Origin of the sequence: Bradyrhizobium sp. I71, from assembly GCF_022354745.1 — a bacterium.
Taxonomy (GTDB): domain Bacteria; phylum Pseudomonadota; class Alphaproteobacteria; order Rhizobiales; family Xanthobacteraceae; genus Bradyrhizobium; species Bradyrhizobium liaoningense.
The window spans coordinates 7588385-7643781 of record NZ_CP059398.1 but is presented as its reverse complement, the minus strand read 5'-3'; the positions used below and the strand labels follow the sequence as shown (position 1 = coordinate 7643781).

The 55397-nt window shown below is 64.7% G+C and carries 56 protein-coding genes and 1 tRNA gene (3 of these 57 only partly in view); 37 read left to right on the top strand and 20 right to left on the bottom strand.

Annotated elements, in window-relative coordinates; genetic code table 11:
- Positions 1-29, top strand: the 3' end of a protein-coding gene (locus FJV43_RS36245) for a MerR family transcriptional regulator (protein ID WP_239623665.1). Its footprint begins 403 nt before the window's first position; the window shows 29 of its 432 coding nt (coding positions 404-432); the start codon falls outside the window, past its left edge; its stop codon occupies positions 27-29.
- Positions 1-381, top strand: the 3' portion of a protein-coding gene (locus FJV43_RS36240; protein WP_239629771.1) for a carboxymuconolactone decarboxylase family protein. Its footprint begins 39 nt before the window's first position; only the last 381 of its 420 coding nucleotides appear in the window; its start codon lies off the left edge, out of view; it ends in the stop codon at positions 379-381. The genes FJV43_RS36245 and FJV43_RS36240 overlap by 68 nt, the downstream gene beginning before the upstream one ends.
- A gap of 114 nt (positions 382-495) precedes the next feature.
- On the opposite strand, the gene rimO is transcribed toward FJV43_RS36240, so the two are convergent.
- Complete coding sequence (rimO, locus tag FJV43_RS36235; protein ID WP_239623664.1) at positions 496-1815, bottom strand: 30S ribosomal protein S12 methylthiotransferase RimO; 1320 nt, start codon at positions 1813-1815, stop codon at positions 496-498.
- 417 nt (positions 1816-2232) lie between these two features.
- On the opposite strand from rimO, the gene FJV43_RS36230 reads away from it, so the two are divergent.
- The 6 genes from FJV43_RS36230 (at position 2233) to FJV43_RS36205 (ending at position 9693) form a co-directional block, all read left to right on the top strand.
- Entirely contained in the window at positions 2233-3288 is a 1056-nt protein-coding gene (locus FJV43_RS36230; RefSeq protein ID WP_239623663.1) for a hypothetical protein, read from the top strand.
- Positions 3289-3870: 582 nt separating this feature from the next.
- On the top strand, positions 3871-4461 hold the full coding sequence (locus FJV43_RS36225) for an ANTAR domain-containing protein (RefSeq protein ID WP_239623662.1): 591 nt from the start codon (positions 3871-3873) through the stop codon (positions 4459-4461).
- Positions 4458-5621 (top strand): CmpA/NrtA family ABC transporter substrate-binding protein, encoded by a 1164-nt coding sequence (locus tag FJV43_RS36220; RefSeq protein ID WP_239623661.1) that lies wholly within the window; start codon positions 4458-4460, stop codon positions 5619-5621. The genes FJV43_RS36225 and FJV43_RS36220 overlap by 4 nt, the downstream gene beginning before the upstream one ends.
- A 334-nt stretch (positions 5622-5955) precedes the next feature.
- A complete protein-coding gene (locus FJV43_RS36215; protein WP_239623660.1) occupies positions 5956-7737 on the top strand; it encodes a NirA family protein in 1782 nt (593 codons plus the stop codon).
- Positions 7734-9338 carry a sulfite reductase subunit alpha gene (locus FJV43_RS36210; protein WP_239623659.1) on the top strand — a complete coding sequence of 535 codons (1605 nt, stop codon included), beginning with the start codon at positions 7734-7736 and terminating at the stop codon, positions 9336-9338. Before FJV43_RS36215 ends, FJV43_RS36210 begins: the two co-directional genes overlap by 4 nt.
- Before the next feature lie 202 nt (positions 9339-9540).
- Complete coding sequence (locus FJV43_RS36205; RefSeq protein WP_035677849.1) at positions 9541-9693, top strand: hypothetical protein; 153 nt, start codon at positions 9541-9543, stop codon at positions 9691-9693.
- Between the two features lie 129 nt (positions 9694-9822).
- On the opposite strand, the gene FJV43_RS36200 is transcribed toward FJV43_RS36205, so the two are convergent.
- The 3 genes from FJV43_RS36200 to pxpB are packed head-to-tail and all read right to left on the bottom strand — an operon-like array spanning position 9823 to position 12387.
- Entirely contained in the window at positions 9823-10590 is a 768-nt protein-coding gene (locus FJV43_RS36200) for a 5-oxoprolinase subunit PxpA (RefSeq protein ID WP_239623658.1), read from the bottom strand.
- Positions 10591-10621: 31 nt separating this feature from the next.
- Entirely contained in the window at positions 10622-11659 is a 1038-nt protein-coding gene (locus FJV43_RS36195) for a biotin-dependent carboxyltransferase family protein (RefSeq protein ID WP_239623657.1), read from the bottom strand.
- Positions 11656-12387: a 5-oxoprolinase subunit PxpB gene (gene pxpB, locus FJV43_RS36190; protein WP_239623656.1), complete on the bottom strand. Its 732-nt coding sequence runs from the start codon at positions 12385-12387 to the stop codon at positions 11656-11658. Before pxpB ends, FJV43_RS36195 begins: the two co-directional genes overlap by 4 nt.
- A 260-nt stretch (positions 12388-12647) precedes the next feature.
- Here pxpB and FJV43_RS36185 point away from each other — a divergent pair, with 260 nt between their 5' ends.
- Together FJV43_RS36185 and FJV43_RS36180 are read left to right on the top strand one after the other, a co-directional pair.
- Positions 12648-13346, top strand: a complete 699-nt coding sequence (locus FJV43_RS36185; RefSeq protein WP_027550912.1) for a ribonuclease activity regulator RraA — start codon at positions 12648-12650, stop codon at positions 13344-13346.
- A gap of 24 nt (positions 13347-13370) precedes the next feature.
- Entirely contained in the window at positions 13371-13775 is a 405-nt protein-coding gene (locus tag FJV43_RS36180; protein ID WP_239623655.1) for a cupin domain-containing protein, read from the top strand.
- A gap of 164 nt (positions 13776-13939) precedes the next feature.
- Here FJV43_RS36180 and FJV43_RS36175 read toward each other — a convergent pair whose 3' ends face one another.
- The 3 genes from FJV43_RS36175 to FJV43_RS36165 form a co-directional block, all read right to left on the bottom strand.
- Positions 13940-14083, bottom strand: coding sequence for a hypothetical protein (locus FJV43_RS36175; RefSeq protein WP_239623654.1), 144 nt, complete (start codon positions 14081-14083; stop codon positions 13940-13942).
- A 65-nt stretch (positions 14084-14148) separates the two neighbouring features.
- The gene (locus tag FJV43_RS36170; RefSeq protein WP_239623653.1) at positions 14149-15015 is read right to left on the bottom strand and encodes a DUF2147 domain-containing protein; all 867 of its coding nucleotides are present in this window, start codon (positions 15013-15015) and stop codon (positions 14149-14151) included.
- Positions 15016-15296: 281 nt separating this feature from the next.
- Positions 15297-16079: a transporter substrate-binding domain-containing protein gene (locus FJV43_RS36165; RefSeq protein ID WP_239623652.1), complete on the bottom strand. Its 783-nt coding sequence runs from the start codon at positions 16077-16079 to the stop codon at positions 15297-15299.
- 114 nt (positions 16080-16193) lie between these two features.
- On the opposite strand from FJV43_RS36165, the gene FJV43_RS36160 reads away from it, so the two are divergent.
- Positions 16194-16691: a DUF1993 domain-containing protein gene (locus FJV43_RS36160; RefSeq protein WP_239629769.1), complete on the top strand. Its 498-nt coding sequence runs from the start codon at positions 16194-16196 to the stop codon at positions 16689-16691.
- A 63-nt stretch (positions 16692-16754) separates the two neighbouring features.
- Here the strand turns inward: FJV43_RS36160 and FJV43_RS36155 are convergent, their stop codons facing one another.
- The 6 genes from FJV43_RS36155 to FJV43_RS36130 all read right to left on the bottom strand — a co-directional run bounded on the left by FJV43_RS36155 (position 16755) and on the right by FJV43_RS36130 (position 22853).
- On the bottom strand, positions 16755-17234 hold the full coding sequence (locus FJV43_RS36155; RefSeq protein ID WP_239623651.1) for a hypothetical protein: 480 nt from the start codon (positions 17232-17234) through the stop codon (positions 16755-16757).
- A 170-nt stretch (positions 17235-17404) separates the two neighbouring features.
- On the bottom strand, positions 17405-18394 hold the full coding sequence (locus FJV43_RS36150; RefSeq protein WP_239623650.1) for a hydroxyacid dehydrogenase: 990 nt from the start codon (positions 18392-18394) through the stop codon (positions 17405-17407).
- Positions 18395-18427: 33 nt separating this feature from the next.
- Entirely contained in the window at positions 18428-19528 is a 1101-nt protein-coding gene (ugpC, locus tag FJV43_RS36145) for a sn-glycerol-3-phosphate ABC transporter ATP-binding protein UgpC (RefSeq protein ID WP_239623649.1), read from the bottom strand.
- Positions 19529-19534: 6 nt separating this feature from the next.
- A complete protein-coding gene (locus tag FJV43_RS36140) occupies positions 19535-20446 on the bottom strand; it encodes a carbohydrate ABC transporter permease (RefSeq protein ID WP_028179734.1) in 912 nt (303 codons plus the stop codon).
- A complete protein-coding gene (locus FJV43_RS36135) occupies positions 20446-21384 on the bottom strand; it encodes a sugar ABC transporter permease (RefSeq protein ID WP_239623648.1) in 939 nt (312 codons plus the stop codon). The genes FJV43_RS36140 and FJV43_RS36135 overlap by 1 nt, the downstream gene beginning before the upstream one ends.
- A 128-nt stretch (positions 21385-21512) precedes the next feature.
- On the bottom strand, positions 21513-22853 hold the full coding sequence (locus tag FJV43_RS36130; protein ID WP_239623647.1) for an extracellular solute-binding protein: 1341 nt from the start codon (positions 22851-22853) through the stop codon (positions 21513-21515).
- Between the two features lie 478 nt (positions 22854-23331).
- On the opposite strand from FJV43_RS36130, the gene FJV43_RS36125 reads away from it, so the two are divergent.
- The gene (locus tag FJV43_RS36125) at positions 23332-24114 is read left to right on the top strand and encodes a Spy/CpxP family protein refolding chaperone (RefSeq protein ID WP_239623646.1); all 783 of its coding nucleotides are present in this window, start codon (positions 23332-23334) and stop codon (positions 24112-24114) included.
- A 111-nt stretch (positions 24115-24225) separates the two neighbouring features.
- On the top strand, positions 24226-24603 hold the full coding sequence (locus FJV43_RS36120) for a response regulator (protein ID WP_239623645.1): 378 nt from the start codon (positions 24226-24228) through the stop codon (positions 24601-24603).
- A gap of 43 nt (positions 24604-24646) precedes the next feature.
- Here FJV43_RS36120 and FJV43_RS36115 read toward each other — a convergent pair whose 3' ends face one another.
- Together FJV43_RS36115 and glk are read right to left on the bottom strand one after the other, a co-directional pair.
- Positions 24647-24850, bottom strand: coding sequence for a hypothetical protein (locus FJV43_RS36115; RefSeq protein WP_239623644.1), 204 nt, complete (start codon positions 24848-24850; stop codon positions 24647-24649).
- A 145-nt stretch (positions 24851-24995) separates the two neighbouring features.
- Positions 24996-25967 (bottom strand): glucokinase, encoded by a 972-nt coding sequence (glk, locus tag FJV43_RS36110; RefSeq protein ID WP_239623643.1) that lies wholly within the window; start codon positions 25965-25967, stop codon positions 24996-24998.
- Between the two features lie 264 nt (positions 25968-26231).
- Between glk and pncA the strand changes: the two genes are divergently transcribed.
- The 14 genes from pncA (at position 26232) to FJV43_RS36040 (ending at position 41972) form a co-directional block, all read left to right on the top strand.
- Complete coding sequence (pncA, locus tag FJV43_RS36105) at positions 26232-26858, top strand: bifunctional nicotinamidase/pyrazinamidase (protein WP_239623642.1); 627 nt, start codon at positions 26232-26234, stop codon at positions 26856-26858.
- A 16-nt stretch (positions 26859-26874) separates the two neighbouring features.
- Positions 26875-27990, top strand: coding sequence for an alpha/beta fold hydrolase (locus tag FJV43_RS36100; RefSeq protein ID WP_239623641.1), 1116 nt, complete (start codon positions 26875-26877; stop codon positions 27988-27990).
- Between the two features lie 142 nt (positions 27991-28132).
- Positions 28133-30166, top strand: a complete 2034-nt coding sequence (locus FJV43_RS36095; protein WP_239623640.1) for an NAD(+) synthase — start codon at positions 28133-28135, stop codon at positions 30164-30166.
- Positions 30167-30203: 37 nt separating this feature from the next.
- Entirely contained in the window at positions 30204-30587 is a 384-nt protein-coding gene (locus tag FJV43_RS36090) for a GrlR family regulatory protein (protein WP_239623639.1), read from the top strand.
- A 291-nt stretch (positions 30588-30878) separates the two neighbouring features.
- A complete protein-coding gene (locus FJV43_RS36085; RefSeq protein ID WP_239623638.1) occupies positions 30879-31949 on the top strand; it encodes a DUF1236 domain-containing protein in 1071 nt (356 codons plus the stop codon).
- A 453-nt stretch (positions 31950-32402) separates the two neighbouring features.
- Positions 32403-33218, top strand: coding sequence for a sugar phosphate isomerase/epimerase family protein (locus FJV43_RS36080; protein ID WP_239623637.1), 816 nt, complete (start codon positions 32403-32405; stop codon positions 33216-33218).
- A gap of 29 nt (positions 33219-33247) precedes the next feature.
- Entirely contained in the window at positions 33248-34885 is a 1638-nt protein-coding gene (locus tag FJV43_RS36075) for an ABC transporter substrate-binding protein (RefSeq protein WP_239623636.1), read from the top strand.
- A 1-nt stretch (position 34886) separates the two neighbouring features.
- Positions 34887-35870 carry an ABC transporter ATP-binding protein gene (locus tag FJV43_RS36070; protein WP_239623635.1) on the top strand — a complete coding sequence of 328 codons (984 nt, stop codon included), beginning with the start codon at positions 34887-34889 and terminating at the stop codon, positions 35868-35870.
- Positions 35867-36853: an ABC transporter ATP-binding protein gene (locus tag FJV43_RS36065; RefSeq protein WP_239623634.1), complete on the top strand. Its 987-nt coding sequence runs from the start codon at positions 35867-35869 to the stop codon at positions 36851-36853. The genes FJV43_RS36070 and FJV43_RS36065 overlap by 4 nt, the downstream gene beginning before the upstream one ends.
- Positions 36853-37782 carry an ABC transporter permease gene (locus tag FJV43_RS36060; RefSeq protein ID WP_239623633.1) on the top strand — a complete coding sequence of 310 codons (930 nt, stop codon included), beginning with the start codon at positions 36853-36855 and terminating at the stop codon, positions 37780-37782. The genes FJV43_RS36065 and FJV43_RS36060 overlap by 1 nt, the downstream gene beginning before the upstream one ends.
- The gene (locus FJV43_RS36055; protein WP_239623632.1) at positions 37779-38741 is read left to right on the top strand and encodes an ABC transporter permease; all 963 of its coding nucleotides are present in this window, start codon (positions 37779-37781) and stop codon (positions 38739-38741) included. The genes FJV43_RS36060 and FJV43_RS36055 overlap by 4 nt, the downstream gene beginning before the upstream one ends.
- Positions 38742-38989: 248 nt before the next feature.
- Positions 38990-40840, top strand: a complete 1851-nt coding sequence (gene ilvD / locus FJV43_RS36050; RefSeq protein WP_239623631.1) for a dihydroxy-acid dehydratase — start codon at positions 38990-38992, stop codon at positions 40838-40840.
- Positions 40841-41061: 221 nt separating this feature from the next.
- The gene (locus FJV43_RS36045) at positions 41062-41385 is read left to right on the top strand and encodes a hypothetical protein (RefSeq protein WP_061881852.1); all 324 of its coding nucleotides are present in this window, start codon (positions 41062-41064) and stop codon (positions 41383-41385) included.
- Positions 41386-41882: 497 nt separating this feature from the next.
- Positions 41883-41972: transfer RNA gene (locus FJV43_RS36040), tRNA-Ser, on the top strand.
- 283 nt (positions 41973-42255) lie between these two features.
- Here the strand turns inward: FJV43_RS36040 and FJV43_RS36035 are convergent.
- The gene (locus FJV43_RS36035) at positions 42256-42864 is read right to left on the bottom strand and encodes a hypothetical protein (protein ID WP_239623630.1); all 609 of its coding nucleotides are present in this window, start codon (positions 42862-42864) and stop codon (positions 42256-42258) included.
- A gap of 186 nt (positions 42865-43050) precedes the next feature.
- A complete protein-coding gene (locus FJV43_RS36030; RefSeq protein ID WP_239623629.1) occupies positions 43051-43296 on the bottom strand; it encodes a hypothetical protein in 246 nt (81 codons plus the stop codon).
- A 72-nt stretch (positions 43297-43368) separates the two neighbouring features.
- On the opposite strand from FJV43_RS36030, the gene FJV43_RS36025 reads away from it, so the two are divergent.
- The 4 genes from FJV43_RS36025 (at position 43369) to FJV43_RS36010 (ending at position 47337) form a co-directional block, all read left to right on the top strand.
- Complete coding sequence (locus tag FJV43_RS36025) at positions 43369-45546, top strand: VTT domain-containing protein (RefSeq protein ID WP_239623628.1); 2178 nt, start codon at positions 43369-43371, stop codon at positions 45544-45546.
- Positions 45546-46220 (top strand): endonuclease/exonuclease/phosphatase family protein, encoded by a 675-nt coding sequence (locus FJV43_RS36020; protein ID WP_239623627.1) that lies wholly within the window; start codon positions 45546-45548, stop codon positions 46218-46220. The genes FJV43_RS36025 and FJV43_RS36020 overlap by 1 nt, the downstream gene beginning before the upstream one ends.
- 230 nt (positions 46221-46450) lie before the next feature.
- Positions 46451-46633, top strand: a complete 183-nt coding sequence (locus FJV43_RS36015; protein WP_239623626.1) for a hypothetical protein — start codon at positions 46451-46453, stop codon at positions 46631-46633.
- A gap of 383 nt (positions 46634-47016) precedes the next feature.
- On the top strand, positions 47017-47337 hold the full coding sequence (locus tag FJV43_RS36010) for a DUF1476 domain-containing protein (protein ID WP_239623625.1): 321 nt from the start codon (positions 47017-47019) through the stop codon (positions 47335-47337).
- 16 nt (positions 47338-47353) lie between these two features.
- Here FJV43_RS36010 and FJV43_RS36005 read toward each other — a convergent pair whose 3' ends face one another.
- A complete protein-coding gene (locus FJV43_RS36005; RefSeq protein WP_239623624.1) occupies positions 47354-47932 on the bottom strand; it encodes a TIGR00645 family protein in 579 nt (192 codons plus the stop codon).
- Between the two features lie 216 nt (positions 47933-48148).
- Here FJV43_RS36005 and FJV43_RS36000 point away from each other — a divergent pair, with 216 nt between their 5' ends.
- On the top strand, positions 48149-48385 hold the full coding sequence (locus tag FJV43_RS36000; protein WP_239623623.1) for a hypothetical protein: 237 nt from the start codon (positions 48149-48151) through the stop codon (positions 48383-48385).
- Between the two features lie 33 nt (positions 48386-48418).
- Here the strand turns inward: FJV43_RS36000 and FJV43_RS37215 are convergent, their stop codons facing one another.
- The gene (locus FJV43_RS37215; protein ID WP_256456679.1) at positions 48419-48547 is read right to left on the bottom strand and encodes a hypothetical protein; all 129 of its coding nucleotides are present in this window, start codon (positions 48545-48547) and stop codon (positions 48419-48421) included.
- Positions 48548-49334: 787 nt separating this feature from the next.
- Here FJV43_RS37215 and FJV43_RS35995 point away from each other — a divergent pair.
- The gene (locus tag FJV43_RS35995) at positions 49335-50255 is read left to right on the top strand and encodes a septal ring lytic transglycosylase RlpA family protein (RefSeq protein WP_239623622.1); all 921 of its coding nucleotides are present in this window, start codon (positions 49335-49337) and stop codon (positions 50253-50255) included.
- Here FJV43_RS35995 and FJV43_RS35990 read toward each other — a convergent pair.
- Entirely contained in the window at positions 50249-51205 is a 957-nt protein-coding gene (locus tag FJV43_RS35990; protein ID WP_239623621.1) for an alpha/beta hydrolase, read from the bottom strand. The genes FJV43_RS35995 and FJV43_RS35990 overlap by 7 nt on opposite strands.
- A 154-nt stretch (positions 51206-51359) precedes the next feature.
- On the opposite strand from FJV43_RS35990, the gene FJV43_RS35985 reads away from it, so the two are divergent.
- From FJV43_RS35985 to metG, 4 genes are all read left to right on the top strand, one after another.
- Positions 51360-52622 carry a D-alanyl-D-alanine carboxypeptidase family protein gene (locus FJV43_RS35985; RefSeq protein ID WP_239623620.1) on the top strand — a complete coding sequence of 421 codons (1263 nt, stop codon included), beginning with the start codon at positions 51360-51362 and terminating at the stop codon, positions 52620-52622.
- Positions 52623-52624: 2 nt separating this feature from the next.
- Positions 52625-53311 carry a dTMP kinase gene (gene tmk / locus FJV43_RS35980; RefSeq protein ID WP_239623619.1) on the top strand — a complete coding sequence of 229 codons (687 nt, stop codon included), beginning with the start codon at positions 52625-52627 and terminating at the stop codon, positions 53309-53311.
- On the top strand, positions 53308-54354 hold the full coding sequence (locus FJV43_RS35975; RefSeq protein WP_239623618.1) for a DNA polymerase III subunit delta': 1047 nt from the start codon (positions 53308-53310) through the stop codon (positions 54352-54354). The genes tmk and FJV43_RS35975 overlap by 4 nt, the downstream gene beginning before the upstream one ends.
- Before the next feature lie 112 nt (positions 54355-54466).
- A protein-coding gene (gene metG, locus FJV43_RS35970; protein WP_239623617.1) for a methionine--tRNA ligase crosses the window boundary here: on the top strand, positions 54467-55397 show its 5' portion. Its footprint extends 1070 nt past the window's final position; 931 of the gene's 2001 nt are visible here — the first part of the coding sequence; the start codon lies at positions 54467-54469; its stop codon lies beyond the right edge, outside the window.

Below are 55397 nucleotides of genomic sequence, written 5' to 3'. Positions count from 1 at the left end.
CGCGGCCAGCGGGCCCTGTCACGCATTGACGGCAGTGCCGGCGAAAAAGTCATCGCTTCGCTCGCCGATATAGCTCCGGACTTCGCACGATACGTGATCGAGTTTCCCTTCGGCGACATTTACTGCCGCCCGGGCCTCGGCCTCCGCGATCGAGAGATCGCGACGATCGCCGCGCTGACGGCGCTCGGAAATGCCGCGCCTCAGCTCAAAGTGCATATCGAGGCGGGTCTGAACGTCGGGCTTTCTCGCGACGAGATCGTGGAGATCATCATGCAGATGGCCGTCTATGCGGGCTTCCCGGCTGCGCTGAACGGGCTATTCGCAGCCAAGGAGGTGTTCGCCGCGCATGACGAACAGCGGGCGTCTGGAGAAGCGACATGACCACCTCGCCTCAAACCCTCTTCTGCTCGGCAGCATTGGTCAGTGCATGCGATCTCTTCCGCGCACCCAAGCCGCAGCGCTGGGTACCGAATGGCTGGCCTGACGCCGTGCCTCTCAGAACCCCGCGACGCTGCCGTGCAGATCGTATTGGTCCGCGCGCTCGATCTTGGCGGTGACGATCTCGCCGACGCGCAAGGGGCGGCGGCTCGTCAGATAGACCGCGCCGTCGATCTCCGGCGCGTCGGCCTTGGAGCGGCCCTTGGCGACGGTCGGGCCGACCTCGTCGATGATGATCTGCTGGCGCGTCCCGACCTTGCGCTTCAGCCGTCGTGCCGAGATCTTCTGCTGCCGCGCCATCAGCGCGTTGTAGCGCGCCTGCTTGACCTCTTCCGGTACCGGGTTCTCGATCGCGTTCGACGTTGCGCCGGCGACCGGCTCGTACTTGAAGCAGCCGAGACGATCGATCTCGGCCTCATCGAGCCAGTCGAGCAGATAGGCAAAGTCAGCATCGGTCTCGCCGGGGAAGCCGACGATGAAGGTCGAGCGCAAAGCGAGATCGGGGCATTCCTCGCGCCAGCGCTTGATCCGCGCCAGCGTCTTGTCCTGCGCCGCCGGACGCTTCATCGCCTTCAAGACCTCGGGGCTCGCATGCTGGAACGGGATGTCGAGATAGGGCAGCACCTTGCCCTCGTTCATCAGCGCGATGACCTCGTCGACATGCGGGTAGGGGTAGACGTATTGCAGCCGGACCCATGCGCCCAACTCGCCGAGCTCGCGCGCGAGGTCGAGGAATTTGGCGCGGACCTGGCGGTCCTTCCACGGGCTCTCGGCATATTTGAGATCGACGCCGTAGGCGGAGGTGTCCTGCGAGATCACCAGCAGTTCCTTGACGCCGGCGCCGACCAGGCGCTCGGCCTCGCGCAGCACGTCGTTGGCCGGGCGCGAGACCAGATCGCCGCGCAGCTTCGGGATGATGCAGAAGGTGCAGCGGTTGTTGCAGCCCTCGGAGATCTTCAAATAGGCGTAGTGGCGCGGCGTCAGCTTGATGCCTTGCGGCGGCACCAGGTCGAGATGCGGATTGTGCGCCGGCGGCAGCGCGCGGTGCACGGCATCGAGCACGCTCTCATATTGCTGCGGGCCGGTGATGGAGAGCACGCCGGGATAGGCCTGCTCGATCGCTTCCGGTTCCGCGCCCATGCAGCCGGTCACGATCACCTTGCCGTTCTCGGCCATGGCCTCGCCGATCGCCGAGAGCGATTCCTGCTTGGCGCTGTCGAGGAAGCCGCAGGTGTTGACGATGACGATGTCGGCCCCGTCATGCTTGCGGGCGAGCTCATAGCCCTCCGCGCGCAGCCGCGTGATGATGCGCTCGGAATCCACCAATGCCTTGGGGCACCCGAGTGACGTGAATGAAATACGCGGCGCTCTGTCCATGTAATCGCTTGGAGCCTACATCTGGATTGTTCGGATACGCGATCCAACTAATTGATCCAATGCCGAAATTCAATAACTAACGTGCTCCATGCGGCAGCGCTCGCGCATATATTGCGACGCGATCTGGCAGTAGCTGGACGTGGCCTCATTACCGCGTAGCCATACGCGTATGGAAGCAAGCTGGACCAGTGCGAGACAACCCCGACTGGAGAATTTCCGCCGGATTATTTTAGCCGACGATGCTTTTGAACGTGTCGTCCAGCGATTGCTACAAAGAACTACAATTTGCTCGTCTGCTTCGGAGTAAGAGCCATGCCAATCGAGCGTGCCCCACGAAGCCCGCTTTCTCAAGATTATCGCCCTCCGAGCGGCCCGGACACATACACAGTTCAAATCCTCTTCTAACAGGGCTTCGCCATGAGCACCGTCGTTTGGTTCGACACCAGCCTTCTTATCGACATCGAGTCCGGCGCGCTCCAGGGCGGCCTCGACGAACTGGCGCGCATGCAGAGGGACGGCTTCAAGATGCTTCTTCCCAAGCATGTCGAGACCGAGTTCCTCTTCTCGAAGGCTGGTGCGCAGAACATGGCGCAGCGGCAAGCCTTCCTGCAGCGCTTCGGCCTCCAGGTCGATACCATGGCCTCGCAGGTCCCTCTTGCCCAGGTGCGGGCGTGGACCGATCAGGCCACTGCCGCGGGGCTTGGGCATGGAGACGCCAAGATGGTCGCCCATGTCCGCGCCAGCGCGCATGTCCGGAATATCAGGAACCCCGTGCTCCTCAGCCAGAACACCAAGGACATTGCTAAGATGCGGCTGCAGGGGGTGAACGCGCTGAAGTTCGAGCCGGTCGCCCTGAGACCGAAGATGCATATCGCGGCGCACGGCGGCGGGGGAGGGACCAAGCCCAAGTCCTCGGTCTCGCCGGCGACGGGCGCCCCGACGCGCGGCGCGATGTTCAAGGCCGGCCTGAAGGGAGCGTTCTCGGCGGCCAGCATCGCCTCCATGATCCCAGACGTCATCCTCAAGTTCGCCGACCGCGCCGCGGCGAAGCAGGCGCTCCGGAACATCCAGGTGAAGTTCATCAAGGAAGGCTTCGCCCGCGGCGTCGCCGCCGGCATCATGCGTTGGACGGAAGCCGAGCTCGACGCGAACTCCAAGAACCGCATGACGAGCTTCCGCCTCCAGGGCATGGGCGATGCGGCCGGGATGCTGAAGCTGGGCGACATGTTCAAGCTGGCCGAATCCGTCGAGAACTACGCCGTCGACATTGGATATGCGTATGCAGGCACGCGGGATCCGGCGTGGAAAGACGAACTGCGCGACAAGGGCTTCGCATTCCTGCGCAACACCCGATATCACTTCGGGGATGATCCGGAAGCTCTGTTCGAGTTCGAGTTCATCGACAAGCTGGCGTGGGCGATCCACCACTCGACCGACGCGATCATCGGGCCTGCAATCAAGTTCGATTCTTAGATAGGAGAGCGCCACAGAGCTGCCTCACATCGCACTCTGACATCCGTCCTTGGCGTGCGAAGCGCTTGATCCAAGCATTAAGGCCGACCATTGAGAGCCGCTTCTGCGGCACATGATGCTCGAAAAGCGATTGTCGATCAGCAATCGTGACCGATCACGCCAACCTCGTGATTCTTCGAGGAGCCGCCATTTTCTTAAAAGGGCGCGCCTTGATCTTGAACTGTCGCTTCGACACCGTGTACGCAAAACTGCGATGAGCCGGTTTCATCCTCGGCATGGCCTTGGTTAGCTTTTCCTGTGGCATGATGTTTCCGGTGCGGGCTGAAGTCGACAAGACTATGCATGTCTAAGATCGGCAACGCTTGTGTCCGGAGTTCAGGCTACGCGTGAAGGTACCCGATGGGTGCGCGAGGGACATCTCGGGCGCCGCCGAGCGACACGAAGCTGACCTTGGGCGCAGCCGTCTGATCCATATCTGAACTGCCTGATTGACCGGCCTGAGCTAGTCCCAATTGCCATAATTACAACCCTTTGCAGGGCGTACCGGCGTGCTATGGATGAATCACCCGCCGCGAGTGAGCCATGAGCGCCGAACAGTCGCCCAAAATCGTGATCGTCGACGAAAGCCCGATCCGGGCTGCGATCCTGGAGGAGGGATTGCGGGAGGCCGGATTCACGCAGGTGGTCCATATCAGTGAGATGCAGAGCCTGCTCGCCCGCATTTACGCGGTCGATCCCGACATCATCCTGATCGACCTGGAGAACCCCAGCCGCGACGTGCTGGAAGCGATGTTCCAGGTCAGCCGGGCCGTGAAGCGGCCGATCGCCATGTTCGTCGACCAGAGTGATTCAGCTTCGATCCAGGCCTCCGTCGAGGCGGGGGTATCCGCCTATATCGTCGACGGGCTGAAGAAGGAGCGCATCAAGCCGATTCTCGACCTCTGCGTGTCCCGCTTCAACGCCTTCGCCAAGCTCCAGGAGGAACTGGAGCGGACCAAGTCGCAGCTGGAGGACCGCAAGGTCATCGAGCGCGCCAAGGGCATTCTGATGAAGGTGAAGGGCCTGACCGAAGACGAGGCCTATGTGCTGCTGCGCTCCACGGCGATGCGCGAGAAGAAGAAAATCGGCGAGATCGCGCAGTCGATCATCACCGCGTCGGAGATGCTGAAATGACCGTTCCCCTCCGCATCGGGTTCATTCCGCTGGTCGATGCCGCCGCTCTGATCGTCGCCGTCGACAAGGGATTTGCCGCAGCCGAAGGGCTCGACGTCGAGCTCGTGCGCGAGGTGTCCTGGTCCAACGTCCGCGACAAGCTCAATATCGGCCTGTTCGACGCCGCGCATCTGCTGGCGCCGGTGGCGATCGCGTCCTCGCTCGGGCTCGGTCACGTCAAGGTGCCGATCGCCGCGCCCTTCAATCTCGGCATCAACGGCAATGCCATCACGGTGTCGCCGGCGCTCCATGCCGCGCTGATGGAGGAGATCGACGGCGATCGGTTTGACCCGATGGCGACCGCGAAGGCGCTGGCGAAGGTCGTTGCCATCAGGCGCAAGGCAGGGGCGGAGCCGCTGACCTTCGGCATGACCTTCCCGTTCTCCACCCACAATTATCAATTGCGGTTCTGGATGGCTGCAGCGGGCGTTGATCCCGACGAGGACGTGCGCCTCGTGGTGCTGCCGCCGCCCTTCATGGTCGACAGCCTCAAGAACGGCCATGTCGATGCGTTCTGCGTCGGCGCGCCCTGGAATTCGGTCGCGGTCGATCTCGGCATCGGGCATATCCTGCATTTCGTCTCCGACATCCTGGTCCGTGCGGCGGAGAAGGTGCTGGCGGTCCGCCAGACCTGGGCCGACAAGAATCCGGACGTGGTTGCAGCACTGGTGCGCGCGGCCGTGAAAGCCGCCGAGTTCATCGAGCATCCCGAGAACCGCACGGAGGCGGCGCAGATCCTGGCCCAGCCGGAGCGGATCGGCGTCGATGCCGAGGTCATTCAGCGCACCCTCACCGGACGCCTCAAGATCTCGCCCGACGGTACCTTCCGTGAAAGCGGTCGCTACCTCCTCGTTGGGCGCGAAGGGGCAGGGCGCCCCGATCCGGTCCAGGCCGCCTGGCTCTACGCCCAGATGGTGCGCTGGGGGCAGACGGCCCTGACCCCGGACGGCGTCAAGACGGCAATGGCGGTGTTCAGGCCCGACCTTTACGACGCGGCCCTTGGCAGCAGGGCGCCCATTGAGGCTCCAGCGGCGTTCGGCGCCTTTGCCGGGCCCGTCTTCGATCCCGACAACATCCGGGGGCATCTCGAGGCCTTCGAGGTCGGGCGCTGGAAGACCTGATTCGGATTTGCTTCGTTTTCGAGCACGTACCTCCGTTGGCTAATGTTTGGGCTAACTGCTCGAATTTCGGGAGAGCTCTCAGACCGATATTTCCCGGCGCCTCTCCTAATTGTCTGATTTTATGATGCTTTCTATTTCGACCGAGCTGGCACGCAACTTGAATGTTGCGCTGCGGCCAGCTTGTCATAGGTGCCTGCTGAGCCAAGTCCCACAGCAACGAAGCTGAATGGACCGTCGGGTTGCGAAGCGGGCTCTCGAGCCGGCCGAGTTTCCCGCGGGTCGCACAATTTCCGTCGAAGCCACTTTGGTGGCCGCAGGAGCTTCGTTACCGACCATGAAAATCGAAACACTCTCAGTCGACTTCACCGACGAGCAGAAACGCTATCTCGAAGGCTTCACGACCGGCTTGCAGATCAGCCGGGTCGGCCGCGGTCTCGGCGCGGGTGCCGGCAAGGCGAATGCCGAGCCTGTTGGTCCCGATGCCGTGCACATCAAGGCGCAGGACAAGGTGATCGCGTCGGGCAGGAAGCTCGCCGACCAGGAGAAGTTCAAGCGCGACGAGCATCCGTTCGACGCCTATCCGCGGCTGCGCCAGCAGGCGCTCGATAACGCGCCGCCAAGCCCGGCTGACAATTTCCGCTGGCGCTATTACGGAATCTTCTACGTCGCGCCGACGCAGGATTCCTACATGTGCCGCCTGCGCATTCCGAACGGCATCATGAAGCACTGGCAGCTGTCGGGCCTTGCCGATCTCGCCGATGAGCTCTGCGGCCCCTATAGCCACGTCACGACGCGCGCCAATCTCCAACTCCGCGAGATACCGCCGAAGCATGCGGTGAAGCTGCTCGAGGGCATCCAGGAGCTCGGCCTGTGCTCGCGCGGCTCCGGCGCCGACAACATCCGTAACGTAACTGGGACGCCGACGGCCGGCATCGATCCGCAAGAGATCCTCGACACGCGACCCTTTGCGCGCGAGTGGCACTACCACATCCTCAACGACCGCTCGCTCTACGGCCTGCCGCGCAAGTTCAACGTCGCCTTCGACGGTGCCGGCAGGATCGCGGTGCTCGAGGAGACCAACGACATCGCCTTCACCGCCTACGAGGTGAAGGACGGGTTCGGCGTTGAGCCCGGCGTCTGGTTCCGCCTCGGCCTCGGCGGCATCACCGGCCACAAGGACTTTGCAAAATATTCCGGCATCATCGTCAAGCCGGAGCAGGCGACCGCCGTCGCCGACGCCATCGTGCGCGTGTTCATCGACCATGGCGACCGCACCAACCGCAACAAGGCGCGGCTGAAATACGTGCTCGACGCCATGGGCCATGACGGCTTCCTCAAGCTCGTCGAGGACCGGCTGAAGGCGCCGTTCACGCGCGTGCCGGAAGAGGCGTTCGCGCCGCGGCCCGCGGCGGACCGCATGGCGCATGTCGGCGTGCACAAGCAGAAGCAGGAGGGCCTCAACTGGATCGGCGTGTCGCTGACCCTCGGCAAGCTCACCTCCGATCAGATGCGGGGCCTCGCCAAGGTCGCGCGCGACCTTGGCGACGGCGAGATCCGCCTCACGGTCTGGCAGAACCTCTTGATCCCGGGCGTGCGCGACGAGAATGTCGAGCTAGCGATCGCGGCCATCAAGCAGATCGGGCTCGCCGTGGAAGCCTCGCACATCCGCGCCGGGCTGATCGCCTGCACCGGCAATGCCGGCTGCCGCTTCGCCGCGGCGAACACCAAGCGCCATGCCGCCGAGATCGGCGACTGGTGCGAGCCGCGCGTCGCGATGGACAAGCCGGTCAACATCCACGTCACCGGCTGTCACCATTCCTGCGCCCAGCACTACATCAGCGACATCGGACTGATCGGGGCCCGCGTCCCGGTCGGCGAAGAGGACACGGTCGAGGGCTACCACCTCTTCACCGGCGGCGGGTTCGGGCCCGACGCCGATGTCGGGCAGGAGGTCTATCACGATCTCAAGGCCGAGGACGCGCCGAAGACGGTCGAAGCGCTGCTCAAGGCCTACATCGCCCATCGCTCCTCGCCCGAGGAAACGTTCCTGTCTTTTGCGCGCCGCCATGACGGCGAAACGCTGCGCAAGCTTGCCGATGCACAGGTGTCCGCATGAACCAGATCACCCCTCCGCCCAAGCTCGACATCATCCCACCCAGCGCACCGTTCTCGGATGCGCAGCGCTCCTGGCTGAACGGCTTCTTCGCCGGCCTGCTGTCACCTGACGTCGCAACACCATTGTCGGCGGAGCAGGGCGCGGCCGTCATGCAAGCCGGTGACGGCGACGACGGCGAGGCGCCGTGGCACGACCAGACCATGCCGATTGCCGAGCGGATGAAGCTCGCCGAGGGACGGCCCCTGCGCCGCAAGATGATGGCGGCGATGGCGCAGCAGGACTGCGGCCAGTGCGGCTACAATTGCCACGATTATTCGGAGGCGATCGCGAGCCGCAGCGAAGCACGGCTCAACCTCTGCGTTCCCGGCGGCAAGGAAACCGCGCGGATGCTGAAGTCGCTGTACGAAGAGCTCGACAAGGCCCCGGTTGCCAAATCGGCCGACAAGGCGGACACGTCGGCGCCGGCCGTGACCGTGACGATCGCAGAGCCGGGTCGCTCGCGCGACAATCCCGTGACCGCAACCTTCCTGTCGCGCCGCCTTCTCAACAAGGGGAAGTCGGAGAAGGAGACCTATCACGTCGAGTTCGATCTCTCCGACAGCAAGCTCGACTACGTCGTCGGCGATTCCTTCGGCGTGTTCCCGCGCAACGATGTCGGCCTCGTCGACCAGATCATCGCGCTGCTCGGCGCCTCCCATACGACCAGGGTCAATGGCAAGACGCTGCGCGAGGTGTTGATCCACGACGTCTCGCTGTCGCCGGCACCCGACACGCTGTTCGAGCTGATCTCGTTCATCACCGGCGGCGCGGCGCGCGAGAAGGCGCGGGCGCTGGCGCAGGGCGAGGATCCCGACGGCGATGCCGCCACCCTCGACGTGATGGCGGCGCTCCAGAAGTTTTCCGGCATGCGGCCGCATCCCGAGGCCTTCGTCGAGGCGCTGGAGCCGCTGCAGCCGCGGCTCTACTCGATCTCGTCCTCGCACAATGCGACGCGCGGAAGGCTGTCGCTGACGGTGGACTCCGTGCGCTACGTCATCGGCAAGCGCAAGCGGCTGGGTGTCGCCTCGACCTTCCTCGGCGAGCGCATCAATGACGGCGACAAGCTCAAGGTCTACGTGCAGAAGGCGCACGGTTTCGGCCTGCCGCAGGACCCGAAGACGCCGATCATCATGATCGGTCCCGGCACCGGCATCGCGCCGTTCCGCGCCTTCCTGCTCGACCGCAAGGCGACCGGTGCGCCCGGCAAGAACTGGCTGTTCTTCGGCCATCAGCGCAGCGATTGCGATTTCTTCTACCAGGACGAGCTCAACGCCATGAAGACATCGGGCGTACTCACGCGCCTGTCGCTGGCCTGGTCGCGCGACGGCGAGAAGAAGTTCTACGTGCAGGACCGCATGCGCGAGGTCGGCCGCGAATTGTGGACCTGGCTTGCCGACGGCGCGCATTTCTACATCTGCGGCGACGCCAAGCGCATGGCCAAGGACGTCGAGCGCGCGCTGGTCGACATCGTCGCCCAGTTCGGCGCACGTTCGACCGACGAAGCCGTCAGCTTCGTCGCCGAGCTGAAGAAGACCGGCCGCTTCCAGGCGGATGTGTACTGACCGCTGCCGCTCGCCGTTATCCGAGCCGGTTCCGACTGGCTCGGATTTGAACGAATAAGATTCTCGGAACCCTGGCCCTAAGAGAATTTACGTCTGCGAGACGGCCGCCTCGGAGGAGGCGCATCGCTATTTGCGCCACCATCTTGCCTCCCGCCCTGGTTGATCCCTCATACTCTCGCAAATGGGGCGTTGGAGATCGACCATGCGCGAACTATCGGCGGAAGCCAGGCTGCACTTCTACGCGCGCTCGCTCTCGCGGCAGACCCGGGCGAACGCCCATCATCTGGCGCTCTACAGCGCGTTTGCGGTCATCGCGGCGATCGTGTTCGGCACGCTCTCGGTGCATCCGTTTTAGAGCTCTCGTTTAGAGCTCTCGTGGGTGGGCAAGGGCGCGCTCTTCGCGCCGTGCCCACCATCTCTCAATATACGACTTCGGTTTGGTGGGCACGCTTCGCTCTGCCCACCCTACGGCACCTGTCGTACCTCACCCGCGCTTGAACGGCGCGACCTCGATCCCCGCATCCTTCAGCGCCTGACGCACCCCGCGCGCGATGTCGACGGCGCCGTGCGTGTCGCCGTGGATGCAGACCGTGTCCGTGCGCATCTTGATCACCTTGCCGGTCACCGAGACCGCCGCGCCGTCCTGCACCATGCGCACCACGCGATCGGCGATCGCCTTGGCATCGTGCAGCACCGCGCCGGGCTTCTTGCGCGAGACGAGGTTGCCGTCGTCCTCATAGGCGCGGTCGGCGAACACCTCGTGCACCATCGGCAGATTGGCCGCTTCGCCGGCCTTCACCAGCTTCGAATTGGCGAGCACGACGAAGATCAGGCTGGGATCGACCGCCTTGATGCCGGCGGCGATCGCCGTCGCGGTCATGTCGTCCTCGCACGCGACGTTGGAGAGGGCGCCATGCGCCTTCACATGCGTCACCTTGTGGCCGGCGGCGGTCGCGATCGCCTGCAGCGCGCCGATCTGGTAGGCGACGAGGTTCTCGATCTCGGACGCCTTCAGGCCCGCGATCGGATGGCGGCCGAAGCCGTGCAGGTCGCGATAGCCGGGATGCGCGCCGACCGAGACGCCGCGCGCCTTCGCCAGCTCAACCGTCCGCCGCATGATATCAGGGTCGCCGGCATGGAAGCCGCAGGCGACGTTGACCGAGCTTGCGAGCTCGATCATGGCGGCGTCGTTGCCCATCTCCCACGCGCCAAAACCCTCGCCGAGATCGCAATTGAGATCGACTGTCTTCATGGGTGCTCTCCGCCTCTGGTCTCGTTGTAGCTTACGGCTCGGCCGCGACCTGCCAAGTCCCTGCGTCCATGGCGCTCACCGCATAGCCCGCAACGTTGGCATCGCTGAGCGCCGCGATGTTGAGCGCGACGGTGTCGGAGGAGCGCAGGCGATCGGGCAGGCTGCGGATCAACCGTGCAAACTTGCGCGCCTCGTCCTGCGCCTCGGCCATGCTGACGGCCTTGAAGCGGAACGCGGTTCCCGCCGAGGTCTGGGCGAGGCGGCCGACATCGGCCGTGATGACGGTTGCGATCTTGGGATAGCCGCCGGAGGTGCCGCGATCCATCATCAGCGCGATCGGCGCGCCGTTGCCGGGCACCTGGATGCTGCCGTTGACGGTGCCGTCGGAGACGATGTTGTGGCCGTGCAGATGCTTGATCGCGGGGCCCTCGAGCCGGTAGCCCATGCGGTCGGAGGTTGCCGAGATCTTCCACTCGCTGTCCAGGAACAGCGCCTTGTTCGTCTCGTCGAACTCGTCATCCTGCGGGCCCAGCAGGACCCGGATCGGACCTGTCGCAGGCTTCGGCAATTCGATGCGTAGTTCCGGCGCGCCGCTCGCAGCATCGACGCTGAACTCGTCGCCGGCCTGGAGGGGGCGCGGGTAGGGGCTGCCGAGGCCGGCGCGGGCATTGACCGCGAGACTGCCGAACACCGGCTCGCCCTTGATGGCGCCCTCGATCGCGAGATAGGTGAAGGCGCCGCCGCGGGCAAAACCGAGCGTCAAGGTCTCGCCGTCCTTCAGCGTCACCGATGTGTCCATCGCGACTGGGGTTCCGGCGACATCCGCATTGCGCGGCGCGCCTGATATCCCGACGCGGACGGCGCCGTCGCGTGCAGTGAAGGAGGCGCCGAACGGGCCGATCTCCACGGCGGCCGCGAACGGCTCGTTGCCGACCAGCGTATTCGCTGCCGCAAGCGACAGGCGGTCCATCGCCCCGCTGACCGTCAAGCCGTAGCGCTGCGCGCCGAAGCGGCCACCATCCTGGACCGAGCTTGCAGGGCCGATGCTGGCGACGGCGAGGCGGCTCATGCGACCACCTGCTCGGCGACGATCTCGCCGGCTTCCGCGGCGCGGTCCAGGTCCGCGAACGTCTTGTGGTCGATGGCGAAGAACGTCACGCGATCGCCGGGCTCGGTGAGGAAGGTCGGATTGCGGTGGAGCTGATAGGTGCGCACCGGCGTGCGGCCGAGCAGATGCCAGCCGCTCGGCGCGGCGAGGCACTGGATCCCGGCCTGGATGCCGCCGATCGAGATCGTGCCGGCCGGCGTCAGCAGCCGCGGATTCTGCCGCCGCGACATGTGCAGCGATTTATCGAGGCCGCTGAGATAGGACCAGCCCGGCGTGAAGCCGATCATGGCGACCTTGTAGTCGCCGCCCGCATGCCGGGCGATGATGTCGTCGGGCGTGGTGTTGAGCGCCTTCGCGACATCCTCGAGGTCGATGCCATGCTCGCCGCCATAGGCGACGGGAATGCGCCAGCGGCGCGCCTTGGTGACCGGCGGCAGCGGCCGGGTGGCGATCGGGAGGATCTTTTCGCCGAGCGCGTCGAAACCGATCTTTTCGGGGTCGTAGTGGACCAGCAGCGAGCGATAGGTCGGCACGGTCTCGGTGATGCCGTCGATGGGGCTTGCCGCGAGCGCCTTGTCGAGCGCCAGCACGCGCTGGTTGGCGTCCTCGTCGATGGTGCGGCTGAACTCGACCGTGACGGCGCTGTCGCCACTGGGCAGAAGGCGGGGCGGGGGAAGCGTCGCGGCCATTGAGCTGTCGAAGAGCTGTCGAAATCGGACTTTTGGAAGTGCGCGGGCTCGACGTTGAGTTCCGCGTCACCCCTGCTTCGCGTAAATGCGCCCGCAAGTCCAATAAATTAATGCAAGGGGAGCCGATAAAGCCTTGTTATCGCGTCGCATAACAGCTCGGCGGCCCTGCGTTATTGGGACCCTCTTGGCCCTTGACGCAAGGGCTGCGGCTCGCAAGATGCGCGCGTTCTTTCCCGCCTATCCGGAGCTCGTTCTCGTCCATGTCGCTGTCCCCCGAAGCCCGCAAGACCCTCGCCGGCATCACCACCGCCACGATCACCACGGTCCTGCTGAAAAAGGGGCTGCGCAATGTGTGGATGCGCGGCGCCCGTCCGCTCCGCCCGGGCCTGCCGCGCCTGGTGGGTCCGGCCTTCACGCTGCGCTTCGTGCCGGCGCGTGAGGATCTGGCGACGCCGGAATCCTGGTCGTCGCCGATCTCGACCCGCACCGCGATCGAGGCGATGCCGGAAGGATGCATCGCCGTGGTCGACGCCATGGGCATCACCGATGCCGGCATCTTCGGCGACATCCTGTGCGCGCGCATGGTCAAGCGCGGCGTCACCGCGCTCGTCACCGATGGCGTGGTGCGTGACGTCGAGGGCGTGCTCGGCACCAACCTGCCGGTGTGGTGCGACGGCTATGCCGCGCCGCCTTCCGTCGCGGGCCTCACCTTCGTCGGCTGGGGCGAGCCGATCGGCTGCGGCGGCGTTGCCGTTTTCCCGAACGACATCGTCGTCGCCGACCAGGACGGCTGCGTGCTGATCCCGCAGGCGATGCTTGATCACGTCCTCGCCGAGGGTGTCGAGCAGGAGCGGATGGAGGCCTGGATCGTCAACGAGGTGAACAACGGCGCGGTGCTGCCGGGCCTCTACCCCATGAATGCCGAGACCAAGGCGCGCTACGCCGCGAGCAAGAAGTAACCGGGAAGAAGAGAGGTCATTTCGATGGAGATCACTGTTGCAGGCATGCGGCCGACCCGCCACGCGCCCAAGGAACACTTCACCGGCACTGTCTTGCAGGACCCCGTGATCATGGCGCCCGCGCCGGCACGGCTGAACTGCTCGCGCGTGTCGTTCGAGCCGGGCGCGCGCACCAACTGGCATCACCATCCGCTCGGGCAGACGCTCTACGTCATTTCCGGCGTCGGCCGCATCCAGGCCAAGGGCGGGCCGATCCGCGAGATCCGTCCCGGTGACACCGTCTGGATTCCGCCGGGTGAACTGCACTGGCACGGGGCATCGCCGACCAACGCCATGTGCCACATCGCCATGCAGGAAGCGCTCGACGGCGTCTACTCGACCTGGCTCGAGCCGGTCACCGACGCCGAGTACGGGGCCGCGGTGGGCTAGATTGGCTTTCGTGTCCCGGACAAGACGCATCGCCGTAAGGCGTTGCGGCGCCGAGCCGGGACCCAGAGCTGTCCTGTCACGAAGCGTTCTGGGTCCCGGCTCTGCGCGGCAACGCTTCGCGTTGCCACTTGTCCGGGACACGGCAATCTACATCCGCTCCGCCGTCACGTTCCCGCGCACATGGCGCCGCGCCACGTGCCGGAGCCGGACATGCCGTTCAGCCGGCCGAAGCCGACGGCGCGCTTGATGCCGGTGCTCAGGGTAACGTTGATGCTGCCGGCACCGGCGACGCGACCGGACGCGTTCACCTCGAGATTCCGGGTTCACGCTTCGCGTGCCCCGGAATGACTCGGTATTGGAGAGTGCAAAAAGCTCAGTTCACCCGTGTCCAGGTCTGGCCGCCGCAGAACATGCCGCCGAAGGCGCAGCCCTGCACGCGCAGCCGGTCGGTGCCCTTCATCGCGATCGTGGAATCGTAGGTCGAGCCGGAGTTCGGATCGAGGATGCGGCCGGACCATTTCTGGTCCTTGCCGGGCTTCATGTTGATCAGGACCTGCTCGCCGTTCTGGTTCGATCTGCTGTCGACAGAATAGCCGCAGAGATTGCTGCCGCATTGCTCGATGCGGACCTTGCCTTCCTTCTCCTCGGTCAGCCAGACGCCGAGCGGTGAATTGAGATCGCGCGTGGGCGCCGCTGCAGGAGCAGGCGGCGCGACGGCAGCCGCCTGGACTGGGGCGGTTGCCGGGGGCGGAGCGGGCGGCGGAGGCGGCGCCGGAGGGGCCGCAGCGACGGCCGGGGCCGGCGGTGGTGTCACGGCAGGAGCTGCCTGCTGCGTGGCCGGTGCAGGCGGCGGCGAGGGCGGCGGCAGCACGGCAGTCTCGGCCGGCGCATTGCTGGCGGTTGCCGCCGGAGGCGGTGCAGGCGGTGGTGTTGCGGCAGCGGGTGCAGCGGGCACAGGTGCCTGCGCAGCCGCGGGCGGCGGGGCGGCGGGAGCGGGAGCGGGCGCGGCCGGCGTTTGCGGCTCGACCGTGGTTTGCTGCGGCGCTTGGCCCGGCGTCGCCTCGTTCTTCTTGGCCTTTTTGGCCTTGCTCTGGCCGGTGTTGTCATAGACGCCGGGGATCTGCACCGTGCCGCGGTCCGGATCGATGCGGATGGTGCGCCCGCCATACTCGAAAGTGTACTGCGCCTGTGCGGCGGTGCTCGCCAAAAGGAATGCGGCCGTGGCCAACAGCTTCCTCATTTCCGTCTCCTGAACAGGTGGTCCCCGGACCAACGCTTACGCGCCGGCTCGCTCGCAAAAAGTGATCTAGATCACTGTCGTTGGTATGAGTCGTCTTCCGGTGGTTCCGGGTTCAATAGGCCCGCAGCCGGTCCAAAGTTTGGCCGGGGCAAGCGACAGGAGGACGCGGCCAAAAACGCCTCAAGCATGATCCGGAAAAGTGCGTAGCGGTTTTCCGAAAAGATCATGCTCAAACAACAACCTAAAGCGCGATGACGATTTGATCCTCATCGCATCGCGCTTTAGTCGAACCAGGCGGCGTAGATCTTCTTGTAGCTGCCGTCTTCCATGGAAATATGCAGCCATTGGTCGACGTAGGCTTTCAGCGCCATGTCGCGCTGGAGCCAGTAGGCCTTCTCGGAGAAGTCGAACGGCTTTTCGGGTTGGACCGCGCAGAGCACCCCGGCATGCTGCTTCTGCTGGTAGCGGGTTTCGGACGCGTCCGTCATCATCAGGTCGGCGTTGCCCTTGGCAATTTCGTCGAAAATCACGGTGTTGTCGGCGAAGACAGTGATCTCGGCATCCCTGATGTTGGCACGCGCGAAGCGCTCATTGGTCCCGCCGGGATTGACGATGACGCGGGTGCCCTTCTTGTCGATATCCGGAAGCGTTTGGTACTTGCCGACGTCGGCGCAGCGCGCGATCGCGGTCTTGCCCTCGCGCATGATCGGGGTGGAGAACAAGCCTTTCTTCTGCCGGTCGAGTGTCACCGAGACACCGCCCATGGCGATGTCGAATTGGTCGGCCTCGAAATCCTTCATCAGCTTCGGCCAGGCCGTGGGCACGAATTCGACCTTGACGCCGAGCGCGTTGCCGAGAGCTTGCGCCATGTCGACGTCGAAGCCGCTGAACTGCTGCGTGGTCTTGTCCAGATAGGTGAAGGGCTTGTAGTCGCCGGTCATGCCGACGCGTAGCGTGCCGCGCTTGACGATCTCGTCGAGGCGCGAAGGCGCGGCCTGCTGAGCCTGCGCCGAGACATTCACCAGCAACGCTACGGCCAAAGCCGTCCAGAACCGAACGATCATCTCTTTTCCACCCATGCCCGAGCTGTCATTGTGCAGCCCTTGAGCGGTGGATTTAGACCAGATGCCCCTCGGTGGCGAGGCAGAATTGAAGGGAATCCAGAGGTGACGATCTCGATGTACGAGGCCTCAGTCGGCCTCTTCGTGCCTTATTTGCGCAACCTGTCCGCGCTGCTCGACAAGGGCGTCGCTGATGCGGAGGCCCGCAAGTTCAATCCGACGGTTCTGCTCGGCATGCGCCTTGCGCCGAACATGTACGATCTGGCGCAGCAGGTCGGCGAAGCCTGCCGGCACGCGGTGGTCGCGCCCGCCTTGCTGGCGCAGTGCGAGCCGGTGGCGCTGCCGGCCCTCGAGCACGACATGGCCGGGCTTCAGGCGCGCATCGCAACGTCCATCGAGTTCATCGAAAGCCTGCCGCGCGCGGAGATCGATGCGGCTGCGGAACGGAATGTCTTCTTCAGGTTGAAGAACGGGACCGAGCTGCCCTTCACCGGGCGGACGCTGCTGCTGACGTTCAGCGTCCCACAGTTCTTCTTTCACGTCACCACCGCCTACGACCTGTTGCGGCACGCCGGCGTCGAGCTGGTGAAGAAGGATTATCTCGGCAGGAAGTAGTTGGCGGGGCTCGGTGTGCACCTCTCCCTACGGGAGAGGTGCACGGCGACCTCCGGTGCAGCTTTACGCTTCGCCCTTGCGCTCGTAGTCGGCGAGCGAGCTTCGGCCGGCGATCTCGCTGCGCAGCTCTTCGAAGCGACGATGTGACTCGTCCTCCCGTTCGTCAACGAAGCGCACGGCGGCCTCGCTCGTCATCGGGCCGCTGACCACGGGGGCGGATTGCTCGCCGATGGTCTCGTGGACGTAGAACTGGCCGTCATCGCCGCGATGGACCGTCCATTTGAGGCGGATCGCGACCATCGGACCGGGGCCAACCTTGCTGTAGCCATCCGCATCGGTGTGTTCCGGCACCAGCGGCTGCTCGTCGATCATCGGATGCTCGTCGACAGCATGATGTTCTTCGACCGACGGCTGCTCACCGACGACGACGATCTCGGTCTCCCGGATGGTCTCGGTCTCACGAACGACGAGGACGGGCTCGGGGTGCTCCAGGATGCTGGCGATGGTCGCGAGCGCGTGGTCGGTCGGGTCGATCTCTGACAAGGGCTCATCCTCCAGCTCGACGCGGCCGGCCAGTCTGTCCCACTGCCGCCGCGGCGGGTCTTATTACGCGCGTTTGATTAAGGCTGAGTTGGGGCTCGATCTGCACCAAAATGGGACGCTTTCTGGCACTCCGAAGGCGGGCGCATCCGACGCCCGCCCCGGAGTTCGGCTCAGCCCAGCACGTCCTGGTTGATCACGTTCTGCCTGATCGGATCGCCGTCGAGCACACTCAGGATGTTGCGCGCGGTCTGCTCGCTCATGCGCTGGACGGCCTCGACCGTCACGCCGGCGACATGCGGGGCGACGATGACGTTGGGCAGCGCGAACAGCGCGTTGCTGACCGGCGGCGGCTCCACCTCGAACACGTCGATGCCGGCGCCGGCGAGCTTGCCGGAGACCAGGGCGTCGTACAGCGCAGCCTCCTTCACGATGCCGCCGCGTGCGGTGTTGATGAGGTAGGACTTCGGCTTCATCCGGCCGATCCGCGCCGCATCGAACAGGCCGACGGTTTCCGGCGTCTTCGGGCAGTGGATGGTGACGAAATCGGCGTTGGGCAGCGCGGCGTCGAGGTCAGGCACCGGCTCGCATCCTGCCGCCTTGATCTCGGCGGCGTCCTTGAAGGGATCGTAGACCTGCACCTTCATTTCCATCGCCAGGCAGCGCTTGGCGGTGCGACTGCCGATGCGGCCGAAGCCGATGATCAGGACGGTCTTGCCGTAGAGATCGAACGGCAGCATGCCGAGCCGGTCGGCCCATTTGCCGTCCCTGACACAGGCGTGCATCTCCTGCGCACGCTTGGCCAGCGTCAGCATCATGAACAGCGCCGCTTCCGCGACCGAGGGCGAGTTCGCGCTGCCCGCGACCATCAGCGGCACCTTGCGGCGGGAGAGGGCGGGCACGTCGACGGCGTCGTAGCCGACGCCGATCCGGGTCACCACCTTCATGTCCCTGGCGGCTTCGAGCTCGGTCTCTCCGAAGGCGGTGGCGCCGAGGGCCACGCCGTGGACGGGGGCATGGCTCTTCAACAAGGCCTCGAAGTCTTTCGCCGAGATCAGGTTCGCAAACTCGACGAGCTCGATATCGTCCCGCCGGGTGAGGAGGGCGCGTGCCCCTTGCGACAAAGTTTGTGTAACGAATATCTTCTTCTTGTTGGTCGCCATCGCTCCCCTGCCTGCGTTTCTTGGATCGCGGCGTCACAACACGACGCCGGTTTCCTCATTTAGCAGGTGCATGTTGTTGAGGTCCATCGCCAGGCGCATGGGTGCCCCGTCCTTGGCGCCGGCATTGGGATTGACGCGGCCGCAGACCGGCGTGCCTTCGAGCCCGAAATACACCAGCGTCTCCATTCCCATCGGCTCGGTGACGTCGAGCACGGTGTCGAAGGTCTCGACGCCGGGCTCCAGATGCGCATGCGACTCGGTAAGATGCTCGGGCCGGAGGCCCAGCAGCAGCTTGTCGGTGCGCGGCAGCGAATTGTAACGCGCGGCGCGGGCCGGCGGCAGCGGGAAGGCGATGCGGTCGGTGAGGCGGATCTGGAGCGTGCCGCCGACATCCTCGAGCCGGCACGGGATGAAGTTCATCGCCGGCGAGCCGATGAAGCCCGCGACGAAGCGCGTCGCCGGCTTGTGGTAGAGCTCGTTCGGCGTGCCGATCTGCTCGATCCGGCCCTTGTTCATCACCACCACGCGATCGGCCAGCGTCATCGCCTCGACCTGGTCGTGGGTGACGTAGACCGTGGTGGTGCGCACCTTCTGGTGCACTTTCTTGATCTCGATCCGCATCTGCACGCGGAGCTTGGCGTCGAGATTGGACAGCGGCTCGTCGAACAGGAACACCTTCGGGTTACGTACGATGGCCCGGCCCATCGCGACGCGCTGGCGCTGGCCGCCGGAGAGCTGCTTCGGCTTGCGGTCGATCAGGTCGGTGATGTCGAGGAGGCGGGCGGCCTCCGTCACCCGTGCCTTGATCTCGGCCTTGGGGTAGTGCTTCAGGCGCAGCCCGAACGACATGTTCTCGGCGACCGTCATGTGCGGATAGAGCGCGTAATTCTGGAACACCATCGCGATGTCGCGGTCCTTTGGCGGCACGTCGTTGACGACGTCGCCGCCGATCATGATGTCGCCGTCGCTGATGTCCTCGAGGCCTGCGATCATGCGCAGCGTCGTCGACTTGCCGCAGCCGGAGGGGCCGACCAGCACGATGAACTCGTGGTCGGCGATATCGAGATCGATGCCGCGCACGGCTTCGACATCGTCGTAACGCTTGACTACCTTCCGCAAAGCAACTTCAGCCATGAGCCATCAACCCTTTGTCGCGCCGGCGGTCAGGCCGGCAATGTAATAGTCCATCAGGAAGGCGTAGATGATCAGCGGCGGCGCAGCGCCCAGCAGCGCGCCGGTCATGATCTGCCCCCAGTTGAAGACGTCGCCCTTGATGAGCGTGGTGGTGATGCCGACCGGCAGCACGAGCTGATCGACCGACGTCGTGAACACCAGGGGATAGAGGAACTGCGCCCAGGACACGGTGAAGGCGAAGATGGTCGCTGCGATCAGCCCGGGCAGGGCGACCGGGATGAATATCCGCGTCAGGGTCTGCAGCCAGGAGGCGCCGTCGATGAGGGCGGCCTCGTCCAGCTCCTTCGGGATGGATGCGAAATAGCCGATCATGATCCAGGTGCAGAACGGCACGGTCAGCGTCGGATAGATGAACAGCAGCACGTACCATCGGTTGAGCAGCGTGATGCCGGTCAGGTCCTGGACCACCGCGAGCATCTTGAACAGCGGAATGAAGAGGAGGCTGTCCGGGATGAGGTAGGTGAGGAACACGCCGGTCGCGAGCGTCGTCGAGCCCCAGAACTTCATCCGCGCCAGCGCGAATGCCGCGGGAATGCTGATCAGCATGGTGACCATCACGACCACTATGGAGACGATGGCGGAATTCCAGAAGAAGCGCAGAAACTGGTTCGAGGTCAGAAGCTCGACGTAGTTGGAGAGGGTGGGATGAAACACCCACCAGGGATTGGTCGCCGCCGAAATCTCCGCGCTGCTCTTGAGCGAGGTGATCAGCATGTAGATCGGCGGAGTGAGCGAGAATATCGCGAACAGCACCAGGAAGAAGTAGGACCAGCGCAGCGCCCAGGTGCGATCCCGGCTCATGCTCCGGTATTTGACCTTGCGCGTGGGGCCGCCCTTGTCGATTGCAAGCGTGCTCATCAGGCTTCGTTCCCACGTTTGTTGACGTCGCGCAGAATGAAGATTGCCGCGACTGCGAGGATCGGCACCATGAACAGCGAGACGCAGGCGCCGAGCGGAATATCGCTGCTCTGGATGCCGACCTGGAACGCCCAGGTCGCGAATATATGCGTGGAGTCCAGCGGGCCGCCCGAGGTCAGGATGCGCACGATGTCGAAATTGGCGAAGGTCACGATCAACGAGAACAGCGTCGTGATGGCGATGATGTTGCGCATCATCGGCAACGTCACGTACCAGATCCGCTGCCACCAATTGGCGCCGTCGATGGCGGCCGCCTCGTAGAGCTGGTCCGGCACGGATTTCAGCGCCGCCAGGTACATGATCATGAAGAACGGTGCGCCGTACCAGACGTTGACCAGGATGACGGAAAAGCGCGCCCAGAAGGTATCACCGAGCCACGGGATCGGGCCGATGCCGAAGAACGACAGCGTGTAGTTGAAGGCGCTGTAGGAGGGGTCGAACAGCCACAGCCAGGCCAGCGTGCTCATCGCCGGCGGGATCACCCACGGTACCAGCAGCATGCCGCGCCATTTGCGCTGGCCCTTGGCCGGCAGGTTGTGGACGAAATGAGCGACGATGAAGCCCAGCAACGCTTTGAAGAACACCGCGGTGATCGCGAAGATGCATGACTGCCTCACGACCATCCAGAACGTGTCGCGCTTGAACAGGAAAGTGAAGTTGCTCAGGCCGACGAACTTCTGCATCGACTTGTTCAGCGTCGCGAGATGCACGGAGTAGAAGGCGGGATAGAGCACCAGCAGCGCGATCAGGAGAATCAGCGGAAGCGTCAGGAAGAACGCCACCGTCGACTTCCGCCTGAGCGCGTTGTGCAAGCTGGTGCGTTTGCGCGGGCTCGCGGCGCGGACGGAGCGACCCTGCTCAACGACGACATCGGCCATGGTCAGACTTTCTTACGGAAGATTCAACGGGGAAGCCGGCCGCAACGGTCGCCTTCCCCCGACAACGGGACGGGCGGAATCATCGGCGGCTCACACCCAAGGATGTGAGCCGCCGATGCGCACGGGCATCAGCTCCGCATGAAGCCTTCGCACTCGCCTTCGGCCCAGGCGAGCGCCTGCTCCATCGTCTCGCCCCTCGCATAACGCAGCGCCAATTTGGTCAGCGTCGCCTGCGAGTAGATCTGCTGTGCGATCTTCGGCGGTGCCGGAGCCGCCGCGATCGACATCGTCTGGTGCTTGTAGGGATCGGGATAGTGAAAGAGCGTGCCCTTCGGCGGCCCTTCCTCGGCCCAGGTCTTGAGCTTCGTCATGTTGGCGAAGGCCGGAAGATCGTAGCCGCCGCTCGCCGCGACGAATTTCTCGATCGATGACGGCTGCGACAGATGAACGAGCAGGCTCTTGGCGGCCTCCTTGTTCTTGCCGAAGCTCCAGACGCCCCAGAAGTACGGCAGGAAGGGTGCGAAACGCCCTTTCGGCCCGGACGGAAAGCCGTGGGTCCAGCATTGCTCGGCCACTTGCGGTGCGTCGCGCTTGGCGACCGCCCAGGAACTCGGCGGGTTCAGGATCATCGCCCCGCGGCCCGAGATCAGCCATTTGTTGTTGGACGCATCGTCCCACGACGCCGCGTCAGTCGGCAGGACGGCAATCAGCTTCTTGTAGAACTCGAGCGCCTGACGAACCGCATCGGTCTTCACCGTGACGTCGCCCTTGGCATTGACGAGGTCCGCACCGAAAGAGCTGAAGATGGCGCCGGCGGTGTCGACGCTGTCGGTGGTCTCGCCGAGGCCGATGCCGAACGCAAAGCCGGCCTTGTGGCAGGCCTCGGCCGCCTTCAGGAAGGTCTCCATCGTCCAATTGTCCACCTTTGGCGGTGCGCCGACCGGGTACATCTCCTGCACGTCGATGCCGGCATGCTTCTTCATCAGGTCGATCCGTGAGCATGGGCCCTTGATCTGGCTGCCGACGGTTGCCGGGACGGCCAGCCATTTGCCGCCGGCCTGGCCCAGATATTTGACCGTGTCGTTGACCTCGCCGTTCTGCTTGATGATCGGCTCCATCACGTCATTGACCGGCTCGAGGTTGTCCGCATAGGCATGCGGCCACCAGGTCGGCATCTGCAGAATATCGTGGCCGGATTTCGCCTGCGCTTCGGCGGCGACCGTCAGCTCGAGCTTCTTGTTGTTGCTGGTGATGTAGTCGATCGAGACTTCGACCTTCTCCTTCGCGGCCCATTCGTTGACCAGATCGGTCGAGGCCTTGTTGGCGCCCGGAACCCAATGGTCCCAGAATCCGATCGAGAGCTTGCCGGCGGCGTAAGCGCCCCGGACGTAGGGCGCCGTGATCAGCGCCGCGGAGGACATTGCAGTAGCAGCCACAAATTGACGTCGCGTCAGTGTCTTGCGTGACATCTCGTTTCCTCGCCTGGGTGTTGTTGTTGGAGTTTCCTCTGAAAGACTTTTGAGTTTCTTGTTCTCGAATTTTCTTATTGATGCCGGCGGCCGACGTGACAATTCACGCCGCCCGGAGCAAATTGGTAGCGCGATCAGATCATGATTGATGGCGTCTGTCGAGAAAGCCGAGCGGCTCCTCGTCTAAAACTAATGTTGTGCCCAGGACGCGCGTCGCTGCGTGCAGGGCCATGCGTCGAATGTGAACCGCGAACGCAAATTTTGCGACGCACACTGCGCACAGACCAACCCGGAACGATCCATTGCGCAATTAAGCCGCAGTTTCGAATGAGCCTGCATAACCGCTTCGCGCGACAGACTTTTCCGGCGTGGACAGCACTCGGCTGTGTCTGGACCGCGAAGCGTTGGAAACGATAGAGTTCAGCTGGTGGTTTGCTTCCGCCCGCCAAGGCCAATTGGATCGACGATGGAGACGAGAATGATCAATGCGGCGCCGCCAGCGCGGCCTTACCTGCGACGATGGCTCGCGCTGGGGTCCATGCTCGCGCTGTTGTTCGGCGCAGCGACTTGGGCGAATGCTCAGGGATTGGTCAAAGGCGTTCAGGAAGGCGCTGCGGCCGGGAACAAGGCGGCAGGTCCGGTCGGTGGCGTGCTCGGCGGCGCAATCGGCGGCGTGGTTGGGGTCTTCACGGGCGTGCTCGGTGTCGGCAACAACAGCGGTAGTCCTCCGCCAACCGCCAGGGAGTCCAGCAAGGACGCCAAGCAGCAAGGCGCAGCCAAGGACAAGGATGCCAAGAGCGCCAAGCCGGGCAAGAGCGCCAAGGCGACCAAAGAGGCGAAGAACGCGCCGCAGGACAAGGGCAACAAGGACGTCACGGTTCTCACCCAGCCCGGCACGCCGCAACTGACCGCCGAACAGATCGTCGCCAACAGCGATTCCTACATCGAGCGGATCAAGACCCAGCTGAACCTCACGCCGGACCAGGAGAAGCACTGGTACGGCTTCTCGAGCGCGATGCACTACCTCGGGCATAATGGTGCAGAGCGGCTCAACCTGAGGGTGGCGCGCGCCAAGCGGGATCCGCCCGACGACATCATCGAGCAGATGCGCAACGAGGCCCAGTTCCTGATTGATCGCGCCGCCGACCAGCGCAACGTTGCCGACGCCGCCGAGCCGCTCTATTCGAGCCTCGACGACAAGCAGAAGCAGGCCTTCATTCAGGAGATGGTGCGCCTCAGTCACGAGCGTGGACTGGACTGATCAAGTTGAATCGGTTCGGGCGCATCTGAATTAACGGCGCCCGCCACGAATTCGTGAATCCTCCCCGCAATTCGGTTATGGTTAGCTTTGTAAGCTGACTGCGGGGGTGATATGGCGGACGGACTCTCCGTTTTCCTGGTCGAAGACGAGGCGTTGATCCGGATGATGATGGCCGACATGGTGGCGGAACTCGGCCACCACGTCGTCGCGGAAGCGGACAATGTGCGCGACGCCAGCGCCTTTGCCATGACCGCGCAATACGACATGGCCATCCTCGACATCAATCTCATGGGCGTCTACGTCGATCCCGTCGCCGACCTGATCGAACGTCGCGGAAAACCGTTTCTGTTCGCCACAGGCTACGGCCCGGAACTGCTGCCGTCCTTGCTCCGGCGCAGGCCGATCCTGCGCAAGCCGATCGCAATGGATCAGCTCAAGGCGATGATCGATTCGATGTTTCCCGGGCCGTCAACCAAAAGTCCAGGCTGACCGATCACGCCCGACCTGCGCGGCCGCAAGGGATTTAGCCGGTTCAGCTGCGACCGTTCCTCAGCACCTTGGCAATGGTGTGGGCCGTCATGGCAGCGCGATCCGACGCGCGCTGAGCAGCCAGCCGGTCGCGCGCCTTTTCCTCGATCAGGAGTTCGATCAGGGCCAACCGCTTGTCTTCGCTGTCCGCTTCGCTCAGCAGACGGTGATAGCGGTGATAGTCGAAACCCAGATCCTGCTTACGCATGTCACGCCCCCGCAACTACGCCACACACGGGGAGATTGTTTCGCATCTGAAACATGCACGCAAGCGCGTTCCTGCCTGGAACCGGGCGCGTGCTGAATCATCTGTGAATTGCTGGAACACGCCAGCAGCGGAGCGTGATCGTCCGTCAATCCGCAGTGTGGTCGGCAAACATCTTCAGGCCGACGAAGCTCGCATCGGGCTTGATCACCAGCCTGGTCGGGATGTCGCGCAGATAGTCCTGGAAACGTCCCTTCGCTTCAAAGCGCGCCCGGAACGCGGAGGCCGCGAGGAACTCGCGAAAACGCGGCACGATTCCGCCGGCGATATAGACGCCGCCGCGCGCGCCGAAGGTCACCGCGAGATTGCCGGCAACCGAGCCAAGGATGGCGCAAAACATCTCCAGCGTGGCGCGGCTGACGGGACAGCTGCCCTCCAGCGCAGCCTTGGTGATGGCGGCGGCATCGCGATGCGGCACCTGGACGCCATCGATCTCGCCCAAGGCTTCATAGAGGTTCTGCAGTCCGGAACCCGAGAGCGCGCCACGCTCGATGGAGACATGGCCGAGGCGCCGGCGCAAGCTGGCGATCACGCGTTCCTCGCGCTCGTTCTCCGCCGGCAGGGTCGCGTGCCCGGCCTCAGTGACGACGGCCAGTCGCGAACCATGGCGTTCGATTAGACAAGACACACCAAAGCCAGTTCCGGGCCCGACGACCAGCAACGGCTCTCCGGGCAGGCCATCGCCTCCGCCGAGCGGGATCAGATCGGCAGGCTGCAAGGCGGGCAGGGACCAGGCCACCACCTCGAAGTCGTTCAGCACGTGCACGCTGTCGAAGCCGAGCGCAGGCTGCAACTCGTTGCCGTCGATGACCCAGGGACTGTTGGTCATGACGCAGCGGTTGTTGGTGACGGGACCGGCCACGGCAAGCACCGCTCTTTGGGGCTGCTCGCCGCTTGACCGCCGCGCCAGGACATCCGCGATGGCTTCCCGTACGGTCGGGAAGTCGGCGACCTTCACGTAGTCGATCGGTCCGGTCTGATTGTTCCGGTTCAGCGCGAAGCGCGCATTGGTGCCGCCGATATCGGCGAGAAGAATGGTTCCTGTCTTGCCGATGCCCATAGCCCTGCGGCTTCCGCGGCCTTGCGGCCCTCGGGAACCTTCGCCTCCGTTCCTGATCCGATCCGCAAACCGCGGACGGTCTGAGAATCCTCGCTTGGTTGTTCCTAGTCAACACGGACAAGGTCAAACCGTTGCATTCTGGGCAAATCCTAGCCGTCAGCGCGGTATCGCCGCGCGCGGTCGGTGGTTGCTAAGCTGCGCCGGAAGATCGACATTGGGAAGCGTCCGGCGCCAGACGCCGGGCGGATCGAATGGGGCCTTGCAATGAAGATTTCCGACCGCGACGTGTTGCTGGTGATCGACGTACAGAACGACTTCTGTACCGGCGGAGCGCTCGCCGTTCCCAGTGGCGAGAAGGTCGTCCCTGCCATCAACCGGATCGCCCAGAAATTCGCCAATGTGGTGCTGACCCAGGACTGGCATCCGAGCGACCACGTCTCGTTCGCGTCGAATCATGCGGGCAAGCAGCCGTTCCAGGCCATCGAGCTCGACTACGGCACGCAGGTGCTATGGCCGGCGCATTGCGTGCAAGGCACGGCGGGCGCTGAATTTCATCGCGATCTCGACCTGACGCGGGCAGCCCTCGTGGTGCGCAAGGGCTTTCGCCGTGGCATCGATTCCTATTCGGCTCTGTTCGAGAACGACCATCGGACGCCGACCGGACTGCTTGGCTATTTGCGCGAACGCGAGCTGAAGACCGTCTTTGTCGCCGGTCTGGCGCTGGACTTCTGCGTCCGCTTCTCGGCGGAGGATGCGCGTAAGGCGGGGTTGGAGGTGGCCGTCATCGAGGATGCCTGCCGTGGCATCGATCTCGACGGCTCGGTGGCCGCGACCCATCAAAGTTTCAGGGACCTCGGGATCACTGTCGTCAGCCTCGAGGCGTTCCTGTGAGGATATCGAGGTAGCCATGGTGGAGAGGACCGCCAAACAGCCACGTGGACCAGGGCATGCCCCTGACGATCCACGGCTGTGGCCGTTTGCGGCGGCGCAGCTCGCGATGGATGCCTGTTTCTGGTGGCTGGAGCGCGGACCCGCGAAGCAGGGTGAGAGCAGCCTGCAATGGACGACGCCCAACAGCGTTGCCCTGGAGCTCGCAACGATGCAGCTGCGCGATTGCTCGCGGACCCGGTCCGGCCAGCCGGCGCTGGTCTGTGCCCCCTATGCGCTGCATCGGGCCCTGATCGCCGATTTCGCGCCAGGCCATAGTGTGGTGCAGTCGCTGCAAGAGGGCGGTGTCGACAGGGTCTATGTCACCGACTGGCGGTCGGCCACCCCCAGCATGCGCTATCTCTCGATCGACAGCTATCTCGCCGACCTCAACGTCGCCATCGACGAGATCGGTGCGCCGGTCGATCTCGTCGGCCTTTGCCAGGGCGGATGGCTCTCGCTGCTCTATGCGGCGCGCTTTCCAGCCAAGGTGCGGCGGCTGGTCCTGGTCGGTGCTCCCGTGGACTTGTCGATCGATTCCTCGCTCTCCCGCCTCGCCCGCAACGCGCCCGAGCTGGTCTACGACCAGCTCGTCTCGCGCGGCGGCGGCAATGTCAGCGGCGAGGAGATGTTGCACTTCTGGTCCAAGGCGCCGAGCCGCGACGATATCGTCGCGGCTTTGCAGCGGGATCTCTCGGACGAGCAGGGCACGGCGCTGCTCGCGCGCTTCGACCGCTGGAACGCCGAGACGCTCAATCTGCCGGGCACCTACTATCTCGAGATCGTCAACGGGATTTTCCGGGAGAACCGGATTGCCGGGGGCCGTTTCGTCGCGCTCGGCCGCCCGGTTCATCTGAAGGACGTCAAGACGCCGATCTTCCTGCTGGCCGGGCTCGACGACGATGTGGTGCCGGCGGCGCAAGCGCTCGCCACCGCCGGGCTTGTCGGCACACCGCCAGCCTTCATTGAGGCGGCTTCAGAGCCGAGCAATCATCTCGGGCTGTTCATGGGCGCGCGCACCCACGCGCACGTCTGGCCCCGGATCGCCGGGTGGCTGCGCGACGATCTGCCCGGCGTGCTCGCCCGCAGCGCCTGAGCTCGCCGGCGCCGGGCGGGCCGCCCTGCAAGTCCGTTATGCATGCCGGGGGGATGGCTCGCACGGGACCCGGTCGATGGGCTACATAGGATCCGGGGCTGAACGGCTTCGCCAGCGAAGAGATTTAAGGGTACTGCGCTCGATGACTTTCCACTCGATCTACGCTCACGGCTTTGCGCGCGTGGCGGCCTGTGTCACCACGTCCCATGTCGCCGATCCCACGGCCAACGCCAAGGCTGTCCTGGCAGCGGCCGAAGCCTGCCACGAGCAGTCGGCGGCGGTCGCGGTCTTTCCCGAGCTGTGCCTGTCCGGCTATGCGATCGAGGACCTGGTCAAGCAGGATCCGCTGCTCGATGCCGTCGAGCGCGGGCTCGCCGCGATCGTTGAGGCTTCCGCGGGGCTGATGACGGTCCTGATCGTCGGGGCGCCGCTGCGTTTTGGTCATCGCATCTACAACTGCGCTGTCGTCATCCATCGCGGCAACGTCCTCGGTGTGGTGCCGAAATCTTACCTGCCGACCTACCGCGAGTTCTACGAGGGACGGCATTTCGCCTCCGGCGCCGGCATCGCCGGCGAGACGATCGCCTTCGGCGGCCTGCACGCCCCGTTCGGCGTCGATCTCCTGTTCGCCGCCGAGGACGTTCCGGGCCTCACCATCGGCGTCGAGATCTGCGAGGACATGTGGATCCCGGTGACGCCGGCTTCGGAGCTCGCGCTCGCGGGTGCGAGTGTCCTGATCAATCTTTCCGGCAGCCCGATCACGATCGGCCGTGCGCGCTCGCGCGCGCTGCTGTGCCAATCCACGTCGGCGCGCTGCCTCGCGGCTTACGTCTATGCGGCCGCCGGGGCAGGCGAATCGACCACGGATCTCGCCTGGGACGGCCAGACCTCGATCTTCGAGAACGGCGTGCTTCTGGCCGAGGGCGAGCGGTTCCGCCAGGGCGGCCAGATCACGCTGGCCGACGTCGATCTCGACCTGCTCAGGCAGGAACGCGCGCTGATGGGAACGTTCGACGACAACCGGCGGCAGCGCGAGGCCTTTTTCCGCAAGGTGACATTCGCGCTGAAGCCGCCAGCCGCTGACCTCGGCTTCCTGCGCAAGGTCGAGCGCTTTCCGTTCGTGCCGAGCGACGAGAGCCTGCTCGAGCAGGATTGCTACGAGGCCTACAACATCCAGGTCGCCGGGCTGGTGCAGCGCATGCGCGCGACCGGTACCAAGCGCGTCGTGATCGGCGTATCCGGCGGCCTCGATTCCACCCACGCATTGATCGTGGCAGCGAAGGCGATCGATCTGCTCGGCCTGCCACGCGAGAACATCCTGGCCTACACCATGCCGGGCTTTGCCACCGGCAGTGAGAGCAAGACCCATGCGCTGGCACTGATGCAGGCGTTGCGGACGAGCTGGCAGGAGCTCGACATCCGCACCACCGCAACCCAGATGCTGAAGGACATCGGTCATCCCTTCGGCAAGGGCGAGAAGGTTTACGACGTCACCTTCGAGAACGTGCAGGCGGGCCTTCGGACGGATTACCTGTTCCGGCTCGCCAACCATCACGGCGGCATCGTCATCGGAACCGGCGATCTCTCCGAGCTCGCGCTGGGCTGGTGCACCTATGGTGTCGGCGACCAGATGGCGCACTACAACGTCAATGCGGGCGTGCCGAAGACGCTGATCCAGCACCTGATCCGCTGGGTGATCGCATCCAGGCAGTTCAGCGACGACGTCAACCGGACGCTTGGTTCGATCCTGGCCGCTGAAATATCGCCCGAGCTGGTGCCGGTGCAGCCCGGCGAGAAACCGCAGAGCACGGAAGCGTCCGTCGGGCCTTACGAGCTGCAGGACTTCAACCTGTTCTACACGCTGCGCTTCGGCATGCGGCCGTCCAAGATCGCCTTCATGGCTTTCCAGGCGTGGAAGGACGTTGCCAAGGGCGAGTGGCCGCCAGCATTCCCGAATGATCGGCGCAAGGCCTATGATCTGCCGGAGATCCGCCGCTGGCTGGAAGTGTTTCTGCGCCGCTTCTTCGCGTTCAGCCAGTTCAAGCGCTCGGCCATGCCGAATGGGCCGAAGGTCTCGGCCGGCGGCTCGTTGTCGCCGCGCGGCGACTGGCGTGCGCCGTCGGATTCGAGTGCGGCCGCTTGGCTCGAGGATCTCGAACGGAACGTGCCGAACTGATCGGCGCGGCCGATCGGCATTGTTGGGAGACGATCTGATGTCGGCCGGGGATCGAACGCAAACGAGTGAGGGGGCCAAGGTCACCAACGGCCTCTACATCTTCGACATCGAGATGCGTGATGGCAAGCGCGGGCGGGCGAGAGGCGTGGTCGTGCTTTGCGAGGGCCGCATCATGGGCGGCGACAGCTACTTCTACTACACCGGCAGCTACACCTTCCGGAACGGCAAGTGGCGTGGCGACATGACCGTCAACCAGCACACCGAAGCGGTCGGCAGGACGCTTGCATTCGGCGGCAGGGAGGTCACCTGCGGCTTTTCCGGTGACTATTTTCCCGGCGGTGCGGACGTCGAAGGCATGGCACTGGTCGGCAAGACCAGCGTGACGTTCACGGCGCGACTGACTCTCAAGGATGCGATGTGAGCGCGGCCTGATCGGCTCGCTGGTGAAACGCTACGTTCCCACTCTCAGGAACCTTCGCAAGGACAGAACGTTCGCGTCTGTTGTTGCGAATTGTTGAGGAGAGGGACCATGCATAAACACTTGATGCTATCGACTGCGGCCATCGGACTCATGCTCGCATCCGGATTCGCCTACGCTCAGGCGCCCGGTGAGCGAAGGGACGAGCCGAAACGAACCGAGGAACCCGCGAAAGGCGCTGCGCCGCAGCGCGGTGGAGCGACCCAAGGCGCTCAAGAGCGCGTTCAAGAGCGCGTGCAGGGCGCCCAGGAACGACTGCAGGGAGCGGGACGCGAAGAGAAGGGCGGTGCCAACGACGACAAGCGTCAACCGGCCGCGGCTTCCGAGCGCGATCAACCGAAGGCGAAGGATCAGGCACAAGAGTCTCGCGAGCCTTCACGCGATCGCAACCGCGAGGCTGAGAGCGCGAAGCCGGGACGCGACAGCGGCAAGAGCAGCGCGGAGACGAAGCAGGACAAGTCAGCGCCGCAGAAATCAACGGCCGAGTCCGAGAAGTCCAGGACCGCCCCAACTGCTCAGCAGAACGAGCGCGCGGGAGCTGCGGCCAACCAGAACGAGCGCAACCAGGCTCAGCCGCCGCGCAATGCCGCCGAGCAACAGCAGCCGGCGCAACAGACCAACCGGCCGGCAACCGCGACGGATACGAGCCGGACGGCGCCGGCCAACAATGCGCAGACCGCGCCCAGCACATCGGGCACGCAGACCAATCAGGCCAATCAGGCCACCCAGACCAACACGCAGGTCAATCAGCAGGCCCAGGTGACGACCGAGAAGCAGGTGCGGATCTCCGAAACGATGAGCCGGACACGCCTCGCGCAGCCGGAGCGCAATCTGAACATCTCGATCCGGATCGGCGAGACGATTCCGCCGCGCGTGCGTCTCCACCGGCTGCCGCCCGAGATCGTCTCGATCGAGCCCGAATATCGGGACTACGAATATTTCGCAACGGACGACGAGGTGGTCATTGTCGAGCCCCGGACGCATCGCATCGTCAGCCAGGTGCCCCGCGATCCGTCGCGGGCGCGTGCACAAATGGGCGGCAACGCATCGTCGAGCATGGCGGCGGCCGGCGGAAGCCCTTTGAACTGCCAGATCATGCGGCGTGACGCCTCGGGCAATGTCGCCCAAGCGGAACCCTCGACCGTTGGCTCGACTGCGCGCACCGATTCCTTGAGCGTGACGGTCCAGATGCCCGACGGCGGCTCGTCCGCGCCGATCGCGCTCGGCGCTTCCGCGGGCAACATCGTGGTCGCAACGCAAGGGCAGGGCGACTGCACGGTGACGATCGAGCCGCAGACGCGCTGACAGCGACGACGCTGAAACGACAATGCGCCGCCCGGCGGAAACCAGCCGGGCGGCGCGATTGCGTTCGATGTCGAAAGTTTCGAGGTCCGGAGTGCCTAGGAGTCCGGACCTCGTCACCTTGCCCCAGCCTTAGATCCCCCGCCCCATGTGGTCCCCCAACCCCGAGGTGCGCGATCAGAAGGTGATGCCTCTTGAAGTGCCGCCGATCGATGTCGCGCGATGTACGCGAGATCTGAATAGGATTCAAATCCGGATCACTACGGACACAATTGAACTTGCTGCTGCGGGAATCTGCAGATGCCTGCATTGACGGCAGCACCGCTGCTCAACATCGTTGCTTGCAATGCGCAGGATGTCCACATCTCGTCAGCGCCGCCGAAGACACATTCACGGGCCTGTCATTGAACTGGTCTAGCGCTGCTCCCGTCATCGCCGACAGTCAAGGAGCAAGCCATGTCGAAGCCGGTGCTGGGCGCCGCATTGTCCATCAAATCGATTCCCGCGCATCGCGACTGGCTTCTCGAACGGCAGCGCGATCTCGAGATCCAGGATTTCTTCCGCGCCGATCTGCTCGACAGCGATTGGCGGAGCACGGCGGGCGAAATCAAGCAGATGCTTTCCGGCCATACCGGCCGGCTCGGCATCCACGGGCCGTTCTGGGGTTTCAAGATCGACAGCCACGATCCGATGATCCGCCAGGCGGTGACCAAGCGTCTGCTTCAGGGGCTGGATGCCGCCGAGTTCCTCGGCGCGACGCAGATGGTGATCCACTCGCCGTTCACGACGTGGGATCACAACAATCTCGATCTCTATCCGGAGAGCCGCGGCAACATCGTCGAGCGCGTCAAGGCGACGCTCGCCGAGGTGATTGCGCGCGCTGAAACCATCGGCTGCGAGATCGTCATCGAGAACATCGAGGACAAGGATCCGCGCGACCGCGTGCGCCTCGCCAGGGCGCTCGAAAGCAGCAAGGTTCGCGTCTCGCTCGACACCGGGCACGCCAACTACGCGCATGTCTCCACCGGAGCGCCGCCGGTCGACTACTATGTCGAGACAGCCGGTGACATGCTGACCCATGTGCACCTCCAGGACACCGACGGCTTTGCCGACCGGCACTGGGCGCCGGGCGAAGGCAATATCCCGTGGGTCGCCGTGTTCCGCGCCCTTGGCCGTCTGACGTCAAATCCGCGGTTGATCCTCGAGCTCCGCAATCACGACGACGTCCGCGCCGGCGCAGCCCATCTCGCCGCGCTCGGCCTCGCCGAATAACCGTCATCACAAAGGCAGGGGTCATCATCATGAGCAAGCTCACCCGTCGCAGCATCCTGAAATCCGGCGGCGTTGCCGCAGGCACGCTGCTGCTCCCGCGCTTTGCGATCGCGCAAGGCGACAACCGTCCGTCGGTCACGATCGCCGTGCAGAAGGTCACCAACTCGAACGTGCTCGACGTGCTGCGCGAGCAGTCCAATGTCGGCGAGCGCGTATTCTTCTCCTCGGTCTGGGAAGGCCTGATCTCCAAGAACTGGCGTGGCAGTCTCGAAGCCGTGCCCGGCCTTGCCACCGAATGGCGCCGCATCGACGATCAGACCGTGGAGTTGAAGCTGCGCCAGGGCGTCAAATTCCACAATGGCGACGAGCTGACGGCAGAGGACGTCGTCTTCACCTTCAGCCGCGAACGCATGTTCGGCGAGACCGAGGCCAAGAACCGCTCCACCATCAAGGCGTTCGAGAAGATCCCGACGCCGCGGCCGGGCAAGGAGCTGCCGCCGGATGTGCCGGCCGTCGCCCGCCGCATCTGGCCGGACCTCGTGCGCGTCGATGCCGTCGACAAGTACACCGTGCGCTTCTACAACGCGACGCCCGACGTCACCATCGAGGGCCGGCTGTCGCGCTACGGCTCGGACATCATGAACCGCCGCGCCTGGGATGAGTCTGCGAGCTATCTCGACTGGGCGCGCAAGCCGATCACCACCGGCCCCTACAAGGTCGTCGAGCTCAAGCCCGACGTCTCGCTCACGCTCGAAGCCCACGACGAATATTGGGGTGGCCGTCCGCCGCTCAAGCGCATCCGCTTCCTCGAAGTGCCTGAAGTCGCGAGCCGCATCAATGGTCTGTTGTCGGGCGAATACCAGTTCGCCTGCGACATCCCGCCGGACCAGATCGCCGGCATCGAGAAGAATTCGGCGTTCGAAGTGCAGGGCGGCACCATCCTCAATCACCGCCTGACCGTGTTCGACAAGAACCACGCCCAGCTCGCCAATCCGCTGGTGAGGCGCGCGTTCACCCATGCGATCGACCGCCAGGCCATCGTCGACAGCCTGTGGGCCGGCCGCACCCGCGTGCCGAAGGGCCTGCAGTGGGAATTCTACGGCGACATGTTCAATGCCGACTGGAGCGTGCCCGCGTATGATCCCAAGCTTGCGCAGGATCTGCTCAAGCAGGCCAATTACAAGGGCGACCCGATTCCCTATCGTCTGCTCAACAATTACTACACCAACCAGGTCGCGACCGCGCAGATCCTGGTCGAGATGTGGAAGTCGGTCGGCCTCAACGTGCAGATCGAGACCAAGGAGAACTGGTCGCAGATCATGGAGCGTGGACCCGCGCGTGCCGTCCGCGACTGGTCGAACTCGGCCGCGTTCAACGATCCCGTGTCCTCGCTGGTCGCCCAGCACGGGCCGAACGGCCAGCAGCAGCAGATCGGCGAATGGACCAATGTCGAGCTGAACAAGCTCTCGGAGTTCCTGGAGACCTCGACCGACCGCGCCGCGCGCAAGAAGGCGTTCCGCCGCATGCTGGAGATCGCCGAGCGCGAAGACCCCGCCTACACGGTGTTGCACCAGAACGCGACCTTCACCGCCAAGCCGAAATCGATCAAGTGGAAGGCATCTCCCGCCTTCGCGATGGATTTCCGCGCCGGCAATTTCGAGGCCTGACGTGCCGCAGCTGGTCAGCATTGCAGGCCTGAGCGTCGCCTTCAGCGGCGTGCCGGTCCTGCGCGGCGTCGATCTCACCTTGGAGAAGGGCGAGGCCCTCGGCCTCGTCGGCGAGTCCGGGTCGGGCAAGTCGGTCACATGGCTCGGCGCGCTGGGCCTCCTGCCGCGCCATGCGCAGGTCTCCGGCTCGGTGCGACTCGAGGGACGAGAGATCCTCGGCGCGCCGTCCGCCGAGCTCGATCGCGTGCGGGGCGGACGCATTGCCATGATCTTTCAGGATCCGGCGAGCGCGCTCAACCCGGTGCTGACCATCCGCAAGCAACTCTGCGAGGCGCTGGCGCTGCATCGTGGTCTCTCCGGCAACGCCGTGAAAGCGGAAGCGCGACGGCTGCTCGATCTCGTCGGCATTCCCGACGCGGCGCGGCGGCTCGAAGCCTATCCGCACGAATTCTCCGGCGGCCAGATCCAGCGCATCATGATCGCGATGGCGCTCGCCGGAAATCCCGATCTCCTGATCGCGGACGAGCCGACCACGGCGCTTGACGCCACCATCCAGGCCCAGATCCTGGAGCTGCTCTCGACGGTCCGCCGCGAGCTCGGCATGGCGATGGTGCTGATCAGCCACGATCTCGGCGTCGTCGCCGAGAATTGCGACCGTGTCGCGGTGATGTATGCTGGCCGCATCGTCGAGCAGGCGCCCAGCAACCAGCTCTTCGCCGATCCCGTGCATCCCTATGCGCAGGGTCTGATCGGCGCGCTGCCGCCACTCGACGGACCGCGCCGGCGTCTCACCGCCATTCCCGGGACGGTGCCTGATCCGGCGCACATGCCGAGCGGCTGCGCCTTCGCGCCGCGTTGCACGCTGGCGGCCGAGCCGTGCGGCCTTGCCGCTCCCAGCCTGGCGCCGATCGCGGATGACCGCAGCGTCGCCTGCATCCGCGCCGAGGCCTCGCGCCGCGCGTTGCTTGGGGTCGCGGCTGAATGAGCCCGCCGCTCGTCGAGGTGTCCGCGATCTCGCGCAGCTACGCCATGCGCTCCGGAATGTTCGGCCGCAGCACGGCCGTGCATGCGGTCGATGGCGTGTCGCTCACGATTGCCAAGGGCGAAACGCTGGGTCTCGTCGGCGAGTCCGGCTCGGGCAAGTCGACCACGGGACGCATCGTGCTCGGCCTCGAGCCGCCCGATAAGGGCGAAGTGCGCTTCCAGGGCAAGCCGATGGCTGCTGCCGGGACGGCCGCCTGGCGCGCGCAGCGGGCACGCATGCAGATGATCTTCCAGGATCCGCTCGGCGCGCTGGACCGGCGCCTGCCGGTGGCGACGCAAATCCGCGAGCCGCTGGACATCCATGGCCTCGGCACGCCCGCCGAGCGCGAGGAGCGCGTCCGCGAGTTGCTGCGCGCCGTCGAGCTGACGCCGGCGCATGGTGCGCGCTATCCCGGCGCACTGTCCGGCGGCCAGCGCCAACGCATCGTGCTGGCGCGGGCGCTCGCCACCAAACCTGATTTCCTGGTCTGCGACGAGCCGGTCAGCGCGCTCGACGTCTCGATCCAGGCACAGGTGGTGAACCTGCTCGCCGATCTTCAGGCCCGGCTGTCGCTGACGCTGCTGTTCATCAGCCACGATCTGCGCGTCGTCAGGCAGATCAGCAATGTCGTTGCCGTGATGTATCTCGGCCGCATCGTCGAGATCGGCAGCGCCGACGACCTGTTCGCGCGGCCCGAGCATCCCTACACCCAGGCGCTGGTCTCCGCATCGCCGGCACCGGGCCGCCGCAGCGCCGGCCGCATCGTGCTGTCGGGCGATCCGCCGAACCCGGCGGCAAGGCCGAGCGGCTGCGCCTTCCACCCGCGCTGCCCGCGCGCCGTCGCGCGCTGTGCGAGCGAGGTGCCGACACTCGCGGCCGTCGGCGGCAACAGGCAGGTCGCCTGTCATCTCGTCGCGGGCGCCGCGACACGGGACGCAGCCTGATGGGACGCTATTTCGCCATTCGGATCGGGCGCGCGGCGCTGACGATCGTGCTCGTCGTCACCTTCGCCTTCGTCGTGCTTCGCCTCTCCGGCGATCCCGCGCTGATGATCCTGGGGCCGGAGGCGCCGCCCGAGGTGCTGGCCGCCTTCCGCAAGGCCTGGGGCCTCGATGATCCCATCTGGTTCCAGTATCTCGATTACTTCGGCGCCATCGCCAAGGGCGAACTCGGCCGCTCCATGCGCGACGGACGGCCCGCGATCGAGCTCGTGCTGGAGCGCATCCCGGCCACGCTGGCGCTGACCTTGCCGGCCTTCTTCTTCAAGGTCGCGCTCGGCGTTCCCGCCGGCATCTACGCCGCGCTGCATCGTGGCTCGACGATCGACCGCGCCGTGATGATGACGGCGGTCGCCGGCTTCACGGTGCCGAGCTTCGTGCTCGCGCTGCTGCTGGTGCTCGTCTTTGCCGTGCAGCTCGGCTGGCTGCCGTCTGGCGGGCAGGACAGCTGGCGCCACGCCATCCTGCCGATCGCAACCCTTAGCCTTGGCGGCGCTGCGGTGCTGGCGCGCTTCACCCGCAGTGCGATGCTCGAAGTGCTCGGCCAGCCCTATATCCGGACCGCCTCGGCCAAGGGTGTGCCGTGGCGCAGGGTGGTGACGTCGCATGCGCTGCCGAATGCGGCGATCCCGACCGTCACCATTCTCGGCTTCATGGTGGGCACGCTGATCGCGGGCGCGGTCGTGGTCGAGAGCGTGTTCGCCTGGCCGGGGGTAGGGCGCCTGCTGGTGGTCGCGGTCGCCAATCGCGATCTCGCGGTCGTGCAATGCATCCTGTTGCTGGTCGCGATGACGATGGTGACGTCCAACCTGATCGTCGACTTCCTCTACGGCTTCCTCGACCCGCGGCTGCGCGCGAAAGGAGCCCACGCATGACCGACGCGACGCTGAAGGACACCGAAGCGTTTTCAAGCGAAGTGGATACCGGTTCGCGTAAAGAAAACGCGTCAAAACTAGAATCTGGAGCCCCGTTCCGATTTCATCGGAACGGAGGGGGCTCTGGCGTTCGTCGCCGTGTCAGCCTGCCGGCAATTCCGGTCCCCGTCGCGCTTGCGGTCGCCTGGATCATCGCGATGCTGCTGATCGCGGCATTCGCGGAGAAGATTGCGCCTTACGGCTTCACCCAGCTCGACCTGCGCAACCGGCTGGCCGCGCCCGGCAACGCGGCGCATTGGCTCGGCACCGATGAGCTCGGCCGGGACGTGCTGTCGCGGCTGCTGGTTTCCATCCGCATCTCGCTGCTGATCGCTTTCGGCGCGACGGCGATCTCGGCGATCGTCGGCACCACGCTGGGATTCCTCGCCGCTCATTTCCGCGGGGCCGCGGAGCAACTCGTGCTGATGCTGACCGACTTCCAGGCCAGCATGCCTTTCCTGATCATGGCGCTGGCCGTGCTCGCCTTCTTCGGCAATTCGCTGCCCCTGCTAATTGGCCTGATGGGCCTGTTCGGCTGGGAGCGCTATGCCCGCATCGCGCGCGGCCTCGCCATCTCCGCCAACGCGCAAGGCTATGCGGCGGCGGTGCGCCAGCTGGGGGCGACGCCGTCACGGATTTACCTCCGGCATATCCTGCCCAACATCGCCTCGACCCTGATCGTCTCGACCACGCTGGTCTTCCCCGAAGTGATCCTGATGGAATCCGGGCTGTCCTTCCTTGGCCTGGGCGTACAGCCGCCAATGACCAGCCTCGGCAACATGGTCGGCTATGGCCGCGAGTACCTCACCCGGGCACCCTGGATCATGCTGGCCCCGGCCACCACGATCGTCGTCACCACGTTGGCGGTCTCCGTGATCGGCGACTGGCTGCGCGACCGGCTCGATCCGACGTTGCAGTAAATGCTCCGTCATGGCCGGGCTTGTCCCGGCCATCCACGTCTTTGCCGCGCAAAACCAAGAACGTGGATGCCCGGGACAAGCCCGGGCATGACGGCTGAGACCGCCTGTGCCCCCTCGCCGGGAGCAGGGGAGCCCTGTCATGCCCAAGTTCCCGTTGCGCCCCGCCACCCCGTGCGCTATCCGGCCACAAAGGCCTGAGGCGGCACCAGATTTTCCCGCCCCGGCCCAACCCGAGGACGGAAACCGCCATGCCAGCCTATCGCTCCCGCACCACCACCCACGGCCGCAACATGGCGGGTGCCCGCGGCCTCTGGCGCGCCACGGGCATGAAGGACGCCGATTTCGGCAAGCCGATCATCGCGGTCGTCAACTCCTTCACCCAGTTCGTGCCGGGCCATGTCCATCTCAAGGACCTCGGCCAGCTCGTGGCCCGCGAGATCGAGCAGGCCGGCGGCGTCGCCAAGGAGTTCAACACCATCGCCGTCGACGACGGCATCGCCATGGGCCATGACGGCATGCTCTACAGCCTGCCGTCGCGTGAGCTGATCGCCGACAGTGTCGAGTACATGGCCAACGCCCACTGTGCCGACGGCCTCGTCTGCATCTCCAACTGCGACAAGATCACCCCGGGCATGCTGATGGCGGCGCTGCGCCTCAACATCCCCGCCGTGTTCGTCTCGGGCGGCCCGATGGAGGCCGGCAAGGTCAAGCTGCAAGGCAAGACCAAGGCCGTCGACCTCATCGACGCCATGGTCGCGGCGGCCGACTCCAAGGTCAGCGACGACGACGTCAAGGTGATCGAGCGCTCGGCGTGCCCGACCTGCGGCTCCTGCTCGGGCATGTTCACCGCCAACTCCATGAACTGCCTGACCGAGGCGCTCGGTCTCGCGCTGCCCGGCAACGGCTCGGTGGTCGCGACCCATGCCGACCGCAAGCGCCTGTTCGTCGAGGCCGGCCACACCATCGTCGATCTGGTCCGCCGTTACTACGAGCAGGACGACGCCAGCGTGCTTCCGCGCAACATCGCCAACTTCAAGGCTTTCGAGAACGCGATGACGCTCGACATCGCCATGGGCGGCTCGACCAACACCGTGCTGCATCTCTTGGCCGCCGCCCATGAAGGGCAGGTGGCGTTCACCATGCAGGACATCGACCGGCTCTCGCGCCGCGTGCCCGTGCTGTGCAAGGTCGCACCGTCGGTCGCCGACGTGCATGTCGAGGACGTCCATCGCGCCGGCGGCATCATGGGCATTCTCGGCGAGCTCGACCGCGCCGGGTTGATCGACACCACGGTCTCGACCGTGCATGCGCCGACCATGAACGAGGCGCTGGAGCGCTGGGACATCAAGCGCACCAAGAGCGAGACGGTGCGCACCTTCTACCGTGCTTCGCCCGGCGGCATCCCGACCCAGGTCGCCTTCAGCCAGGAGCGCCGCTACGACGAGCTCGATGCCGACCGCGAGAAGGGCGTGGTGCGCGACCTTGCGCATGCCTTCAGCAAGGACGGCGGCCTCGCGGTGCTCTACGGCAACCTCGCGCAGGACGGCTGCATCGTGAAGACCGCCGGCGTCGACGCCTCGATCCTGAAATTCTCCGGCCCCGCGCGCGTGTTCGAAAGCCAGGACGCCGCGGTCGAAGGCATCCTGGGCGGCAAGGTCGTCGCCGGCGAGGTCGTGGTCATCATCTACGAAGGCCCGCGCGGCGGCCCCGGCATGCAGGAGATGCTGTATCCGACCAGCTACCTGAAATCGATGGGCCTCGGCAAAGCCTGCGCGCTCGTCACCGACGGCCGCTTCTCCGGCGGCTCCTCGGGCCTGTCGATCGGCCATCTGTCGCCGGAAGCGGCAGAGGGCGGCAACATCGGTCTCGTGCGCACGGGCGACATCATCGCCATCGACATTCCCAACCGCAGCATCACGCTGGAGGTCTCCGACGAAGAGCTCGCCGGCCGCCGCGCAGCGGAAGAGGCGAAGGGCGATGCCGCCTGGCAGGCGACGGGCCGCAAGCGCAACGTCTCGACCGCGCTGCAGGCTTATGCCGCGCTCACCACCAGCGCCGCGCGCGGCGCGGTGCGCGAGGTCAAGCGCCGCTCGAACTGAGCGCACGCTGCGTTTGCGCGGCACGCAGATGGTCAACGAGTTCTGAACAGCCGGCAAAAGCCGGCTGTTCGCATTAAGGATGCCTCGACGAAGTTCGGCAGCCGAGGATTTTGCGGCGTATACTGCGGCACCTTCGCAAATCCATTTCGGGCAACTGGGGCACCACCACAATGTCTCGTACTCTCGCCGTCGTCTTCTCGACTGCCGTCGCCGCGGTTTCCATGACGGGCGCAGCCTCCGCCGGCTGCTACAATTGCTACACGCCGCCGCCCTGTACGACCTGCTATCAGCAGCAATACGTGCCGCCGCAATACCGCGCGGTCGACGAGACCGTGATGGTGTCGCCGGGCGCCGTGGTCGCGCACCGCACGCCGGCGCAGTACCGTACCGTGATGGTGCCGCAGACCGTGATGGTCGCGCCCCCGGGCGTCCAGTACGAGCGCATCCCCCCGCAATACGCCACGCGCCAGCGCGTCGAGATGGTCTCGCCGGGCTATTCCTACTACGCCCCGGTGCAGATGGGCTGCGCGTCCTGCGGCTACTGAACTGACGCGTAAGAGCATCACGCGGCGCTCCCCTCGGGGGGCGCCGCTTTCTTTTCCGGTGCTGCTTCGGAGCGCGAACAGGCAGAACTTCCGTGATCGCCGGCACAACAGGATCGTTGACACGGGTGCGCCCGATCCACAGGCCGCGGGAAACAGCAACGCCGCCTGCTTGAAATATGGCAGGCGGCGTTGCTCCAGCCCCAGGGAGGGAAATGCAAAATCCCCGGTGAACGATAGGTCTGCATGGCGCGTGCCAAGGGTTCATGTGCCAGCCTGGGACAGCCATCGAGCCTATTGGGGGGATATGCGCACCGTTTCCGTCGGCGCTGGCGAACGCCGCATGTTGATCCGTCTCAGTGATGGGACAATCTGTTCAAGAACGGGATTGCCCCGCCTCGGCCTGATCATGCGGGAGCGGCGGCGCGGTTCAGGACCAGATTATTCGTTCGCCTTGCGTTCAACGCCACCATTGGCTAAGTGCTTGAGCCCGCTGACGGGGAAGGGTGGCCGAGTGGTTTAAGGCACCGGTCTTGAAAACCGGCGTGCCCGCAAGGGTACCGTGGGTTCGAATCCCACCCCTTCCGCCAAAAAATCAGCAAGATCAGGCGCTTGAGCTGAGCGTTCCTGCCGGAGCACAACCGGACGGTACAGCTCTTTTCGGTGCGGCCGCGACAGCTGTCGATATTGTCGCTTGGCTTCTGCGTGTGGGTGATGCTGGCAACCACATCAGGCTTGGCAAAAGAGACGCAGTTATGTTGAGAAGCCCGCCAGCGTAAATTGGCGGGCCTCGAAGCAGACTTCGCTCCAGGTCTTGAACTGTCCCTAGGTCTCCTCCCGCACTTCCGGCAGGCGACTTGGGGCAGAGCGATTTCAGCTCTTCGTATTAGCGCCCTTCAGCGCATTCCATGCGGCTTGGTTCGCTTGATCGAACGACTTTCGGGATTCGGCGAGCGCGGCGCTCAGGACGGACCAGGATTCACTGCCGGCCTCCTTCAGCTTCTGCAGACGTGCTTCGGCTTCAGACGCGTCCGATTTCATCTGCTTGAGTGCGGCATCGACGTCGGCCGTCCGGGCCGTGGCCACTTTGCCCGCGGCCTCGCGGAATTTGTCCGCCGCTTCGCGCCAGGCCTTGGCCTGTGCCGCCGCAACGTCGCCGAACGTGGCCTGCTGCTGCTCGAGCTGCTTGCCCGCGGTTTCGAAGAAGGTCTTCACCTGGGCTTCAAATCCAGCCCATTGCTTTTCCAGGTCTGTCTTGGCGCCCGCCCAGGCGGCTTCGCCCGCTTCCGCCTGCGTCTTGAGCAAGGCCTGAAACTCATCGCGCCGCTTCTTCAGGTCCGACAGGAGTTGATCAATCTTGACCTTGGACTCGGCCTTGGCCTCACCGGCCTTGACCTCGAAGGAGGCCAATGCGGCATCCATTTCGTCGATCCGCTCCTTGGCCCAATTGAGGTAAAAATGCACGCTGCTCTGTTGTGACATGGCCGCCTCCGTTTACTTGCCGAGGTCAGAATTCCAGAGCTCGGGCTGGCCCGTATTGACCTGTCTCAATGACCTTGTGGTCTGAAGCGCCGGCGAGCGGTCGGTGACGCACTTTATCCTAGCGCAAAGGAGGAAAAGCGCGCCAGGAACGCCATCGAATTTGAGAGATTAGCCTGACCGGAAGCTTCACAGCGGGCAACGCATGTTCTTCTTCTTCTCGAACCGGCTGGGATGTCTCGGCTCGCTGCTGATCTCCGGCTTGATCACTGTGGCGCTGCTGTTCCTGTTCGGGATACTCCGGTTTTGATCCTCACCATTTCGGCGCTCTCCGCCTTCGAGATGTCGTTTGCTCAGCTTCAGGAACTTGGTCCCGTCCGGTCTGTTGTTCGAACTCTCGACCACATGGAGAGCATCCTTGGAAAGGACCATCATCGGAGAATTCGACACGCGTCGTGGTGCCGAGCTTGCGGTTGAGCACGTCGTGCAGGAATGCGGCAACGGCCGTTGCGCTCCGAACCGCGATCGTGGGAACCCCTTGAGCATCCAACGCGTTTAGACGCGAATGCAAATTGCGAGGTCCACCTGCTTCAGAGTTCATCGACCCTGATCCCCGGCGACACCGTCTGGCGGCGGTGCGAAGCGCGGCGTGTCGCGGTTCTGAACGATGCTGCCGCATATTTCGCGGCCCTGCGGGAGGCGCTGCTGGAGGCGCAAGATCTCGTCTATATCGTCGGGTGGGACATCCATAGCGAAACCCGGCTGGTCGGAGCTTCCGGACGAGCCGATGATGGCTTGCCTGAACAGCTCGGCCCGTTCCTGCGCACGCTGGTTCAACGCCGGCCCGCCTTGCGGATCAACATTCTCGTCTGGGACTTCGTCTCCTTTTACGCCTCCGAAAGGGAGTGGAATTCCGCGGCAAAACTTACCGCCGGAACAGATGGCCGCGTCCGGTTTCATCTGGATTCCACGCTTCCGTTTGGCTCGGCCCAACACCAGAAGATCGTCTGTGTCGACGGTTCACTGGCGTTCGTCGGCGGGCTCGATCTAACGATCAGGCGCTGGGACACGAGTGACCATCGCGCCGATCACGCATCGCGCTGCGACCCCCAGGGGAAGCCATACCTGCCGTTTCATGACGTCCAATGCATGGTCGACGGGGATGCCGCAGCGTTGCTGTTCGAGCTCGCGGAGGCACGCTGGCGTGCGGCAGGTCAACAGAGCCATGATCGGCGCGCACTGAAGAGCGTTCGGTGGCCGACCAATGTGCCGGTCGAGGCCGAGCACTTGCCGGTCGGTATCGCCAGGACCGAGGTGGTCTGTCCTGCAGGTTCGACCATCAGGGAGGTCGAGCGTTCCCTGATTGCAGCGATCCGATCTGCGGCGCGCTTTATCTACATCGAAAATCAGTTCACCAGCGCCACCAGGATCGCGCGTGAATTGGCGGAGCAGATGCGTCGCGTGCCATCGCTTCGGGTTCTTATCGTCGCTCCGAAACTGCATTCCTCGTGGCTGGAATCCCGGGCCATGCAGAACGGCCGCGGCGCCTTCATCGACTGCTTCGGTGCGGCTGGGGTCGCAGATCGCATTCGCTTTCTCTATCCGGTCTCACGCAGCGGAAATACGGAAGCTGCCGTGATGGTGCATAGCAAGCTCATGATCGTCGATGATCGTATATTGAGAATCGGCTCGGCTAACCTTAACAATCGGTCGATGGGGGCCGATAGCGAATGTGACCTCATTTTTGAGGCCGCATCCGAGGAGCATCGGGATTTCATCGCCTCGGTTCGCCATCGCTTGATCGCCCATTTCTGCGGTCTCGAAGAACAGACCCTCGCGCAAAATGAGGATCGTCTTTTTGCTCTCCTCGACGACGTGTCGAAAGGTGGTGGGACGAAGACGCTGCGGGAAGTGGAGTCCTCGGGTTTGACCAGTACACTGGCCACGATGGTTCAGCCGGTGGCGGATCCTGAGAGGCCTCTTCATTTGGAGCGCGCGGCATCTCGCATGTGGAGCACGAAGACGATAATCGGGATCGTATCGATCGTCGTGGCGCTTCTTGGGTTGGCGCTGGCCTGGACGTACACATCCTTGAGCGGTTTCGCCGATGAAGGCCGCATTTCGACGCTCCTGTCTGCCTATTCGCAATCCATCTGGGGACCATTCTTCGCGATCGCAGCGTTTGTCATCGGCGGGCTGGTGGTGTTTCCGATTCTCGTCCTCATTGCCGCAACTGCGGCTGCACTTGGGCCATGGCTGGGATTCTTCACTGCAATGGCTGGCGCCTTGCTCAGTGCCCTTGTCCTTTTCTCAATCGGACGGGTACTCGGTCGAGAACGCCTCCAGCATCTGCTTGGACGACGCGCAGCACGCATCCAGGAACGCATTGTCGGCAGAGGCATTCTGGCCGTCGTCGTCATCAGGATGATTCCCGTCGCGCCGTACTCGATCGTGAATGTCGTCGCCGGTGCGAGCACGCTGCCGCTTCGTGACTTCATGGTTGGGACGCTGCTGGGTATCACGCCCGGGATTCTCGCCATGGCTGTCCTGGGAGCTCAGATCGCAGATCTGGCCAGGAATGCGTCCTGGAGCAACGTTTTGCTGCTCGCACTGGCGTTTCTGGGCTGGCTCGGGTTCTGCGCGGGCGCACAATTCCTCGCGACCTGGCTCGCCGGGAGGCGCTGATGGCGCCGATGCGCTTTATGACATGGAATGTGCACGGCACGTTCAGTCTCAATCCGAAATTCAATCTGGAGGGTGTTTGCTCCATCATTCGCAAGTGGTCGCCGGATGTCGTCGCGCTTCAGGAGGTGGATTCCCGATCCCGGTCAGACGATCCGTTTGGGAAGCTCGCGCGTGTGGTCGGCGATCATGGCGTCCACGCCAAGTCGATCGTCACGGAGGACGGTGACTACGGTCAGATGCTCCTGAGCCGCTTTCCGTTCTCCGGCGTGCCTGACATCGTCGACGTGTCGTATCGGGAGCGGGAGCCACGCAGAGCGATTGCCACAGGATTGCTGACGCCTCTTGGCGACGTCCGCGTGGTCGCCACTCATCTCGGCCTGAGTATCCACGAGCGTTATGCGCAGGCTCAGGCCCTGGTGAGCCTGGTGAAGCCTGGAAGAACTGTCGTCCTCGGCGATTTCAACGACTGGTTTTGGGTGAAATCGGTGCGGCGCGTGCTCGCGCAGGCCTGCCCCAACCGTACGCGGCTGCGAACCTTCCCGGCACGCTTACCCTTGCTTCGGCTCGACCGGATCTATGCAACGAGCGATAGCCGGTTCGGGAAAGTCTGGACCGACGAAGAGGCGAGGGCCTATTCGGACCATTTGCCTGTGATCGCGGACATCGAGATCTGACTTGCCGGCGACGGGACCGTTTCATTTCTCCTCTCGCCCTGGCCCAAAAAGGGGAACTCGGTCAGACTGTGTTCCGAGGGATGAACGGGCTCTTGCGCCTTAAAAAAAGCGTTTTGGCAGAAGGACTTATCTACTGTGCATGGGGTTGTTTTCGCAAATCTTCATGGATGGGCCTATGCCCCTCAGCGGGACCATACGGAACTTTTGCCTTGCCGCCGCGTTCATTCGGCATGACTGAAGACCTTTCCTTTCGACGCAAACCCCTGACCCCCGAACAGCGCCAGGCGCGCGATGCGGCGCGCCGGATCGAGGCCGAGAAGGCCATGCGCGATCATGAAGCGGCGCAGAAGGCGTTTTACGCCAACAAGGAACGGCTGAGGGCCGAGCGCCTCGCGCGTGAAGCGAAGGGCTGAGCGGACGCGCTCGCTGCCCAATCCTTAAATGGTTTCTCCTTTCTCCCAGCGGTCCTTTTGGCCGCTTGTGTCGCTCGGACATTCCCTTCGCGCTCGGGGCCAGCTTCAGCGCCAGGACGGCCTCTGCCAAGGCCCGCGGCGCGGCGCTTCGGCCGCGCTCCGACAATCGTCGGCGACCTTCAGCAGTTCGTTCCTAAGCATCGCCAGCCTGGCCGGGTTGACTGACGCGGGCTGGTGCGTCGCGTGCACCCGCGTGCATCGGCAGGCTTGACGGCGTTCGGCTTCCGGGAGGAAGCTTCAAATGATCCCAAACTGACCTGAGCACGGAGACCTTCGCTCCCAGCAAGTCCGATCCTCATCAGCGAACCCGAATGGAGCTGACCATGACCACGTTCGACAAGCGCGAGCAGGGCTTTGAAGCCAAATTCGCTCACGACGAGGAGTTCATGTTCAAAGCCACCGCGCGATCCAACAAGCTGCTCGGGCTGTGGGCCGCAGGCCAGCTTGGGCTCAGCGGCGATGCAGCGGCAAGCTACGCGAGCGCGCTGGTGACGGACCATCTGGAGAGCCGGACGATCGACGATATCGTCGGCAAGGTGTCAGGCGATCTCGCAGACAAGGGCGTCGCGCGTGAGCAGGTCGCTCAGAAGCTTCAGGAGTGCCTGCACCAGGCGCTGGCGCAGCTCGAAGCACATAAGCAGTGAGATCGGCCGCAGCGCTTCATTCGGCGTGCTTGCGTGCGCCTGATTCGCTGAGCCTGTCGACATAGGCAATGCCGATCGCCGAGACCACGAAGGTGAGGTGGATCAGCACCTGCCACATCACGCCGGCTTCGGTGAAGCCGGCGCGGTCGGAGCCGAGATTGCCGGCCTCGATGAAGGTGCGGAGCAGCGCGATCGAGGAGATGCCGATGATGGCCATCGCGAGCTTGATCTTCAGGACGCTCGCATTGACGTGGCCGAGCCATTCCGGTTCGTCGGGATGGCCCTGGAGGTCGAGCCGCGAAACGAACGTCTCGTAGCCGCCGACGATGACCATCACGAGCAGGTTGGAGATCATCACGACGTCGATCAGCGCCAGCACGCTCATCATGATCTGCTGCTCGGTGAGGTCGAGGGCGTGCCAGGAGAGGTGCCAAAGCTCCTTGAGGAACAGCGCGATGTAGACGCATTGCGCCACGATCAGCCCGAGATAGAGCGGCAGTTGCAGCCAGCGCGAGCCGAAGATGATCGTCGCCAGCAGGCCGAGCCGCGGCGAAGGCGGGCGGGGGCCAGTTCTGGGTTCAGGCTCAACCGACATTCAGGCTGCAATCTCGCATAAGGACGATCTCGCCGTCATGTATTCCGACGAGATGGCCGGCGTAAGACGAGACGCGTCCGTGCCGCCTTCCATGGACAGTGCCGTTTCGTGCTACCGTGCCGACCGGCCGCCGGGTGACGGCCGGCGAGCTGGAGGTGGGGAGTGTCTCGAAGCAGCCTTGGCAAGTGGTCCGGCGCAGTCGCATGCGCGGGTGCCATGCTGGTTGGTGCAGGCGGCGCCGAGGTCTCGGCGACGCCGCTGACGCCGTTTCGCTACGAGGCGCAGGCGCAGCGTCATTGCCCGCATGACAGGGTGGTCTGGCTCGACTTCAGGAAAGGCGTCTACTACCGCAAGGGTCAGAAGCGGTATGGCCAGGGATTTGACGGCAGCTTCGTCTGCCTGAGCGAGGCCCGCGACGGCTTCTATCGCCGTTCACTGTTGGGTCTGCGCTGAGCGGCACGTGATCCAGGCTTGCGGACGCGCCGGCTATTTCTGCGCGGGCAGCTTGATCGGCACGTGCGAGGAGGTGCTGATGATCCGGGGACTTCCATCCGGATAGGTGCGGTCGCCGCGGATCAGGGATTCCAGGACCAGGAAGAATTTCTCGGCGAGCATCTGCGTCACCCTCGTTGGTGATGGCTCTCGCAATTGGTCGAGGCGCCGAACGCAGAAATTCAATCAACTGAATGGGAGCGGGACAGTCGCGCTTGCTGCGCCGCGGTGGAGCGATGTCGTAGATCGGGAAGCAGGGCCCTCAGGCAAATGCCAGGGCCACGAGGCTCGAGCAGAGCAGCACCAAGCCGCCCGCGGTCAATGCCAGGAAACCATCGGATACGAGGTCATGGTTGCGCATGGGACACCTGCTACTCTCGTCTTCGATGCTCGGTCGGATCCATCAAAATCGTCCGAACGGGCCGCCTTGAAAGAGGTGACGCTTACCGCCCGCTCGAGTGCCTTTAGGCCCTCGTGCGGTAACCTTCGAACGCATGGGCCAGGAAGATCCCCGCGCTTACCAGACCCATCAGTGCCGAAACCGTCTCGATCATCGTTAAATTCCAATCCACCCCTGCCAGCCGAGAAAACGCGTGCGGCCTTGCACAGTCAAAAGAATTTCGGTGAGCGCCGCGACAATGGGGGTGGGGTGAGGATTTGGCGCAACAGCTTGTCCAGCGGTGGCACAGAACGGGCGGCCAGGTTCCGTCGATCAGCCGGGAGAAACGAACCTGCCGTTTACCATGCCTGCGTGATCGCTGTGGGCTCCCCATTTCCGCCGTGTTCGGGTTGCGTTATCCTTACTACTTCCGACGCGGTGGTGGGCCGCCTTGGAATCACAGGACCGGATAGCGCTCTCCGTCACCAAGCGGGTTGGGTACGCCTCCGGCGGAATGGTATTTTGGGGCGCATGGGGATCCGACGGTCAGATTCGGTTTTGCGGGCCGCACGTGGTGTTGCGGCGGTCGCGACCTGCCTCGCGCTCGCCAATTGCGCCTCGTCCAACAAATTCGCCAGCCGCGTCGATCCGAAATACGGCGTGTCCTCGAGCCCGCGGGTGGTGGCCTGGGGCGAACCGGTCCCGAAGGGCGGCGGCACCTACCGTGTCGGCAAGCCCTATGTCGTGGCGGGCCGGACCTACGTGCCGGAGGAGGACGTCAACTACCGCGCCGAGGGCATGGCGTCCTGGTACGGCGACGATTTCCACGGCCGCTTGACCGCCAACGGCGAAGTGTTCGACATGACCTCGCTGACTGCGGCGCATCCGACCCTGCCGATGCCGTCCTACGCGCGGGTGACCAATGTCTCGAACGGCAAGTCGCTGATCGTGCGCGTCAATGATCGCGGGCCCTATCACGGCAATCGCCTCATCGACGTCTCGAACAAGGCTGCCGAACTCCTTGAATTCAAAGGCAATGGTGTCGCCAAGGTTCGCGTCGAATATGTCGGCCGGGCGCCGCTTGAAGGCTCCGACGACCGCCAGCTGATGGCCACCTTGCGCACCGGCGTTCCGGCACCGTCGCCCTCGATGGTCCGTGTCGCCTCGGCAAAGCCATTCGTGCCGGAGCTGCCGTCATCGAGCCGCGGCTCCATCCGCGGCGAGGTCCCGATGCCGGAAGGGCGCCCCTATAATCTCGGCAACACCTCGGCCGACATGGCATCGCTGAATGCGACCTCGGAAATGTCGGCCTCGAGCCGCGGCCGGGGCCGGGCGCTCCAGAACGCGCGCGCGGTGTCCTATGACGAGGACCGCCGCCTCGCCGAGAGCGCGCCTTCATCGGATGGCGCCGCCGAGGCCCGCAACATCCTGAGCGGCCGCGGGCTCTACTGAGCTGCGCTCGCCGTCAGGAAATTCACCAGCGCCGCGTTCACCTCGTTGGCCCGCTCCTGCTGCACCCAATGGCCGGCGCCCTCGAGGATCAGCCTGACCTTGAGATTGGGCAGCACCCGCTCGAGCTCGTTGACGCGCTTCGCGCCGATCAGGCCGGTGATCACCGCGTCTCTTGAGCCTGCGATGAAGAGGGAAGGCTGGTGGATCTGTGCGTCCTGCCAGGGCGCGGTCAGCTCCCAGTTGCGGTCGATGTTGCGGTACCAGTTCAGCCCGCCGCGGAAGCCGGACTTGCGGAAGGCTTCGGTGAAATAGGCCAGATCAGTCTCGCTGAGCCAGCCGGGCAGCGGCTCCTCGGCGCCCGCATGGCCGAGAAAGCCCTTGTCCTCCTGCACGAACATGGCCGCGGTGGGATCGGCGAGGCCGCGTCCGCCGAGCACGATGCGCATGGTGCGGGCGACGTCGCGCTCGAGCTCGGCCTCGGCGACGCCCGGTGTTTGGAAATACTGCCAATAGAAGTTGGTCACGCCACCCTGGCGCAACAAATCGAGCGGCCTGCCGCGCCCGCGGAACGGTGGCGGCACGCTGAGGCCCGCGACCGCCGTGAAGATGTCGGGCCGGAACAGCGCCGCGTGCCAGGCGACCGGGGCGCCCCAATCGTGGCCGACCACCATCGCCCTGGTCTCGCCGAGCGCCTGGACGAGGCCGACCACGTCACCGACCGTATCGAAGATCGAATAGGCTGCAACATCAGGCGGCGCCGAGCTTTGGCCGTAGCCGCGCATGTCGGGCGCGACGACGTGAAACCCGGCCTCGGCGAGCGCGGGGATCTGATGGCGCCAGGAGTAGGACAGTTCCGGCCAGCCATGGCACAGCACCACCAGCGGACCCTGGCCGGCTTCGCGGACGAACAGCTCGACCCCGTTGGCCTTGATCATGCGGGTTGAGGACATTCGCTTTTCCGCCTTGTTTCAGGGGTTTGGTCGGCAAATATGAGATGCCACGATAGGGGCGCGAGGAGAATCGTGCAATCTCACGGGCAAGCATCCAACCGCGTGTTGTTCGCATCTGTTCCACCTGTTAGAACGCCTCCCTCAGGGCTTCGCCATGGCATTTCGTCTTCCTTTGCTTCGTCGCAACCGGCTCACCGCCGGCACGCTGGTGCGCGGGCTGATCGCTGTGGCCCTGGTGGCGGGGATCGGCTGGGGCGGGGCGCTCTATGCCGCCAATCAGAGCGTCCAGGGCGCCAAGAAAGCGGAAGAGGCCGGATTCGATGGCGATGCCCCGACTGCGATCCTGATCGAAGCCTCCAGCGGCAGCGTGCTGTTCGAGAAGAACGCCGACGAGCTGCGCGCACCCTCGAGCATGATGAAGCTGATGACCGCGGAGGTCGTCTTCAATGCGATCAAGAAGGGCGACGTCAAGCTGACGGACGAGTACCGGATCAGCGAGAATGCCTGGCGCCGGGGCGGCGCGCCCTCGGGCGGCTCGACCATGTTCGCGGCCATCAACAGCAAGGTTTCGGTCGACGATCTCCTGCATGGCGCGATCATCCAGAGCGGCAATGACGCCTGCATCGCGCTTGCCGAAGCCATGGCGGGCAATGAGCGGATCTTCGCGGCCGACTTCATGACCAAGCGCGCTCGCGAACTCGGGCTCACCAGATCGACCTTCGGCAATTCCACCGGCTTGCCCGACCCCGGCAACAAGATGACGGTGCGCGAGCTCGGCATGCTCGCCCGGCACATCATTCTCGACTTTCCCGAATTCTACAAACTGTTCGGCGAGAAGGAATTCACCTGGAACAAGATCCGCCAGCCCAACCGCAATCCGCTGCTCAATTCGATGGAAGGCGCCGACGGTCTCAAGACCGGCTACACCAAGGAAGGCGGCTATGGCATGGTGGGCTCGGCCGTGCAGAACGGCACGCGGCTGATCGTCGTCGTCAATGGCCTCGATGACCCCGAGGATCGCGCCACGGAAGCCAAGAAGATGCTGGAATGGGGCTTCCGCAATTTCGAGACCCGCATCCTGATCCCGGCCGAGCAGCCGGTCGGTTACGCCAAGGTGTTCGGCGGCGAGAGCCGCTCGGTCAAGCTCGTCGCCAGGACGCCGGTGAAGGTGATGGTGCACAAGAACGGCAGCGACAAGCTGATTGCGCGCATCGTCTATAGCGGCCCGGTGCGCGCGCCGATCGAGGCCGGTCAGCGGGTCGGTGTGGTCAGGGTCTGGCGCAGCGGCAACATTGCGGTTGAGACGCCGGTCTATGCGGCGGAGGCGATCGGAACCGGTTCGACCATGCGCCGCGCGATCGACGGTGCCAGCGAGCTCGTGATCGGCATGTTCCGCGCAGGCGCCGAGAAGCTCTGATCATGAGTGAGATCGCGGTACAGCGGCCGTCCGGACGTGGACGCTTCATCACCTTTGAAGGCGGCGAGGGCGCGGGCAAGTCGACCCAGATCAAGAAGCTCGCTGACCGCCTCAAGGCGGCAAAGCTGCGCATCCGGGTCACGCGTGAGCCGGGCGGCTCGCCAGGCGCCGAGATCATGCGTCACCTGGTGCTGTCGGGTATGGGCAAGCTGCTCGGCCCCGAGGCGGAGACGCTGCTGTTTGCCGCCGCGCGCGATGATCATGTCCGCACCGTGATCCTGCCTGCGCTCAACCAGGGCACCTGGGTGCTCTGCGACCGCTTCGCCGACTCGACTCGGGCCTATCAGGGCAGCCTCGGCCGCGTTCCCGAGGGCCTGATCAACGCCATGCAAAGGGTCACGATCGGCGATCTCAAGCCTGATCTCACCATCATCCTCGATTTGCCGGTCGAGATTGGCCTGCAACGCGCTGCCGCGCGCCGCGGCAGCGGCACGCCTGACAGGTTCGAGGCCGAGAAGCTCAGCTTCCATGAGGGCCTCCGCGAAGCCTATCGCAAGATCGCGGCGGACGAGCCCGCGCGCTGCGTGCTGATCGACGCCAATTCCGATCCCGACACGGTCGCGGCCCGAGTCTGGACGGCGCTGCGCGATCGTCTTCTTCCCGCGCCGGCTTCGGTGATTTCGGCATGAGCCCGCGTCAGGCCGAGCGAGAAACCGCCATTCCCCATCCGCGTGAGACATCGCGGCTGTTCGGCCATCGAGAGGCCGAAGCCGCGCTGCTGGCGGCCTATCGCAGCGGACGCATTCCGCATGCCTGGCTGATCGGCGGGCCGCAAGGGATCGGCAAGGCAACGCTGGCCTATCGCATGGCGCGCTTCGTGCTAGGCCATTCTCAGCCGCTCGCGCCCGCCGTGCAGCGCGCCGAGAACCTTGCGATCGATCCTGACGACGCGGTCGCGCGCCAAGTGGCCGCCGGCTCGCATGGCGGCCTGCTGGCGCTGGAGCGAACCGCCAATGATCGCGGCGTGATGCGCACCGTGATTACCGTGGACGAGACGCGCGAGACGATCGCGTTCTTCGGCTCGACCGCGGCAGCCGAAGGATGGCGCGTCTGCATCGTCGACACCGTCGACGAGCTCAATCCAAACGCGGCCAACGCGCTTCTGAAGATCCTCGAGGAGCCACCCCAGCAATCGCTGTTCCTTCTGGTGAGCCACGCGCCCGCGCGCGTGCTCGCCACGATCCAGTCACGCTGCCGCAAGCTGCGCCTGCGGCCGCTCGCCACGGATGACGTGATCGCGGCCGCAGCTTCGGCGGCCGAGCTTGATCCGAACGATCCCGCGTTGCGCGAGGCGGCCGAGGCCTCCGAGGGGAGCGTCGCACGGGCGCTGACGCTGCTCGGCGGCGACGCCCTGAAACTTCAGCAGCGCACGGCAGCGCTGCTCGCGCGCCTGCCGCAGGTCGATCCGCGCGAATTGCACACGCTCGGCGATTCGCTCGGCACCAGCGACCGCGTCGCGCTTGCCGCCTTCATCGACGGCATCGACCGCTGGATCGCGGAGCGGCTGCATGCGGATGAGGCCAATGCCAACCAGAACCTGCCGCGCCTTGCGCGCCTAGCTGAGGTATGGGAAAAGATCGTCCGCGCCGCGCGCGACACCGAAACCTACAATCTGGAGCGCAAGCCCTTGGTCTTCTCGGTGTTCGGCTGGCTGGCGGACGCAACGCGCTAAAGCATGATCCGGAAAAGTGCGCAGCGGTTTTCCGAAAAGATCATGCGCAAAACAACAACCCTAACGCAGGTTCGTTTCCAAAATTTCGGACAAGCCCGTAAAGGAATTCGTGGTGGCAACGCGAGCTAAGAAGACCGTCAAAGGCAAGAGCAGCAAGTACAAGAAGGCTGCCAAGAAGGCCGTGAAGAAAGCCGCCGTGAAGGCCGTGAAGGCGCGCGCGGCCAAAGCCGCCAAGAAGACCAAGAAGACCAAGAAGGCCGCCGCCAGGAAGGGCGTGACGAAGAGCGCTGCGAAGACGACGAAGAAGGCCGGCAAAAAGGCTGCGAAGGGGCAGGTCGTCGCCAAGAAGGCTTCGAAGAAATCAGCTGCCAACAAGCCGGCCAAGGCTCCGGCAAAGGCTCCGGCGAAGAAGGTCGCGAAGAAGGCGGCTGCACCTGCCGTGACCGCAGCGCCGTCTCCTGTCGTCACGCCGCCGAGGGCTGTGACGCCCAAGGCGTCGAAACCCAAGACCCCGCGCGCGCCGAAGCCGGTCGCTGCTCCACAGGTCGCCGCACCCGTTGCCGCCCCCGCGCGCGACAACGTCTTCTACATCACGACCGCGATCGCCTATCCCAATGGCAGCCCGCATATCGGTCACGCCTATGAGGCGATCGCGACCGACGCGCTGGCGCGCTTTGCGCGACTCGACGGCAAGGATGTGTTCTTCCTGACCGGCACCGACGAGCACGGGCAGAAGATGATCCAGACGGCGGCCAGCGAAGGCATGTCCGCCGCCGCGCTCGCGACCCGCAATGCCGGCCGTTTCAAGGAAATGGACGAGCGTCTGAACGTGTCGTTCGACCGCTTCATCCGCACCACCGAGGAGCAGCATCACCGCTCCAGCCAGGAGATCTGGCGGCGCATGGAAGCGAACGGCGACATCTATGCCGACACCTATTCGGGCTGGTACTCGGTCCGTGACGAGGCCTATTACGCCGAGGACGAGACGCGCGTGAACGACGATGGCGTCCGCTTGGGCCCGCAGGGTACGCCGGTCGAATGGG

Excerpts from the sequence above, each read along its gene's own strand:
- rimO (WP_239623664.1), bottom strand. The coding sequence starts at position 1,815 with ATGGACAGAGCGCCGCGTATTTCATTCACGTCACTCGGGTGCCCCAAG.
- FJV43_RS36230 (WP_239623663.1), top strand. The coding sequence starts at position 2,233 with ATGAGCACCGTCGTTTGGTTCGACACCAGCCTTCTTATCGACATCGAG.
- FJV43_RS36225 (WP_239623662.1), top strand. The coding sequence starts at position 3,871 with ATGAGCGCCGAACAGTCGCCCAAAATCGTGATCGTCGACGAAAGCCCG.
- FJV43_RS36220 (WP_239623661.1), top strand. The coding sequence starts at position 4,458 with ATGACCGTTCCCCTCCGCATCGGGTTCATTCCGCTGGTCGATGCCGCC.
- FJV43_RS36215 (WP_239623660.1), top strand. The coding sequence starts at position 5,956 with ATGAAAATCGAAACACTCTCAGTCGACTTCACCGACGAGCAGAAACGC.
- FJV43_RS36210 (WP_239623659.1), top strand. The coding sequence starts at position 7,734 with ATGAACCAGATCACCCCTCCGCCCAAGCTCGACATCATCCCACCCAGC.
- FJV43_RS36205 (WP_035677849.1), top strand. The coding sequence starts at position 9,541 with ATGCGCGAACTATCGGCGGAAGCCAGGCTGCACTTCTACGCGCGCTCG.
- FJV43_RS36200 (WP_239623658.1), bottom strand. The coding sequence starts at position 10,590 with ATGAAGACAGTCGATCTCAATTGCGATCTCGGCGAGGGTTTTGGCGCG.
- FJV43_RS36195 (WP_239623657.1), bottom strand. The coding sequence starts at position 11,659 with ATGAGCCGCCTCGCCGTCGCCAGCATCGGCCCTGCAAGCTCGGTCCAG.
- pxpB (WP_239623656.1), bottom strand. The coding sequence starts at position 12,387 with ATGGCCGCGACGCTTCCCCCGCCCCGCCTTCTGCCCAGTGGCGACAGC.
- FJV43_RS36185 (WP_027550912.1), top strand. The coding sequence starts at position 12,648 with ATGTCGCTGTCCCCCGAAGCCCGCAAGACCCTCGCCGGCATCACCACC.
- FJV43_RS36180 (WP_239623655.1), top strand. The coding sequence starts at position 13,371 with ATGGAGATCACTGTTGCAGGCATGCGGCCGACCCGCCACGCGCCCAAG.
- FJV43_RS36170 (WP_239623653.1), bottom strand. The coding sequence starts at position 15,015 with ATGAGGAAGCTGTTGGCCACGGCCGCATTCCTTTTGGCGAGCACCGCC.
- FJV43_RS36165 (WP_239623652.1), bottom strand. The coding sequence starts at position 16,079 with ATGATCGTTCGGTTCTGGACGGCTTTGGCCGTAGCGTTGCTGGTGAAT.
- FJV43_RS36160 (WP_239629769.1), top strand. The coding sequence starts at position 16,194 with ATGTACGAGGCCTCAGTCGGCCTCTTCGTGCCTTATTTGCGCAACCTG.
- FJV43_RS36150 (WP_239623650.1), bottom strand. The coding sequence starts at position 18,394 with ATGGCGACCAACAAGAAGAAGATATTCGTTACACAAACTTTGTCGCAA.
- ugpC (WP_239623649.1), bottom strand. The coding sequence starts at position 19,528 with ATGGCTGAAGTTGCTTTGCGGAAGGTAGTCAAGCGTTACGACGATGTC.
- FJV43_RS36140 (WP_028179734.1), bottom strand. The coding sequence starts at position 20,446 with ATGAGCACGCTTGCAATCGACAAGGGCGGCCCCACGCGCAAGGTCAAA.
- FJV43_RS36135 (WP_239623648.1), bottom strand. The coding sequence starts at position 21,384 with ATGGCCGATGTCGTCGTTGAGCAGGGTCGCTCCGTCCGCGCCGCGAGC.
- FJV43_RS36130 (WP_239623647.1), bottom strand. The coding sequence starts at position 22,853 with ATGTCACGCAAGACACTGACGCGACGTCAATTTGTGGCTGCTACTGCA.
- FJV43_RS36125 (WP_239623646.1), top strand. The coding sequence starts at position 23,332 with ATGATCAATGCGGCGCCGCCAGCGCGGCCTTACCTGCGACGATGGCTC.
- FJV43_RS36120 (WP_239623645.1), top strand. The coding sequence starts at position 24,226 with ATGGCGGACGGACTCTCCGTTTTCCTGGTCGAAGACGAGGCGTTGATC.
- FJV43_RS36115 (WP_239623644.1), bottom strand. The coding sequence starts at position 24,850 with ATGCGTAAGCAGGATCTGGGTTTCGACTATCACCGCTATCACCGTCTG.
- glk (WP_239623643.1), bottom strand. The coding sequence starts at position 25,967 with ATGGGCATCGGCAAGACAGGAACCATTCTTCTCGCCGATATCGGCGGC.
- pncA (WP_239623642.1), top strand. The coding sequence starts at position 26,232 with ATGAAGATTTCCGACCGCGACGTGTTGCTGGTGATCGACGTACAGAAC.
- FJV43_RS36100 (WP_239623641.1), top strand. The coding sequence starts at position 26,875 with ATGGTGGAGAGGACCGCCAAACAGCCACGTGGACCAGGGCATGCCCCT.
- FJV43_RS36095 (WP_239623640.1), top strand. The coding sequence starts at position 28,133 with ATGACTTTCCACTCGATCTACGCTCACGGCTTTGCGCGCGTGGCGGCC.
- FJV43_RS36090 (WP_239623639.1), top strand. The coding sequence starts at position 30,204 with ATGTCGGCCGGGGATCGAACGCAAACGAGTGAGGGGGCCAAGGTCACC.
- FJV43_RS36080 (WP_239623637.1), top strand. The coding sequence starts at position 32,403 with ATGTCGAAGCCGGTGCTGGGCGCCGCATTGTCCATCAAATCGATTCCC.
- FJV43_RS36075 (WP_239623636.1), top strand. The coding sequence starts at position 33,248 with ATGAGCAAGCTCACCCGTCGCAGCATCCTGAAATCCGGCGGCGTTGCC.
- FJV43_RS36065 (WP_239623634.1), top strand. The coding sequence starts at position 35,867 with ATGAGCCCGCCGCTCGTCGAGGTGTCCGCGATCTCGCGCAGCTACGCC.
- FJV43_RS36060 (WP_239623633.1), top strand. The coding sequence starts at position 36,853 with ATGGGACGCTATTTCGCCATTCGGATCGGGCGCGCGGCGCTGACGATC.
- FJV43_RS36055 (WP_239623632.1), top strand. The coding sequence starts at position 37,779 with ATGACCGACGCGACGCTGAAGGACACCGAAGCGTTTTCAAGCGAAGTG.
- ilvD (WP_239623631.1), top strand. The coding sequence starts at position 38,990 with ATGCCAGCCTATCGCTCCCGCACCACCACCCACGGCCGCAACATGGCG.
- FJV43_RS36045 (WP_061881852.1), top strand. The coding sequence starts at position 41,062 with ATGACGGGCGCAGCCTCCGCCGGCTGCTACAATTGCTACACGCCGCCG.
- FJV43_RS36035 (WP_239623630.1), bottom strand. The coding sequence starts at position 42,864 with ATGTCACAACAGAGCAGCGTGCATTTTTACCTCAATTGGGCCAAGGAG.
- FJV43_RS36030 (WP_239623629.1), bottom strand. The coding sequence starts at position 43,296 with ATGATGGTCCTTTCCAAGGATGCTCTCCATGTGGTCGAGAGTTCGAAC.
- FJV43_RS36020 (WP_239623627.1), top strand. The coding sequence starts at position 45,546 with ATGGCGCCGATGCGCTTTATGACATGGAATGTGCACGGCACGTTCAGT.
- FJV43_RS36015 (WP_239623626.1), top strand. The coding sequence starts at position 46,451 with ATGACTGAAGACCTTTCCTTTCGACGCAAACCCCTGACCCCCGAACAG.
- FJV43_RS36010 (WP_239623625.1), top strand. The coding sequence starts at position 47,017 with ATGACCACGTTCGACAAGCGCGAGCAGGGCTTTGAAGCCAAATTCGCT.
- FJV43_RS36005 (WP_239623624.1), bottom strand. The coding sequence starts at position 47,932 with ATGTCGGTTGAGCCTGAACCCAGAACTGGCCCCCGCCCGCCTTCGCCG.
- FJV43_RS36000 (WP_239623623.1), top strand. The coding sequence starts at position 48,149 with ATGCTGGTTGGTGCAGGCGGCGCCGAGGTCTCGGCGACGCCGCTGACG.
- FJV43_RS37215 (WP_256456679.1), bottom strand. The coding sequence starts at position 48,547 with ATGCTCGCCGAGAAATTCTTCCTGGTCCTGGAATCCCTGATCCGCGGC.
- FJV43_RS35995 (WP_239623622.1), top strand. The coding sequence starts at position 49,335 with ATGGGGATCCGACGGTCAGATTCGGTTTTGCGGGCCGCACGTGGTGTT.
- FJV43_RS35990 (WP_239623621.1), bottom strand. The coding sequence starts at position 51,205 with ATGTCCTCAACCCGCATGATCAAGGCCAACGGGGTCGAGCTGTTCGTC.
- FJV43_RS35985 (WP_239623620.1), top strand. The coding sequence starts at position 51,360 with ATGGCATTTCGTCTTCCTTTGCTTCGTCGCAACCGGCTCACCGCCGGC.
- tmk (WP_239623619.1), top strand. The coding sequence starts at position 52,625 with ATGAGTGAGATCGCGGTACAGCGGCCGTCCGGACGTGGACGCTTCATC.
- FJV43_RS35975 (WP_239623618.1), top strand. The coding sequence starts at position 53,308 with ATGAGCCCGCGTCAGGCCGAGCGAGAAACCGCCATTCCCCATCCGCGT.